48 protein-coding genes and 3 pseudogenes (1 of these 51 running past the window's edge) are annotated in these 57,671 nt (G+C 57.7%); 22 read left to right on the forward strand and 29 right to left on the reverse strand.

Going from position 1 to position 57,671, the window contains the following annotated elements; translation table 11 throughout:
- Positions 1 to 412 precede the first annotated feature (412 nt).
- The 3 genes from ASD52_RS10055 (at position 413) to ASD52_RS38310 (ending at position 4,690) form a co-directional block, all read left to right on the forward strand.
- A complete protein-coding gene (locus ASD52_RS10055; RefSeq protein ID WP_162254159.1) occupies positions 413 to 2,374 on the forward strand; it encodes an FRG domain-containing protein in 1,962 nt (653 codons plus the stop codon).
- 480 nt (positions 2,375 to 2,854) lie between these two features.
- Complete coding sequence (locus tag ASD52_RS10060; protein ID WP_057224095.1) at positions 2,855 to 4,144, forward strand: ImmA/IrrE family metallo-endopeptidase; 1,290 nt, start codon at positions 2,855 to 2,857, stop codon at positions 4,142 to 4,144.
- A gap of 189 nt (positions 4,145 to 4,333) precedes the next feature.
- Positions 4,334 to 4,690, forward strand: coding sequence for a hypothetical protein (locus ASD52_RS38310; RefSeq protein ID WP_156612951.1), 357 nt, complete (start codon positions 4,334 to 4,336; stop codon positions 4,688 to 4,690).
- 822 nt (positions 4,691 to 5,512) lie between these two features.
- Here the strand turns inward: ASD52_RS38310 and ASD52_RS10070 are convergent.
- The 5 genes from ASD52_RS10070 to ASD52_RS10090 form a co-directional block, all read right to left on the reverse strand.
- Positions 5,513 to 7,078, reverse strand: coding sequence for an IS66 family transposase (locus ASD52_RS10070; RefSeq protein WP_057224112.1), 1,566 nt, complete (start codon positions 7,076 to 7,078; stop codon positions 5,513 to 5,515).
- 70 nt (positions 7,079 to 7,148) lie between these two features.
- A complete protein-coding gene (gene tnpB, locus ASD52_RS10075) occupies positions 7,149 to 7,496 on the reverse strand; it encodes an IS66 family insertion sequence element accessory protein TnpB (RefSeq protein WP_057224114.1) in 348 nt (115 codons plus the stop codon).
- Positions 7,493 to 7,897, reverse strand: a complete 405-nt coding sequence (locus ASD52_RS10080) for a transposase (protein WP_057224116.1) — start codon at positions 7,895 to 7,897, stop codon at positions 7,493 to 7,495. Before ASD52_RS10080 ends, tnpB begins: the two co-directional genes overlap by 4 nt.
- 179 nt (positions 7,898 to 8,076) lie before the next feature.
- Positions 8,077 to 9,597: a UvrD-helicase domain-containing protein gene (locus ASD52_RS10085; protein ID WP_057224119.1), complete on the reverse strand. Its 1,521-nt coding sequence runs from the start codon at positions 9,595 to 9,597 to the stop codon at positions 8,077 to 8,079.
- Positions 9,587 to 11,263 carry an ATP-binding protein gene (locus ASD52_RS10090; protein WP_200954027.1) on the reverse strand — a complete coding sequence of 559 codons (1,677 nt, stop codon included), beginning with the start codon at positions 11,261 to 11,263 and terminating at the stop codon, positions 9,587 to 9,589. The genes ASD52_RS10085 and ASD52_RS10090 overlap by 11 nt, the downstream gene beginning before the upstream one ends.
- Before the next feature lie 579 nt (positions 11,264 to 11,842).
- On the opposite strand from ASD52_RS10090, the gene ASD52_RS39915 reads away from it, so the two are divergent.
- Positions 11,843 to 13,006, forward strand: coding sequence for a hypothetical protein (locus ASD52_RS39915; RefSeq protein ID WP_057224123.1), 1,164 nt, complete (start codon positions 11,843 to 11,845; stop codon positions 13,004 to 13,006).
- Positions 13,007 to 13,885: 879 nt separating this feature from the next.
- Here ASD52_RS39915 and ASD52_RS40585 read toward each other — a convergent pair.
- Positions 13,886 to 14,020, reverse strand: coding sequence for a hypothetical protein (locus tag ASD52_RS40585; RefSeq protein WP_277996383.1), 135 nt, complete (start codon positions 14,018 to 14,020; stop codon positions 13,886 to 13,888).
- 842 nt (positions 14,021 to 14,862) lie between these two features.
- On the opposite strand from ASD52_RS40585, the gene ASD52_RS10110 reads away from it, so the two are divergent.
- The 5 genes from ASD52_RS10110 to ASD52_RS10130 all read left to right on the forward strand — a co-directional run bounded on the left by ASD52_RS10110 (position 14,863) and on the right by ASD52_RS10130 (position 19,518).
- The gene (locus ASD52_RS10110) at positions 14,863 to 15,699 is read left to right on the forward strand and encodes a hypothetical protein (RefSeq protein WP_057224129.1); all 837 of its coding nucleotides are present in this window, start codon (positions 14,863 to 14,865) and stop codon (positions 15,697 to 15,699) included.
- A 604-nt stretch (positions 15,700 to 16,303) separates the two neighbouring features.
- Positions 16,304 to 17,317: a methyltransferase gene (locus ASD52_RS10115; RefSeq protein ID WP_057224131.1), complete on the forward strand. Its 1,014-nt coding sequence runs from the start codon at positions 16,304 to 16,306 to the stop codon at positions 17,315 to 17,317.
- A gap of 392 nt (positions 17,318 to 17,709) precedes the next feature.
- Positions 17,710 to 17,952, forward strand: a complete 243-nt coding sequence (locus ASD52_RS10120; RefSeq protein WP_057210673.1) for a type II toxin-antitoxin system prevent-host-death family antitoxin — start codon at positions 17,710 to 17,712, stop codon at positions 17,950 to 17,952.
- The gene (locus ASD52_RS10125) at positions 17,949 to 18,368 is read left to right on the forward strand and encodes a type II toxin-antitoxin system VapC family toxin (RefSeq protein ID WP_057210669.1); all 420 of its coding nucleotides are present in this window, start codon (positions 17,949 to 17,951) and stop codon (positions 18,366 to 18,368) included. Before ASD52_RS10120 ends, ASD52_RS10125 begins: the two co-directional genes overlap by 4 nt.
- Positions 18,358 to 19,518, forward strand: coding sequence for a site-specific integrase (locus ASD52_RS10130; RefSeq protein ID WP_057224133.1), 1,161 nt, complete (start codon positions 18,358 to 18,360; stop codon positions 19,516 to 19,518). The genes ASD52_RS10125 and ASD52_RS10130 overlap by 11 nt, the downstream gene beginning before the upstream one ends.
- A gap of 107 nt (positions 19,519 to 19,625) precedes the next feature.
- On the opposite strand, the gene ASD52_RS10135 is transcribed toward ASD52_RS10130, so the two are convergent.
- Together ASD52_RS10135 and repC (ASD52_RS37130) are read right to left on the reverse strand one after the other, a co-directional pair.
- Positions 19,626 to 19,832 carry a cold-shock protein gene (locus ASD52_RS10135; protein WP_057220938.1) on the reverse strand — a complete coding sequence of 69 codons (207 nt, stop codon included), beginning with the start codon at positions 19,830 to 19,832 and terminating at the stop codon, positions 19,626 to 19,628.
- 99 nt (positions 19,833 to 19,931) lie between these two features.
- Positions 19,932 to 20,126, reverse strand: a pseudogene (repC, locus tag ASD52_RS37130) (replication initiation protein RepC); the annotation flags it as partial.
- Positions 20,127 to 20,237: 111 nt separating this feature from the next.
- On the opposite strand from repC (ASD52_RS37130), the gene ASD52_RS39920 reads away from it, so the two are divergent.
- From ASD52_RS39920 to ASD52_RS10145, 3 genes and pseudogenes are all read left to right on the forward strand, one after another.
- Positions 20,238 to 20,458, forward strand: a 221-nt coding sequence (locus ASD52_RS39920) for a type II toxin-antitoxin system VapB family antitoxin (RefSeq protein ID WP_244497447.1), incomplete at its 3' end; no start/stop codon positions are given.
- Between the two features lies 1 nt (position 20,459).
- Positions 20,460 to 20,591 (forward strand): annotated as a pseudogene (locus tag ASD52_RS39925) (type II toxin-antitoxin system VapB family antitoxin); the annotation flags it as partial.
- Positions 20,591 to 21,076 carry a type II toxin-antitoxin system VapC family toxin gene (locus ASD52_RS10145; protein ID WP_057224137.1) on the forward strand — a complete coding sequence of 162 codons (486 nt, stop codon included), beginning with the start codon at positions 20,591 to 20,593 and terminating at the stop codon, positions 21,074 to 21,076. The pseudogene ASD52_RS39925 and the gene ASD52_RS10145, both read left to right, overlap by 1 nt.
- A gap of 610 nt (positions 21,077 to 21,686) precedes the next feature.
- On the opposite strand, the gene repB (ASD52_RS10150) is transcribed toward ASD52_RS10145, so the two are convergent.
- Both repB (ASD52_RS10150) and repA (ASD52_RS10155) read right to left on the reverse strand, forming a co-directional pair.
- Positions 21,687 to 22,655, reverse strand: coding sequence for a plasmid partitioning protein RepB (gene repB / locus ASD52_RS10150; protein ID WP_057224139.1), 969 nt, complete (start codon positions 22,653 to 22,655; stop codon positions 21,687 to 21,689).
- 52 nt (positions 22,656 to 22,707) lie between these two features.
- Positions 22,708 to 23,931, reverse strand: a complete 1,224-nt coding sequence (gene repA, locus ASD52_RS10155) for a plasmid partitioning protein RepA (RefSeq protein WP_057213813.1) — start codon at positions 23,929 to 23,931, stop codon at positions 22,708 to 22,710.
- A 739-nt stretch (positions 23,932 to 24,670) separates the two neighbouring features.
- Between repA (ASD52_RS10155) and ASD52_RS10160 the strand changes: the two genes are divergently transcribed.
- Together ASD52_RS10160 and ASD52_RS10165 are read left to right on the forward strand one after the other, a co-directional pair.
- Positions 24,671 to 25,330 (forward strand): hypothetical protein, encoded by a 660-nt coding sequence (locus ASD52_RS10160; protein WP_057213816.1) that lies wholly within the window; start codon positions 24,671 to 24,673, stop codon positions 25,328 to 25,330.
- A 500-nt stretch (positions 25,331 to 25,830) separates the two neighbouring features.
- Positions 25,831 to 26,277: a DUF2721 domain-containing protein gene (locus tag ASD52_RS10165; RefSeq protein ID WP_057213819.1), complete on the forward strand. Its 447-nt coding sequence runs from the start codon at positions 25,831 to 25,833 to the stop codon at positions 26,275 to 26,277.
- A gap of 494 nt (positions 26,278 to 26,771) precedes the next feature.
- On the opposite strand, the gene ASD52_RS10170 is transcribed toward ASD52_RS10165, so the two are convergent.
- The 4 genes from ASD52_RS10170 to ASD52_RS10185 all read right to left on the reverse strand — a co-directional run bounded on the left by ASD52_RS10170 (position 26,772) and on the right by ASD52_RS10185 (position 30,429).
- Entirely contained in the window at positions 26,772 to 27,254 is a 483-nt protein-coding gene (locus ASD52_RS10170; protein WP_057213821.1) for a hypothetical protein, read from the reverse strand.
- Between the two features lie 106 nt (positions 27,255 to 27,360).
- Positions 27,361 to 28,170, reverse strand: coding sequence for a hypothetical protein (locus tag ASD52_RS10175; RefSeq protein ID WP_057213824.1), 810 nt, complete (start codon positions 28,168 to 28,170; stop codon positions 27,361 to 27,363).
- A gap of 550 nt (positions 28,171 to 28,720) precedes the next feature.
- Entirely contained in the window at positions 28,721 to 29,029 is a 309-nt protein-coding gene (locus ASD52_RS10180; protein ID WP_057213826.1) for a DUF736 domain-containing protein, read from the reverse strand.
- A gap of 503 nt (positions 29,030 to 29,532) precedes the next feature.
- On the reverse strand, positions 29,533 to 30,429 hold the full coding sequence (locus tag ASD52_RS10185; RefSeq protein WP_225968640.1) for a DMT family transporter: 897 nt from the start codon (positions 30,427 to 30,429) through the stop codon (positions 29,533 to 29,535).
- Positions 30,430 to 30,587: 158 nt separating this feature from the next.
- On the opposite strand from ASD52_RS10185, the gene ASD52_RS10190 reads away from it, so the two are divergent.
- Positions 30,588 to 31,061: an Lrp/AsnC ligand binding domain-containing protein gene (locus tag ASD52_RS10190; RefSeq protein ID WP_057213829.1), complete on the forward strand. Its 474-nt coding sequence runs from the start codon at positions 30,588 to 30,590 to the stop codon at positions 31,059 to 31,061.
- Positions 31,062 to 31,335: 274 nt separating this feature from the next.
- Here the strand turns inward: ASD52_RS10190 and ASD52_RS10195 are convergent, their stop codons facing one another.
- Together ASD52_RS10195 and ASD52_RS10200 are read right to left on the reverse strand one after the other, a co-directional pair.
- Positions 31,336 to 32,217: a zincin-like metallopeptidase domain-containing protein gene (locus tag ASD52_RS10195; RefSeq protein WP_057207676.1), complete on the reverse strand. Its 882-nt coding sequence runs from the start codon at positions 32,215 to 32,217 to the stop codon at positions 31,336 to 31,338.
- Positions 32,218 to 32,900: 683 nt separating this feature from the next.
- Positions 32,901 to 33,884 carry a L,D-transpeptidase gene (locus ASD52_RS10200; RefSeq protein ID WP_057207677.1) on the reverse strand — a complete coding sequence of 328 codons (984 nt, stop codon included), beginning with the start codon at positions 33,882 to 33,884 and terminating at the stop codon, positions 32,901 to 32,903.
- A 303-nt stretch (positions 33,885 to 34,187) separates the two neighbouring features.
- On the opposite strand from ASD52_RS10200, the gene ASD52_RS10205 reads away from it, so the two are divergent.
- Positions 34,188 to 34,460: a DUF2188 domain-containing protein gene (locus ASD52_RS10205; protein WP_057224141.1), complete on the forward strand. Its 273-nt coding sequence runs from the start codon at positions 34,188 to 34,190 to the stop codon at positions 34,458 to 34,460.
- A gap of 130 nt (positions 34,461 to 34,590) precedes the next feature.
- Here the strand turns inward: ASD52_RS10205 and ASD52_RS10210 are convergent, their stop codons facing one another.
- The 3 genes from ASD52_RS10210 to ASD52_RS10220 form a co-directional block, all read right to left on the reverse strand.
- Entirely contained in the window at positions 34,591 to 35,109 is a 519-nt protein-coding gene (locus ASD52_RS10210; protein WP_057207679.1) for a DUF4334 domain-containing protein, read from the reverse strand.
- Between the two features lie 403 nt (positions 35,110 to 35,512).
- Positions 35,513 to 36,478 carry a magnesium and cobalt transport protein CorA gene (locus ASD52_RS10215; RefSeq protein ID WP_057207680.1) on the reverse strand — a complete coding sequence of 322 codons (966 nt, stop codon included), beginning with the start codon at positions 36,476 to 36,478 and terminating at the stop codon, positions 35,513 to 35,515.
- Positions 36,479 to 36,829: 351 nt separating this feature from the next.
- Positions 36,830 to 37,144 carry a hypothetical protein gene (locus tag ASD52_RS10220; RefSeq protein ID WP_057207681.1) on the reverse strand — a complete coding sequence of 105 codons (315 nt, stop codon included), beginning with the start codon at positions 37,142 to 37,144 and terminating at the stop codon, positions 36,830 to 36,832.
- Between the two features lie 203 nt (positions 37,145 to 37,347).
- On the opposite strand from ASD52_RS10220, the pseudogene ASD52_RS10225 reads away from it, so the two are divergent.
- Positions 37,348 to 38,126 (forward strand): annotated as a pseudogene (locus tag ASD52_RS10225) (protocatechuate 3,4-dioxygenase).
- A gap of 59 nt (positions 38,127 to 38,185) precedes the next feature.
- Here the strand turns inward: ASD52_RS10225 and ASD52_RS10230 are convergent.
- Both ASD52_RS10230 and ASD52_RS38315 read right to left on the reverse strand, forming a co-directional pair.
- Complete coding sequence (locus tag ASD52_RS10230; protein ID WP_057224143.1) at positions 38,186 to 38,575, reverse strand: hypothetical protein; 390 nt, start codon at positions 38,573 to 38,575, stop codon at positions 38,186 to 38,188.
- 106 nt (positions 38,576 to 38,681) lie between these two features.
- The gene (locus tag ASD52_RS38315; protein ID WP_156407948.1) at positions 38,682 to 38,963 is read right to left on the reverse strand and encodes a hypothetical protein; all 282 of its coding nucleotides are present in this window, start codon (positions 38,961 to 38,963) and stop codon (positions 38,682 to 38,684) included.
- A gap of 499 nt (positions 38,964 to 39,462) precedes the next feature.
- On the opposite strand from ASD52_RS38315, the gene ASD52_RS10240 reads away from it, so the two are divergent.
- Positions 39,463 to 41,124, forward strand: a complete 1,662-nt coding sequence (locus ASD52_RS10240; RefSeq protein ID WP_057224145.1) for a transposase — start codon at positions 39,463 to 39,465, stop codon at positions 41,122 to 41,124.
- A gap of 2 nt (positions 41,125 to 41,126) precedes the next feature.
- Here the strand turns inward: ASD52_RS10240 and ASD52_RS10245 are convergent, their stop codons facing one another.
- Together ASD52_RS10245 and ASD52_RS10250 are read right to left on the reverse strand one after the other, a co-directional pair.
- Positions 41,127 to 41,447 (reverse strand): hypothetical protein, encoded by a 321-nt coding sequence (locus ASD52_RS10245; RefSeq protein ID WP_057224147.1) that lies wholly within the window; start codon positions 41,445 to 41,447, stop codon positions 41,127 to 41,129.
- Positions 41,448 to 42,716: 1,269 nt separating this feature from the next.
- A complete protein-coding gene (locus ASD52_RS10250) occupies positions 42,717 to 42,899 on the reverse strand; it encodes a DUF3606 domain-containing protein (RefSeq protein WP_057207686.1) in 183 nt (60 codons plus the stop codon).
- 903 nt (positions 42,900 to 43,802) lie between these two features.
- Here ASD52_RS10250 and ASD52_RS10255 point away from each other — a divergent pair.
- Positions 43,803 to 44,009, forward strand: coding sequence for a cold-shock protein (locus ASD52_RS10255; protein WP_057207687.1), 207 nt, complete (start codon positions 43,803 to 43,805; stop codon positions 44,007 to 44,009).
- 215 nt (positions 44,010 to 44,224) lie between these two features.
- Here ASD52_RS10255 and ASD52_RS10260 read toward each other — a convergent pair whose 3' ends face one another.
- Positions 44,225 to 44,662, reverse strand: coding sequence for a hypothetical protein (locus ASD52_RS10260; protein WP_057207688.1), 438 nt, complete (start codon positions 44,660 to 44,662; stop codon positions 44,225 to 44,227).
- 1,206 nt (positions 44,663 to 45,868) lie between these two features.
- A complete protein-coding gene (locus ASD52_RS39085) occupies positions 45,869 to 46,162 on the reverse strand; it encodes a hypothetical protein (RefSeq protein WP_162255911.1) in 294 nt (97 codons plus the stop codon).
- A 19-nt stretch (positions 46,163 to 46,181) separates the two neighbouring features.
- On the opposite strand from ASD52_RS39085, the gene ASD52_RS39530 reads away from it, so the two are divergent.
- Entirely contained in the window at positions 46,182 to 46,394 is a 213-nt protein-coding gene (locus ASD52_RS39530; RefSeq protein WP_225906445.1) for a hypothetical protein, read from the forward strand.
- A 1,913-nt stretch (positions 46,395 to 48,307) separates the two neighbouring features.
- On the opposite strand, the gene repC (ASD52_RS10280) is transcribed toward ASD52_RS39530, so the two are convergent.
- From repC (ASD52_RS10280) to ASD52_RS10295, 4 genes are all read right to left on the reverse strand, one after another.
- Entirely contained in the window at positions 48,308 to 49,525 is a 1,218-nt protein-coding gene (gene repC, locus ASD52_RS10280) for a plasmid replication protein RepC (RefSeq protein ID WP_057224152.1), read from the reverse strand.
- Positions 49,526 to 49,729: 204 nt separating this feature from the next.
- On the reverse strand, positions 49,730 to 50,746 hold the full coding sequence (gene repB, locus ASD52_RS10285; protein WP_025431290.1) for a plasmid partitioning protein RepB: 1,017 nt from the start codon (positions 50,744 to 50,746) through the stop codon (positions 49,730 to 49,732).
- 94 nt (positions 50,747 to 50,840) lie between these two features.
- Positions 50,841 to 52,049: a plasmid partitioning protein RepA gene (gene repA / locus ASD52_RS10290; RefSeq protein WP_025431291.1), complete on the reverse strand. Its 1,209-nt coding sequence runs from the start codon at positions 52,047 to 52,049 to the stop codon at positions 50,841 to 50,843.
- A 1,574-nt stretch (positions 52,050 to 53,623) separates the two neighbouring features.
- The gene (locus ASD52_RS10295) at positions 53,624 to 54,553 is read right to left on the reverse strand and encodes an AraC family transcriptional regulator (RefSeq protein WP_057207693.1); all 930 of its coding nucleotides are present in this window, start codon (positions 54,551 to 54,553) and stop codon (positions 53,624 to 53,626) included.
- A 191-nt stretch (positions 54,554 to 54,744) separates the two neighbouring features.
- Between ASD52_RS10295 and ASD52_RS10300 the strand changes: the two genes are divergently transcribed.
- Entirely contained in the window at positions 54,745 to 56,217 is a 1,473-nt protein-coding gene (locus tag ASD52_RS10300; protein WP_057224154.1) for an alpha-glucosidase/alpha-galactosidase, read from the forward strand.
- A gap of 136 nt (positions 56,218 to 56,353) precedes the next feature.
- Positions 56,354 to 57,671: the 5' portion of an ABC transporter substrate-binding protein gene (locus ASD52_RS10305; RefSeq protein ID WP_057207695.1), read on the forward strand. It continues 767 nt past the right edge of the window; 1,318 of the gene's 2,085 nt are visible here — the first part of the coding sequence; the start codon lies at positions 56,354 to 56,356; its stop codon lies off the right edge, out of view.

Raw genomic sequence — 57,671 nt, forward strand, 5'->3', positions numbered from 1 at the left:
ACTTCGCAAAAACTGCCACCGCCTGACCAGATGCCGTTCCCAACGCCAAGGCGATCCGTCTAATCGTCCGCGTCAATGTGCGGGGAAAATCGCGCTTACACAGAAGCAGCAATGGCAAGCGGCTAGCTGTGTAAAAAGATGGCTCGGGACCGCGTGATCAATACAGATTCATGGCCGGAAGCGCAGGATCTGCTGCTCGGAAGCTCCACAAGCAGGTAGACCTGCTTAGGTTATTATAAATGTCTCAGACGGATGGATTTCCGACTGTCCGCTTTTGAGTCACCGGCAGGAAAAGCAGACGTTGGACGATTGGCGAACTCGGGACCGGCATCCGCCAACTCTTAATTCGACCCCTCAGATTTTCCTTTCAAATTACAGTAAGGTCTTTTCTCTGATGGCAGGGAGCCTTTTCGTGGGACACCAGATCACCTCAAAAATAGTTCACGCTCAAAATTATGAAGATGCGTTGAAAATATGCCGAGAGTTGTTGTCGTCGGGTCAAGCTGATCTGTTCAGAGGTCAAACAGTGGACTGGCCGAGGCTCATACCAAGCCTGTTCCGGCTCAGCAACGACAAGCGAGAAGCTGCAGACGCAGAAATGAGAATGTTTGCGGAATGGGCGCATGGCGTGCCGCCAATGCACCCTTACCACGGGAAGAATGATGCAGTTGCCGCCATTGCGCAGCACTACGGCATTGCCACCTCCTTTCTTGACCTGACCAGTGATCCCCAGACAGCCCTAACATTTGCCAAGGGAGAACCTGCCGCCCCCACCGGCGATGCAGTCATTTACTGCTTTTGGGAAAGCGACCTTCGGAAGATCGATGGGGTCAATCTCGTTAGGATATCCGTTGAGAATTTGTGGCGACTTGAGGCGCAACACGGACTGTTCTTGCATTACCTATCGGAGGAGGCGGTTGAGGTCGTCAAGTCGAAGGCCGTCAAGATCCTTCTGCCCCGCGTCGAGTTGACGGAAGCTGACACTCACCGACTGTACCCACCAAGAAAAAGTGCTCTGGAAACAGTACTGGACCAATGGTTTTACAAGCGAGAGCTCGAAGGCTCCATGGCTCAGATCACCCCACACATCAAATATCAACTCACTATAAGAAGACAGACTTATCCTGGCCTCTTTCTCTGGAGGAAGGTTCCAGAACTTGAGCCGAAATGGCTAGGCGACGACCCTCGCTGGGTTCATCCTCCAACCGAAAGTGTCCAAATTACCGGACGGCCACTTCGTGTAAAGGTTCGATTACGGGTTTCTGATCCGCTAGGGGACGCCGAATATCTGCGAGAGCATCTCTCTCCAGCTATCCTTGAAGCACTAGCTACACGACGCCTAATCAACTGGGATTTAGAATTGGCCGGCGTGGGGAAGCGACATTCTAAGAGCATCACCAAGATAGCGAACTGGGCATGGGACGGCATGAGAATACTGCCGTATCAAATCAATGAACTTACGACCGCCATGGCAAACATCCTGACGATGCTCGGCCATACCGCAAAGCGCACGAAACATAGCTCGGAGCTTCCCAACATCCTCTTCGGGGAAACGCAGGTAATTGATGTGGCACCAGTTGGTGGACACATAGAAAGTGGCAGCGTCTCAAAGGCCGCACTTGACGCAGCGAGGACCTATGCGAGCGGCAGGGGGTTCACTAACTATGGTATCAAGAAGCTATCCGAGGCACCGGATACCCTATCCGACTTCATAACGGACCCGTGGCTGCTATTTGACTTCATGAAATTCAAGAAGATTTTCATTGAGCAATTTGTGCCGACTGCGATCAGTGGGTTTTGGAGCAGCGATATCGAATATCACAAGGGAAAGCTCGGCTCCATGTGGAGCGTTCCGTTCAACCCGGCGCTGTTAGGTTACGTGTCCAATTTTCAGTACCGTTTCAATTCGCCGTTAGCCGCAGAGCGCGACGTCGAACATCTTGTTCTACTTAATCACGATATGGATAAAGATGACATTTCGGAGATATTCCTTTCGTGTATGCCTCAAATTACAGCAGGTGAGGGCCCTTTTCTGCTGAGGCTTCATGGTTACTCCGACGATGACAGGCCCATCTGGGAAATCCCACTTGCTGTCCAGCAAGCAAAGTGGGTGGTAGAAATTGGCGGTATATCCGTGTTGGAAGTAGCCCCCTCGATAACCGCTGCATCCGAAAATGACAAGATTTCGTCCGAAGCGATTGGCGCTTTCGAGGTGTGGCTAATCTCTAAGGGTCTGCTGAAAGAAGTCATGAGCAAGAGCCTTCAGGAAATCAGGCCGACTTGGGATCAGTTTTGGCAGGACCTAGGTCTGTCCAACGAAAAGATGGATCGAGCGTATAAGGAGGCGCGTGACGAGGAGGATAAGTTTCGGTGATGTGAAACCATGAAGGCAAGACGACACGGAAGAACGCGGCAAGCAGTTGAAGGGTCGAGATGCGGGCACGAAGCGGTTATTTGTCTGTGCAACGAATGTCAGCTTTTGAGAGTTCCTATCTTGGCACGGAATAGCCGAAATGAGGTCGGAAGCAGTCTCGCTGACCGCCCCCGACAAATGGCAGCTATCTCTCGGTTGGTGGCGAAGACCTGTCAGTCCGCTCCCGTGAAGAGTTTCGGGCGCCGCGAGGCGTACGAAAGTACCCGAGGAAGGAACCCGCGGACCCCAGTCTAAGGCTATGGAGATTACAATCTGCGGCTCATGTGCGCGGTAGCAGGATCGCAGTCAGGGAGTGGGATGATAGATGGCGACGTCAATGATCCTCGACACCGAAAGACGCCATTTTCCTTTTACGACGCGTGAATTCACTATAAAAGAAGTTCTGTAGTCTACCGATGCGTCTATTTTCAAGGAGACGTCGTGAATTCTTCCAATAAGGGCGATAGTCTTGAAGATGCGTTCTATCGCTATCTCCTCGACCAGAAAGCGAGCGGAGAGCTAATCTTTGGGACTTACCCTCCGGAAGCTAGTGAAATTTTTCAGAAGAAGAAATATTACTGTAAGGACCGCGAGGACAACGTCGAGTTCGACATCGTTATTGAAGTTCGCGCCAAGGGCCGATTGTCACCACAGCTTTATGTTTTATTCGAGTGCAAGAACTACGCTGGAAGCGTTCCAGAACTATACGTCAACGACTTTTCATCGAAAATAGGCCGCATTTTCCCTCATTCCGCAAAAGGCGTGATGGTTGTATCTTCACGCCTGCAATCCGGCGCCGAAAAGGTCGCCAGAAACAAGGGATTGGGGATCGTTAAATACGACGAACTCGGACTAGATATCATCGCAGATCGGAAGGGGCGGCCTTATATCGAGCATGGTTTTGTCCAGTCTCAGATATTCCAAAGTGATGCCGCATCTAAGTCGCTCAAGTTTTCCGCGTACTACGACGGAAAGTTCTTCGGCAGTATCGACCAATTGCTAGGCAATTTGCATCGGGAACTGTCCGGTGATGCGGAAGAAAGCCCAGTGGCGATCCCCTTTATATCCGCCGACACGATCAAGAAGGCAGCTCGGGACGCCCTGCTGTTGATCGGCTACGATGGTGGACCGGTGGACCTTGAAAGGATTTGCTCGGCTCATTCGCTTCACTTGGAAGTCTCTGATCGGGACTTTCGAGACATCGACGGTACTCTCATTCTTGGTACGGCTCACTTCAAACGAAAGCAAATCGTCGTCAATGCCAACGGAAATCGCTACCGCGAGCGCTTCACGCTAGCACATGAGATCGGCCACTTCGCCTTGCAGCATCAGTTATATCTCAGCTCCGAAAACATTATAGAACGCGATTTGATGATCACGAGGGAGACCGAGGCAAGCTTCAATATTGAGCGGCTTGAGTATCAGGCGAATGCTTTTTCGTCCAATCTCATTCTGCCCGACGATATCTTTAAGCGTATGACAGCGGAGTATCGCCGAAATCTCGGCATACGGGATAGAGGACATGGCTACATATTTGTCGACGACCAGCCGTCAAATATTGCGGATTATGATCAGTTGCTCTCAAATCTATCGACCTATTTCGAGGTGTCCAAACGGGCTGTCGAGGTTAAGTTCAGACACTTGGAGATGCTGACTGACTTGAGAAAACGAAACCGCAAGCAGCCAATTGCGCATGTTCTCGAAAACCTCATATCCAGGCGGATCCCGTAAGCTCGCACTCCGCCGGAAAAGACCTTGTATCTTCCAACGACTCGTTGCACGTTATTCCCCGTGGTTAGGCACCCGTGACTTGTCGCCGAGTCAAACGTCTTTGATTATCTTCTTTTGCTTTCTACGACCGCATCCAACAGCGGCTTGCTGCGTAATCGGCGAACGGCATGCCAATAGCTGGAGATGCTGATGTTTGAATTCAAAATCAATCCAAGTCTTGCTACCCTCGAAGCTGTGAAGCGCGAGTTGCTGAGTAAACTTCCAGCCGTCAAATCGTCCCACCGGTGCGAAGCCCTTGGAAGGGCATTTGGTTATGCAAGCTATTCTGCGGCACGGATCACCTCGAAATCCCCAACTGAACCTGTTCTTGTTAACGGCGCTGCATTTCAAGAATATTTGAAGCAACAAGGGTTTCGAGTTTCTCCAAGCATTTTGCATCGCGCCGTTGCAAAAGTTGCCCTCGCTGACGTTGTCGCGGCTAACGAACACCTAAGCGTGTGGGGCGTTGGCTTTGGTAGGTCCCAGCGCAAACCAGATGGAAGTTGAGAGAATGCCCGCGAACGGTATGCGCGTTTCAAGGAGGACCGCGCTGAGTTACTCACCGACTACGCCGTCACACCGTTTCTTCTATCGCTTGCGTTTTGCACAGGGTAGCGCGCACCAGGACGATCCGCGATGGGACGGGTAGCTACTGGGTAAAGCATATCGCTGAAAACTTTGATTGCACCTATCCTGAAGGCGAGAAGCTGGGACCTCACTACGTGCCTAATGGCGTTTTGATAGCGGCGGCGCTGCATGTCGGTTTCAAAACAAAATCCCATCATGACGAGCTCGGCTACCACTCGCTGAACGTGACCTTCAACATGTCGAAGTCGTGCCTCGAGGACCTTGACTACGTGATACGCCCCGACAGTAAGCGTCCGGTGAAGCCAGTGCCCTACCGCAGCGCGTCCACTATTTGCTGCAGGTTTCTTGGCGTGTCGGCCAAGATGCTCGTCGGCCCGCAAGATTGTTGGACAACTTCAATTCTAGCGATGCCATCGTAATCGATCACGGCCTTCAGGCCGACGATAACATCGGTCGGGCCATCCCACCTGTCGGGTTCCGCGAATGAGCTGTTTTGCCAGCGTGCTGTCCATTCCCTGATACCGTGGGGGCCGCGGTGCGTCTCAACGACCTCTAGGGCAAAGATCGCGATGTGGGACGCCGGCTGCTTCTCATATCGTGTAACTCTGGCACTAATGATTACTTCTGCCTCCCGGAAGACGGCAAAATCCCGCGGCTTGGATATGAAGCAAGCCGTGGACGGGGTGGCGGTGAGCGCCAATAGCAGAGCGGTCGTCTGCGTCTTAACGAATACTCGCCAAATCAATTGTCTTCCTTTGCGAGACGCCACGGCAACAACTCCTCGACCCTGTTGATTCGATGATCGGCGATACGTGTGAGAACATCGCGAAGATAGGCCTCGGGATCGAGACCGTTGAGCTTCGCGGTCTCGATGAGCGACAGGATCGCGGCGGCGCGCTCACCGCCCTTGTCCGATCCGGCGAACAGCCAGTTCTTGCGGCCGAGCGCGATCGGCCGGATTGCCCGCTCGGCGGCATTGTTGTCGACCTCTATAGTGCCATCATCGAGGAAGCGGCAGAGAGAGGCCCATCGGGTAATCGCATAGCGGATCGCCTCCGCCGTATTGGTTGAGCGCGGCAGGTCCGAAAGCATCTTGTCCCACCACTGCTTGAGGGCCTCGATCTTCGGTTTGGCCCGGTTCTGGCGGATAGACTTGCGCCTGTCCGGCGGCGCTCCACGAATGGCGTTCTCGATGTCATAGAGTTCGCCGATCCGGAGAAGCGTTTCCTCGGCGATCGGGTGCGTTCCAAGACTGGTGGTCAGATCGAAGAACTTGCGGCGGACATGCGCCCAACAGGCCGCCTCCTGGATGCGGGCGGGCTTATCGGGATGCGTTGCTTCATAGAGGTCGCGGTACCCGGCATAGCCATCGGCATGTAAGGTGCCCGAGAAGTCTGCGAGATGGGCTTTTGGATGCTCACCCTTGCGATCCGGGCTGTAGAAGTAGGAGACGGCAGGCGGTGTATCATCGGCCCAGGGGCGGCCATCGCGGACGTAGGTCCACAGCCGTCCGGTCTTCGTCTTGCCCTTGCCAGGCTCCAACACGGGAACAGGCGTGTCGTCGCCATGCAGGCGGCCGCCGGCGAACACGTGCGCGCGTAGTTTGGCAACGAGCGGCTCGAGCAGCGCACCCGCCTTGCCGACCCAATCGGCCATGGTCGAACGGGAAAGATCGACGCCTTCCCGCGCATAAATCTCGGACTGCCGATAGAGCGGAAGATGGTCGCAATACTTGGCGGTGAGCACATGTGCGACCAGTCCCGGCCCCGGCTTGCCACGCTCGATCGGCAGCGACGGCATCGTCGCTTTGATGTCGGTGTCGCAGCCCTTGCAGGTGAAGCGCGGCTGCACGTGGCGCACCACCCGGAAGGAGGCAGGAACATAGTCGAGAACCTCGGTGACGGTCTCGCCGTTGCGGATGAAGTCGGAACCACCGCAGACCGGGCAGTTGCAGGAGGCCTGGTGAACGACCTCCTGTCGAGGCAGGTGATCCGGCAATGGCTTCCGGCTCGGCTTCGCCTTCTCTGCGTTGCCAGAGACGGAACGCGCAGAGACGTCGATCGCCGCGTCCGCGGCCTCGATGTCTTCCAAGGCCAGCTCAAGCTGCTCGATCGAGCGTTCCATCTTCTCCGACGAAGCACCGAAGCGTGCCCGTCTCAGAACGGCAAGCTGGGCTTTCAGCTTCTCAATCAGGGCATCGCGCGAGCGCAGATTTTGACTTTGACACGCCAGTTCCTCCGCCTGCGCGGCGATGATCGCGCGAAGCGCTTCAACGTCATCCGGCAAATCGGAAAGGTTGTGCTCCATGGCCGGAACGTATAGCTGATTTGGCCTCGGCTCACCAGCTATCGCAATGGAAAGATTAGATTTTTTTAAGTCATGCGGTGTGCGTCGGCGCAGCGGTCCATGACGGCCGCCGCCAGTTGATCCCTTCCCATAACATCGCCAGTTGCGCCGCCGTCAGCCGCGCCGTGCCATCGGCAACCGACGGCCATGGAAAGCGACCTTTCTCCAGGAGCTTGTAGTAAAGGCAGAAGCCTTGGCCGTCCCAGAACAGAAGCTTGATGCGGTTGCCGCGACGCCCACGAAAGACGAACACCGATCCGGACGCCGGCTTTTGCCGCAACGCCGTCTGCACCAGGGCCGTCAACCCCTCGATCCCCTTGCGCATGTCGGTCACCCCGCAGGCGAGATAGACGCGCGCATTCGCACCCGGTCCCATCATGCTTCTTCCACCGACCGGATCAGCGCTTTCAGCGTTTCCGGGCCGATTGACGCATCGATCTTCAGGACGCGACCACCTTTGCAGCCGATCTCGATGCGCGACGGCTTTGCGGACCGTTTCGGTGCGGCCCTTTCTGCTGCTGCAGTTCGATCCGTTTCGCGATCCGCATCCGGCCCGATCAGCGCCACCGGCAACAGCGTGACGCCTGCTCCATTCGGTGACCGGATGTCCCGACCGAGTTTCTTGCGCCAGGTGTAAATCTGCTGCGGGAGAATATCGTGCCGGCGGGCAATCTCGGCGACGCCAGAACCACTCGTTACCTCATCCAGAATCTGCAGCTTGTCCTCATCCGTCCAGACACGGCGGCGCTCGACGCCCGTCAGAATCTCAACCCGCCCCATAAAGCTCACCCTTGGCTACGTCGCTAACTACGGAATTAGCGACGTAACTTCAGCGCACTGAGCAAAATCTCAAAGGCTCCTTCACCGGACGCTTACCCCCGACAGCACTCGGTCCCAGGATCGGCGACATGTCGAGGAAAGGCGTAGGGCAAAAAAGGGCGCCCAAACCTGGTAGGGCTTTAAAAGCTAAAGAGTGGAGTTGGGTCGTCTCTGCAGACGACAAGCGTCAAGCTTTTCTTCGCTCTGCTGAGGCCCACATACATCAGTCGTCGCTTGTACTCAGTGCTCGAAAATGAACTCCGGTCGCACATCAGCACCAATGCATTGTCGCATTCGAGCCCCTTCGACTTGTGCACGGTGCTGATGCACCTCTCAGGAGGATGGGGATGCGAATAACTTCTTCGCTTGATTATCTCAGCAAGTCCATCCGCTGCTGAGGCGAAACTCCCTATTTTTATCGCATCATGGAACTCGCTTTTGAGATCGATAGAGATTGTCGAAAAGCCCGGTGTTTTGGACGTGACGAGATCTCTCAACAACGAGAGAGCGAGGCTGACGCCTTGGTGATCGGGCTTTTGCAAGAGCATGCGGCTTAACGTTTGCAAGTGCGCGGGCAATCCTCGCCTAACCTTTCCGCACCTATCCATCACTTCCTGACGGACGCGCTGGCCATGAATTGACGCAGTGAACCCGGTGCAGGTGCTGCTAACGAAAGTGATGAAGGCTTCCGCTACATCGGGGGCTGAGCCAGCGAACCGCTCGACGCTTCTCACCAAAAATGAAAGCTCGTCGCGGCTGTACCCTTCCCAGATCCGTATGGTTCGATTGAAGAAGGCATTCAGATGATCGACTCGGTCATTCCCAGAGGTCAGCACGAGCAGTTGTTGCGAATTCCTAGCGAGATCAGAAATTGGACGGCGATCTTCAGTCGACATATTGAGCGCTTTGTGTGCAATTCGGGCAGAATTCGACGCGTGTATAATGGTAAGCCCTTTAGGAAGCGGTTCAGCGAGGCTAATCCGGTTTCCACTGGCGAGCGCGTCGCGCGCTCGTAGCACCCATTGCCCAAGCTCTCGAGAGCCTGTTTGCCAACGATGCGGGTTTGTCAGCTTTCCGAACCCGCCTAAGGTCGCCAAGTGCTCCCAACGATCGAGCGCTAAGCTTGTCCCATTTCCAGTGCCTCCATATATAAGCTGCATGGGGTCGCCCAAGAACCGGACCATCGAGCCCGCCGCATGCAGAGCCATCACGACTGCGTGTTGATCCGCGCTCGCGTCCTGATGTTCGTCACAAATGATGATCGGGTACCGTGTCGCCGCAGCGTGCGACACCGAAATAGAGCGCTCAAGAAGCTCTCTGCACCGCGCAGCCACGACGTCGTAAGCATTGTGCTCACGAGCCCAAGACCCAACATCTCTTGGTAGGTCGAGCGAGCGATGGTACATCGCTGCAATCTCAGTCAGAAAGCTGTCGATCGTGCGGATTTCGACACGGTTCGATACTCTACGTGTCCGGCTGGCAAACACTGATCGTGCGGCATGTGTGTGCGTTAAAATCAGGACCCGTCCCACCGATAGCGCTTGAGCAGCTTTCAGGGCGTAATTGGCGCCCTGGTAGGTCTTCCCGCAACCGGCTGGCGCCTCGATCACAACAAGTCCCAGATCGGAGCTTAGGAGCGCGGCGACCTCGTCATCCGTCAAAACGTAAGTTCCCCGGAGCTAACGCCGGCTTGCCCACGGCCGTGCATATCGCATTGATAAAAGGAAGTATCTCCGGTTCGATCTTCGGCCACAAACCGAAAGCAATCATTTTCTCGCAGAGCTCAACGCCACCGCCGATCGACTTAAACCACCGTTGACTGTGCTTGGACCACTCCTTAGCGGTTCGCTCATCCGACGCTCCGCCTTTGTCCCCGGTCGCGGCGGAAATAATAACCTTCCGAAGCGCTCCGTAAGATCCGCTGGCGTTCAAGATTTCGGTCTCTTCCTTGCTCTGAATGTTCAGTCGGTCAGCAAGGGTCCGGAGACGTTCACCCCCGACTCCATCTGGATCAAAAGCAAGGGAGAGCAATTTCTCGTCGGGAACATGCGCGATAATGTTCTCTTCAAGACAGCCTCCCGACCACTGGAATAGCTTAGGTCCAGCAGAAGATTTCAGTTTTTGCCAGCGCCCAGCGAATTTTCCCTCGTCGTCACAGAAGCCAGCAGCGGTGATCCCAGCTGTCTCCAGAGCTTCCAGGAGGCCCAGCATCGCCTCATTGCCGCCTCCGTCGGCAATTCGAATTCCGTAAATATGTTCATGTATAGTGAAAACGCGACGAAATAGGGTGCGGAGAAATCCAACTTCGGTAACCCCTTCCGCAATAATCGGGACTTTCGACAGGAATGTCTCAGGATCTCGGCTCTGCTGTCTGCCCACTTTCTCCTGATGGAGTCGCCCAATTCGGCCATCACCGGCCATGTACCAGAGAGCGGCGTCTCTAGCTGCCGCAATTACGACCGGACTATGTGTAGTCAAAAAACTCTGTTGGGTATCTGATGAGATTGCATCGAGAAGCTGGCGTATACGGTAGGGTTCGAGTCCGCGCTCAATCTCATCGATAACAGTCAGCCGGGTGGACGCCTCGATCGCCCCTGCAATCTGGAGCGCCGCCATTCTACGAGTACCCGCTCCCCAGCTGGCGACGGGCAGCGCTGTACCGTTCTTATCGGCTAGAAGACCGACGAGCGCGCCAATGGAAAGGCCCTGCCTGCTTGTCAGTCCAACATCCAGGTTGTGTGGCAAGCCGGCGTCTCTCAGCACTTTATCAAGATCTTTGAGCGCTTTGGTCTCTTCGCTCGTAAACGCGTTCGCGACCTCAACCGAAGCGACTTGTGCACTTATTCGAGCTTTAAGATTGCCCTTCGAGAGGAGTCGATCGAGGGCCGAACCTGTAACCAGGCGCAAGTCGCGGTCATTGCGATCGTCGTTGGCGAGCCGCACGACGCCAACCTTCCGACGGAGGCTAGTTGAAAGTGCAACAGCATCCATATTCGGCTGGACGACTTCCCAAACCAGTTCCAACTCTGGCGTACCTCGGACTCGAAAGATATAAACCGGATCGCGATTTGCATCCTCTTGATCGCGATTAGGCAGAACGGCTTTCCTGCCATCCCATTCCCATGGCCAGAGCGTCTGCTGAAAATTAGCCAATTCCACTTCTGCGGGAAGCGCGACAGTTGCCTCTATGACGAAGCCAGGATCGAGTGACCTGTTGAAGTAATCGGTCTCGTAGACCTGAGCGGCATTCGTGGGGCTGAAGACCATCGCGATCGCATGAAGTAGCGTCGACTTACCGGAGTCGCCACCACCAATGAGCAGATTCATTCGGTCTTCGGGGAGCCAGTCCGTATCCGCGAGCCCTCGGAAATTGGAGACTTTCAAACGTCGTATACAGGGCTGCTTGATCATAGCCGAACCGAATCATAGATTTCAGGACCAACCACAAGCTGTCGTATTTTACGGCAATAGCAAGCACGCGGAAAGGCTCAGCCGTAGAAAGAGACAATAAATAGCGGCCGATCGATCATGAACTTTCACATTATGGTTGCATAAAGCCAAGTTGGGACTGCCGTCGATTATGATGACGATAGAATATCTAGCAGCTTCACCTAATAGTCTTGCAGAACGCGTGGCTAAGGTTCCTGACGAAAACCGAGACGTCGAGCATCAGGGCGCCTCTTTGCCGGGCTCGATAGGACAGTGACGAAGGTTACTCATGATGCTCCCCGCCAGAACACTTCTGATATCACGTTTTCCGACGCCAAAGATTTCGACGAGTTCCAGCAGTGCTGAAGGCGACCATCGCCCTTCCAATTTCCGGTACAATAGTTTTGACCATGGACCGTTGCTTCGCGACGGCTTTGCTGGCAGAGCGATACGAAACAAAATTCACGACGGTTATGAATGTTCGACTTGTTTGATCCCCGGTTCCCGGAAGAAAAACTCCATCATCACTTTCGTCTCATTTGCGCTGACCCAGAATATGCTAAGGCCAAGTCCGTCATCCAGAACTGGGCGACTGGCCTGCTGGATCGAAGAGGCGAGGGCCAGAAATTCATCAAGGAATTTCAGTCCACGTTCAATTCCTCAATGTGGGAGCTTTACCTCAACAGGGCCCTGATCGATTTGGGATGCAGTGTCGACTATTCCAAATCTGCGCCGGACTTCTTCGTCAGCGGGCCCGGAAAATATGAGTTTAACATCGAAGCCGTAGTTTCCGATCAGGCGCCGACCGCCAGACAGACGACTACCTTCAATGAGCGGGATTTCAAAAAGCTTGGTGCGCTAAAGCTCGCCGGAAAGATCAGGGACAAGCTGGATCTTTATCGCGGAAGCAATGGCAAGAAGCACCCATACTCTTCACTGAGCCACGTGCGCGATCGCCCATTTGTCATTGCCATCGCGCCCTTCGACAGCGACCTCTCGCTCACCCAGAACAACGAGCTCATCAACATGGTCCTTTTTGGCCTGGCGCCGCCGGTACTCGAAGGGCCAGACATTGGGAAGCAAGCAAGGATAACCTCGCTCCCGAAGCCTTCAGGTGCGCCGGTTGAGATGGGAATTTTCACGAACGATTCGTTCAAAGAGATCAGCGCCGTCTTCTTCTCGACGGTTGGCACGTTTGGAAAAGCCGTCGTTGAAAGTAAGGTAAATAAACTTATCCGTTCAACGCGGTACAGGCTTATCGACAAACACAAGGTTGAGCCCAATTCGAAGCTCTGGCAGGTCGGAACGCGCCGGTTTCAGCTCGCCCCGTTGAACTACCTGGTCACACAGCGACGAGAGAGCGAGGATCAGATCGGCGGTGCAGATATGCTTATTCAGCATTCATCGTTTCATCATGAAACCCATGTGGATGGGCTCCAAGTCTATTTCAATCCATATGCGGAGGTGCCATTTGACCAAAGATTTCCATGGCCTGCGGAAATAGCCCTCAATTATTACGACGTCAAAAGCGGTGAACACATCCAAGCTCATCCGGACGGCGCGCTCGTGTCTAGGCAGGTCTATGACATATCCCCCGAATTCGTTCGGCTCCTGCTCGGCACATATGGATTTCTTAGGTAATGGGGACCCGGCTCGGCGCCGGCGAATACCTGCACCGAGCCGGTCCCTTTCCCCTCACCTAAGCAATGCCCTGAGATCGGCTTCGGTCGCTCTAACCCGGCTGCGGGCACACTCGTGGGTTACATCGAGTACGGCCGCGACAGAATTAAGATCAAGCCCAACGCCATCTTTAGAGGCATTGAGATTAGCCCGCTTGATCCGCGCGGCCGGGATCCGTGTTCCCAGCGTCTGCGCGTAGGCTCGGATTGCTTCGGCATTTGTCACCTCGCCATGGAGGCCCTTGGCAAGGCCGAAGGCAAGTGCGCGTGCCTTGGAGATTCGGCTTCGATCGCCGACTAGGGCGATCGCCTGAGATCGCGGTCGACTGCCCGCTGCTCGGGGCTCCAGGACGCCGCGACGGCGTACACGGTCTCTGTGCTGAGGCGGTCGATTACGTCGGACTCACCTTCACCGCTCTGGCCTCGTGGCGTCGGCCCGATAGGAGCGTTCTCCCGACGCTTACGCCAGTTCGAATGCACACCCCTGTAGCGGCTTCGCACGAAGGCGGAAAGATGAGTATCAAGCCGCCAACCCGAGCGCTCGTTCTTGCCCTTATCGGGTTGCGACTTGCGTAGTCCCATGAGCTGCTGCTGGGACGCAAACTTCGGCCAAATCATGGACAACATCGGATTGATTGTCTCTGTCGAGGCCTCGGCGTGGTAGAAGTCCACGCTGCGCGAGATCGACTGCGGCCAGCCATATCAGAGGCGCAGCCCCTTCAAGCACCGCTTTCGCTTCAGCCGGTGTCAGGATTTTTCCTGCCTCGACGTCACGAATTGTCTGTCGAAGTTCTTCTTCTGACATCATCGCTTCGATTCCCCCTCAGGCCCAACGGTGACATCAGGCTCCGTAAACCACGCCCGTGCCGGTCTTGGCCAAAACAACAGGGGCTTGAACGGGGTCGCCGCCCTTAGCCTGCGACAGGCCTGCAGAGAACGAGAGCGACAGGAGGATACTTGCGACAAAAGTGGTCATTTCAATTCTCCTGAATGATGGTGGCAACCCCGATGAAGTCTAGGTCTGATTCTACATGCCGGAGAAAATCTTCGTCTTTCCGAAGTTCCGGCCGAGCGTCTAAAAGCACGGTGAGGTAGTTCGTGAGGGCATCGCGATCCCCGCGGTTGTTGAGTACGCTGATCTTCACAACATGTGGTACCCAAGCGTCAGGAACAAGGCTGTGAGCGTGCTCTGCCGCCGCCCAAGCCGCGTCGAGCGCTCCCTCATCGATATAGACAGCAGCAAGGTTTACGAGATCGTCCGCCGCGGCATTATTGTCGCCTGCCTCTAAATCATCCGCAGTGCCCGTTCATGACAACCGCGAGCCGTGGAGGCACCGCCACGTGCGAGCTCGGCGTGCGAGAATGCGCCACAGACGCGCGGACCGTTCGTCTGGCGGCACCTCGGTGAGCAGAGCAGCAGCCTCATCGTTGTTTCCATCGAGATGCAGCCGCATGGCCCTGACGACAAGCTCCTCGGATATTTCTCCTGCCGAGTAGCCAAGCTTCGACGACTGCCAACGAGCTTTCTCGGTAAATGACTTCATTGAACGCTTCATGATGCCCTCGCTTGTGTCTCACGAACGTAAGGTATTTCGGCGAAGTCGATCCAACTCATCAAAATAAAGAATCTTTTCGACGATTTGACAAGCGACTGATTTGTTTCGGCAATTTCCTTGTCGTTTTTTTGCGCACATCCCCGGCGTTGTTCAGACCTCTATCCGAAACCTTACCCCGATGTGAACGGAAAGGCACCGGCGGCAAGCCTCCCGCCTTCCGGCACGACAGATAACGAGCCACTTAACTACGGGAGTAACAGGAATGACCACCAACTTATTTCGCGCCGCGACTGTGGCGCTCATGCTCGGTACAGCACCCGTCGCAACCGCCATGGCCGCGCCGCCGAGCACCGCGATCAATACAGAGGCCGAACTCAACGCCAAGATCGCGGAGATCGACGCCGACTTCAAGCTCCGGATCGATGCGCTCACCACGCAGAGCGAGAAGCTTGGCCAGAACTTGCCGTCGTCTGCTGAGGTCCTCCTCGACACCATGATGGAACGTGTGGAGATCAAGCTTCATGTGCCAGAAATCACCATGCGACTCCAGACCATGAAGCTCGATGTACCCGAGGTGGCCTTCAAGCTCCGGAAGTTCTCATGGGACGTGCCCGAGTTCCGGATGGAAATGCACAACTTCGGCTTCATGAAAACGAAGGTTCCCCGGATCTCCATGGTCCGGCACGAGTGGTCTACCAAGATCCCCGAGTTCGCAATGCGCCTCCAGGAATGGAAGCTGCACATTCCCGAAGTTACGATGAAGCCGCGCACCTTCTCCTTCGATGTTCCCAAGGTCGGATCGGCGCGAGCGGAACTGAAGGCGCGAGCGGCAGCTGGAGATGCGATCGCCGACGCGGGCGAGCGTTTGGCACAAGCGATGCAAGCCGAGATCTTCGTAGCGACACGTGACTATCTCGGCAACCTCCGCAACCAGACGGTCGCGCAGTTCGATCATGCTCTCGCCGAAATCGACCGCGCCATCGCTGCAGCGCCGAATGACGCCATCCGTAACGACCTTGCCGCCCAGCGCGCCGGGATCGTTGTGTCTCGCACCACGACGCTTTCAGCGATCGACGCACAGATCGCTGCAAACACATAATCCGGGCGAAAACGGACAGAGGTATGGGGCGGCGATCGCCGCCCCCTATCAGAATATACCAGAGCCGAGAGATCACTCTCGGCTCTTTTCAACTGGGCCGGTGACCGGGGCCATCGCGCGCGCATGCGGGTTTTTGCTTTAGAGTTTTAAAGCGAAAACTGTCATATGAACGCTGGGTTTAGACGATCAACGCTGTACGATTTCAGCGAGCCACTTTTTTGCCAGGCCATGGCAAAATCGAACATCAACGGCAACTTAGGCAGTTTTCGACCCGCGATAGTCGATGAGCGTTCGTTCCACGCGCGGATCAAATCACAGCATCGGCCGCCGCTTCCGGCGCAGTTTCCAAGGTACCGGGGCTTTGAAAGCTCCGCCGCTGCTCGACGTGAAGTCGTTGGGTCAAAGTTCGGCGTCGGAATTGCCGCTTCGCGGTTGGCCTCTTAGCTACTCATTTGATTAATAGCAGCCCATCGCAAAACGCTCTATTTTTCCCTTGCAGGGAGCCTCGACAAAACGAGAGGTCCTCGGCTTCGCTCCGCCGTCGGACCGCTTCGGTCTCAATCCCAGCTGCCGTTCAACGACACAATCCACAAGGAGACGAGCGATGGACGCAACGACGCCGGACAACATTATGCAGCTCGGCATGGGGTTCTGGGCCTCCAAGGCACTGCTCAGCGCGGTCGAACTCGGCGTCTTCACCGAGCTCGCAGCAGGCCCGGCCAACCTGCCGGATCTGCAGGCCAGGCTGAAACTGCATCCCCGTTCGGCCCGCGACTTCCTCGACACGCTGGTGGCCCTGAAGCTGCCCGAACGCGAGGAGGGCCGCTATCGCAATACCCCGGATACGGACCTCTTCCTCGACAAGGCGAAGCCGTCCTATATCGGCGGCATTTTCGAAATGGCCAATGCCCGGCTCTACGATTTCTGGGGCTCGCTAACCGAAGCCCTGCACACCGGAGAGCCGCAGAACGAAGCCAAGCACAGCGAGGACTTCTTCGCCGCGATCTATGCGGAGCCGGCACGGCTGCGCGGGTTCCTCGAGGCCATGAGCGGGATCAGCGCCGGTGCGGCACAGGCGATCGCCGCCAGGTTTGACTGGTCGAAATACACGACCTTCGCCGATGTGGGCGCGGCGCAGGGCATGGTGCCGGTGGTGATCGCGCGAGCCCATCCGCATCTCCAGGCCATCGGCTTCGACTTGCCCGCGGTGCAGCCGATATTCGACGAGTTCGTCGCCCGGCAGGGCCTCGCCGACCGCATCCGCTTCCAAAGCGGCAACTTCTTCGACGGCCCGATTCCGAATGCCGATGTGATCGTGATGGGGCATATCCTGCACGACTGGGATCTTGCCGAGAAGAGGATGCTCTTGGAAAAGGCCTTCGCCGCGCTGCCGAACGGCGGGGCCCTGATCGTCTACGACGCCGTCATCGATGACGAGCGACGCTTGAACGCCTTCGGCCTGCTGATGAGCCTGAACATGCTGATCGAGACCCGCGGAGGCTTCGACTACACCGGCGCCGACTGCCAGGCCTGGATGCGCGACGCCGGCTTCGTGTCCACACGCGTTGAGCCGTTGCTGGGGCCGGACTCGATGGTGATCGGCTTCAAACCCGACTGAGCGGAAACCGCAACCGGTCCAGCCGTTTGCTGCGCTTCGACTGAATTGGCGCGCAAACATCAGCGCCGCGCTCGCCCGCTTCCGCAGCAATCTCACAAGGCGTCTGGGCTTTAAAGGCCGTCCCTGTCAGCACTCTCGGCCATCTTAAGCGATCATTAACGATATGAATTAACAACTTAAAATTCACAAAACGGAAGTGAAATGGCTTCTGGTTTCCGTCATCCAGCCGCAAAATCTCAAGCCGATTCTCTATCGATAGGTTTCAAGTATCGATAGTGATATGGTCCACCAGTTGACCAACACGTACGTGCGCTCTATTTTTAGCTCAGAACGTCAAATTTGCGCTCGTCCGAAATCTGCGCGACGAGAGCCATTGTTCAGCGGAGTTTCCCATGAGCGTCACCGTCAAAGTCGCCGAGGCCAAGGCGCATCTCTCCGAACTCCTGGCGCGCGTCGAAGCCGGTGAAGAGGTCATCATTTCCCGCGGCAACGATCCGGTCGCCAAGCTTAGCCGGATCCACAAGGACAATGAGCTCGGCTTCCTGATGGCAGAAGTCCGGGCGGCTCGCTTACGTGCCAAACCCGTTACCAACGATGAGATCCTTGACTGGAAGCGCGAAGGACAGCGATTTTGAGCGTCTTCGTTCTCGATGCCTCGACCGCAGCCGCCTGGCTGCTTCCGGAAGAGCACAGCGAAATCGCTGAAGAACTGATCGCCAGCATATCCGGCCAGTGTCCGGTCCCAGGTCTCTTCTGGCACGAAGCCAGGAGCATCCTTGTAACCGCCGAAAGGCGCCAGCGCATTGCGGCGGGTCAGGCATTGACGGCGATGACCAGATTGCGGCGCCTCCCACTTGAGGACGCCGGCGCCGGCCAGGACGGATCGGTGATCGAGCTTGCGACGGCGCAAGGGCTCAGTGCGTATGATGCTGCCTATCTCGAGCTCGCGATCGCCCGGTCCCTTCCGTTGGCGACCCTCGATCGAAAGCTGGCGGCTGCAGCGCGGGCAGAGAAAGTGCCGGTCCTGGGACCGTTCGGCAATGAGCACTGACGGGATCCAATCAAGTGCTCTGGCTCGAGCCGAGCAACTCGACGCCCTGGACGCCATCCTGCCCTTCGACCGCCGCGACCAGCTTGCTGCACTTCTGACCGACAACGATGTTGCGACGCTAAAACACCTCGCCAGCGAAGGCATGGGCAACAATACCCTGAGGGCGCTTGCTTCTGACCTCGGCTATCTCGAGGCCTGGTGCCAGCTCGCCACTGGCACTCCCCTCCCCTGGCCGGCGCCGGAGAGTCTGCTTCTCAAATTCGTCGCCCATCACCTCTGGGACCCGGCTAAGCGGGCCGAGGATCCAGGCCATGGCATGCCGGCAGAGGTGGAAAGCGGCTTGCGTTCTCAACGCCTCTTGCGCGCCGACGGGCCACACGCCCCGCAAACCGTTCGACGCCGGCTAACAAGCTGGTCGATCCTCACCCGTTGGCGCGGCCTCATCGGTTCCTTTGACCGCCCTTCGCTGAAATCGGCCCTGCGGCTGGCCGTTCGCGCCAGTGCACGGCCGCGGCAACGCAAGAGCAAAAAGGCGGTTACAGCGGATATCCTGGCGAAGCTTCTGCTCGCGTGCGCTGGCGAGCGCCTGGTCGATCTACGCGATCGTGCACTGCTTCTGGCCGCGTTCGCCTCCGGCGGACGGCGCCGATCAGAAGTGGCAGCGATGCGCGTTGAGGATCTCAACGATGAGGACCCGGTTCGCACAGATCCAAACGACGAGAAATCCCCTCCCCTCCCCTGCCTGTCGATCCGGCTCGGCCGCACGAAGACGACGACGAGTGATGGCGACGAACATGTGCTGCTGATCGGCCGGCCAGTGGTTGCGCTGAAACGTTGGCTGGGGGAAGCCAATATCGAAGAGGGGCCGGTGTTCCGACGCATTGACCAATGGGGGAATATCGACCAGCGGCCGCTGACGCCGCAGTCGGTCAACCTGATCCTGAAGGGCCGCTGCAAACAGGCCGGGCTCGACCCGACGCTATTTTCCGCGCATGGATTGCGGTCAGGCTATCTGACCGAGGCTGCCAATCGGGGCATCCCGCTCCCTGAAGCCATGCAGCAGTCGCTGCACAAGTCCGTCATGCAGGCCGCTCGCTATTACAATGACGTGGAACGCAAACAGGGGCGCGCCGCTCGGCTGATCACCTGAAAGCGCCGGTCATACCGGCGAAGGCGTGTGGTCTTGGACGTCCGGCCAGAGGCACCGCTGGAGCAGAACAAACACTGCATGCAGTAAGCTGCAGAATCGCAATGGGCTCAGGTCTGGAGGTTGTCGGCTGACATCTTGCCGGACTTGCGGTCTTTCACCAGCTCATAGGTAATCTTCTGGCCGTCGTTGAGTCCGCGTAGACCAGCTCGCTCCACCGCGGAAATGTGGACGAACACATCGGCAGTTCCGTCATCCGGCTGGATGAAACCGAAGCCTTTTGTTGTGTTGAACCATTTTACCGTACCGGTTGCCAAAGTATCCTCCTTTGATCATTGTCCTGTCGGACCGATAGGCTCGAATGACACTGGTGCGCTCACATTAGTAGACGGTTCCGGCGTCAACGGAAGTCATGCGCCGGCAGAATTGATATGCCCGCCCTCTCAAGAATGCAGGCCATCGTCGCGGCCGCATTTTCCGGGGCCATGGCGTCGCAAGCATCCTGGTTTAGCGCTCGGACTGACACCGAGCATTGATCGGACGACCACCGCGGCCGTCATCAGTTCGCGCCAACTCGAAATCGCGCCGTCCGGCCCATACATCGCGATCTTCTGAGAGCGCGACTTCAGCGGTTTCTTCGCAATCCATCAGCCCCGATACTTCTCTTGCATCAACACTGCGGTCAGGTAGAATACAGAAAATCAGGAACCAAGGAACCTTCGATGGCGCTCAGTATTAAAGATCTGGAGACCGAACGGCTTGCCAAGGCCCTGGCCGAGAAGACCGGAGAAACTATCACCATGGCCACGCGCCGCGCCCTGGAAGAGCGGCTGCGGCGCCTCGCAAATGCCGGAAATCGCGAAGTGCTTCTCGAGGAACTGGCGGCGAGCCGTAAACGCTGGGCGAAGCTCCCGGTGCTGGATAAGCGCTCTGCCGATGAGATNAATGCCGGAAATCGCGAAGTGCTTCTCGAGGAACTGGCGGCGAGCCGTAAACGCTGGGCGAAGCTCCCGGTGCTGGATAAGCGCTCTGCCGATGAGATTTTGGGGTATGACGAAAACGGCCTTCCCAACTGATGGTCATCGACACATCAGCAATTGTTGCGATCGCGTTCAACGAACCGGACGCAGAAACCTACGAGCAAAAAGTAGTCGACGCTCCGCGGCGTTTCATTTCAGCTGCGACAATTCTTGAACTGTCCATCGTGATCGAGGCTCGCCTCGGCGAAGCGGGCGCTGCCGAGCTCGATCTATGGCYCTACAAAGCGGGTGTCGAAGTCGTCGCTGTSGACGCGGAACAGATTRCTATTGCAAGACGTGCCTGGCGCAACTTTGGCAAGGGCCGGCACCCGGCGAGCCTGAATTTTGGGGACTGTTTTTCCTATGCGCTGGCCAAGTCGCGCAACGAGCCATTGCTCTTCAATCGCAACTTTGGCAAGGGCCGGCACCCGGCGAGCCTGAATTTTGGGGACTGTTTTTCCTATGCGCTGGCCAAGTCGCGCAACGAGCCATTGCTCTTCAAAGGCGACGATTTCTCGCGCACAGACATAGAAGCAGCCTGACAATCAATGACCGGCGCAGGCTGCACTTGCCGAATCGAATGATAGGCGAATGTCGCGCGATGGAAACTCGCGCGCGATAACGGTAGGGACCGACTGTTCATCAGGTCTTGCGAAAGATGGCTCCGAAATCGGCATCAAATGCCCCGTTCGCCAAAGCCCTGCCCGCGGTGCTACCTCCAAACAACGGCCTGTCTCAATAGACGCAACATCGCTCAAAAGCGAGTCTGCCTGATCGATCTGCGCGATTCAGGCGGTGCTGCTGAGCGCGTTTGCGTCCGAGCCGCAGACGCTACCGCCGGCCTGGTGTGCTCGGCATTCTATTTTCCGCGTGTAGTCTGCACGGCGTTAATTCATTGATTTTTCATCGGATTATCCCGAAATTGCCGGCCGACAACTTCTTGCCTTACGGGCCCACTCGCGAGCGTTTTTCGGTCCAGGCTTTCATGCTGACCAAATCTCCGAATACACCATTGGGTTTGCACACCAATTTCTGCTTGCTGGCAGACAAACTTTAAGACTCACCCGGCCTTCAGGATCCTTTTGCAAACGGTCAATCTGACCAAGCCTCCCACCAAGAAAAGTGTTCGAAACGGCCCTTTTGGGCTTCCATTCAATCCTTAGCGGACAGGAACTCGGCGTAAAGCCGATCCAGATTGTCTGCGAGGTATTTGCCAAACCGCCCGGCATTCTTCGATCTCATCGAAAGCGCGAATGCCTTGCCGGAGTTCGAGTACTGAGCTTGCACAGCCTTATCTTCGGCTTGCCAGTGATCCTTGACCTGGAGCACCGCCTTCCTGACAGGCTTCCTCGATGTCGCAAGCGCGTTGAAGAGCGCATTGAAACGCTCGTCGCTGGTGAGCGAGCCAAACGAGGGCTGTGCCAGAACTTCGCCGATCTGTCCCGCGTTGTCCGCCTTTCCAGCGAGCAGCGAGAGCTCAAGCCAACGATCGCGTCCGGTCGACGGGGCAGGGCCAATGCTCCTGATGACCTCCGGCGAAATCCGTTCGGTCACGGTCATCATCTTCGAGATCGCCGTCTTGTCGGCGGTAAGGGATGAAGAGATTACCGAGCGATCATGCCCAAGCGCCTCCAGCCGATGGGCAAAGCTCGCCCGCTCGATGAAGGAGAGATTGGCGCGCGCGGAATTCTCCTGCCCCTGCGCAATGACATGCGTGCGATCATCCAGCGCTCGAACAACGGCCTTGACCTTGGCGCCGAGTTCGCGGGCGGCCCGGACACGGCGATGTCCGAACACCACCTGATAGCGACCAGACGCCGACGGGTGAGGGCGCACAAGGATCGGCGTATCCTGGCCTCGTTCGGCAATCGCGTGCTTGAGAGCTTCGAATTCCTCTCGGTCATCCTCAAGGCGGTCGACCACGAAGGATCCGTCGATCGAATCCGGGTCGAGTTCGACAATCGTTTCGCCTTCAAGGAACTTGTCGGCCTGCCTGGAAAGTTCATCAAGCGAACGAACCATGCTCTTCGATGCACCCCGCATTGGATAGGCAGGCGCGATGTCTGTCTGCGGAGTATCGGCTCCGTCAACCAGACCTGCCAGTAAGTTCTTTCTCGCCATCTCGTTACTCCGTTTGTCTGTACCGCATGAGCGGTCATCCCATAGTCGATCGTCAGCCGGCGACCTTACGTCCCCAGGAGGCGTGGACCAGGTCAGCGATTTCCGAATTGACAGCATTCAAGGCATCCATGGCGCGCTCATAGGTTGAGCGGGTCATCTGGCTCTTGTCGACTTCATAAAGTGTCTGCTTGGTGATGCCGGCATCCGACACCGCCGTTGATTTCAGCATCTGGTTCTTCAGGACGAACTGGTGAAACAGCGTCTGCATGAAGCCAACCATCTGTCCTTGCGGTCCGTCGGTCGGCTCGTACCTGGTGATCAGATAACGATACCATTCCAGATTGACCTCCGCACCCGCATCGCGGATCGGCTTCAAGATGCCGCCGAGCATCAAGAGAAATTGTCCCATAGACATCACATCGAGCATCTGAGGGTGAATCGTAATCAAGACGCTCGTGGCTGCAGTCAATGCCGTGATGGTGAGATAACCCAGCTGGGGAGGGCAGTCGATCACCACAACGTCGTATCGGTCATCCACTTCGGCCAACGCGCGCGAGATACGCGTGAAGAAGGTCTTACCCTCGTTCGAGCTTCTGTTAGACATCGCAAGCGGCGTATCATACTCGAACTCCTGCAGTTCGAGGTTCGCAGGGATGATATCAAGACCGGGGAAATTCGTCGGTAAGATCACCTCAGAAATCGGCCGGCGCTCTTCATCGTAACGGATCGCGTCGTAAAGCGATGGTGTCTGGTCGAGTTCCGGCTGGAAACCGTGAAGCGACGACAAGGAGGCCTGCGGGTCCAGGTCGACTGCCAGTACCCGGTGTCCGGTCAGAGCCAGGTACTGAGCCAAATGGGCAGCGGTCGTCGTTTTGCCCGAACCGCCCTTGAAGTTGACGACCGCGATGATCTGAAGTTTTTCACCGGCTCGGCGTTTCGGCATGTAATGGCGCGCTTCCGAGCGACCATGCTGGTCGAGGTATCGGCGCAACTCAACCATCTGTTCGGCGCTGTAAGAACGCCTTCCAGACGTCGATGTCTGGGGGAGGGGACCCTTACCTTCAAGGTGCAGCTTCTTCAGGGTGCTCTGCGACACGCCCAGAAACTGTGCGACTTCATTCAGCGAAAACTGACGCAGCAGCTTTTTGGCGTTCGGGGGAAACTGCTGCATGCTGAGGAGATGGAGCTTCTTCGAGATCAGATCGCCCTGCTCCAGGATGAGGTCCTCGAACTGCGTTGGCTGAGCACGGGCTGCGGGAGGTGAATTAGCGTTCATTGCATGGGAGCTCTCGAATAACGGTTTTTCAGCCGGAAGGACTGCCTAAGCGTTATTATGGGTGAAATCGCCCTGCTGGCAAGGAATTTAGGATTAACAAAAGGTTAAGGTTGTTTCTGAGGCTTTGGAGCGAGCCAGCGGTGTGCCATCGCCGAGCCCAGGCCGGTCGATGTTCAGATAATGGCGGTCCTCTGAGCCCCGCGCCCATCGGACTCGGTCTGAAGACTTGCTTCCGCCGTCGCGCACCTCAGTTCATGCGGCATGATGTGGGTAGCGCGAGCGGCGGCTTTAGAAAGGTAATGGAAGAATTTGGCCCAGCTCCGAGAGAGGCACGAGATAATGATCCTTTTCGAAGCGGACGGAAAGGATCCCTTAAGGGCAATTGACTGGCGCGTTGGCAATACGAAAATGCCACCAATTGCGTGTGGAGATCGCCCGCGGGGCGAGATGAAACGGGAGTGAGCGCTTGTTGATGTCTGCGTGGCGGGCCTTGAGCAAACGGACCTTGTCCGGTTCAAAAAGGGGGCAGACTCATGAGCGGCAACCTCAAGGGCGATCTGTAGCTGGCAACTTCATTGATCGCCTCAGCGACACGAAGGGCGATCGGATTGAACGGACACCCGACAGGGCCAGGCGATGAGGTAGGGCATCACAGGCGAATAGCGTAACATGAGATACACCTGTGGCAGGTGCAGCAGGAAGGCGTTGGCAACTTCAAGTTCTCAATCGGGACCACGCGATGAGCAATGTCATCCAACAAGGTCGTGACGAACGCCGCTGGCCCCCGGTTCTGGCAATCATTGCGGTCTTCGCTTTTTTGGAGGTTCTACCGCATCACGTCTCCGCGCTGCCTCGATGGGTGTCATACGGGGTCCTGTTAGCAACTATTGCTCCAATGATCATGGTGACGGTGTCGACCGAGAAGGCTGTCTGGCTGCGGATCGAGCACGTTGCGATCATGCTCCTTTCCAGTCTCTACGCTGCCAATACGGCGGCGGAACTTGGCGATATGATAGGGATCATCACGATACACCCGCCCGAGACGCGAGCGGTGTCGTTGTTGAGTTCATCGTTTTCTATCTGGATCACCAACGTTCTGGCGTTCTCGCTTCTCTATTGGCAGGTCGATTCTGGTGGTCCCTCTCGCATCGCGCGTGGGATATCAAGGAGACCTGACTGGCTCTTTCCCCAGTCATCGGCTCCCGAATTCGCATCAGCCAATTGGCGGCCGCTCTATGTCGACTATCTTTTTCTGGCGTTTAATACCGCTACGGCTTTCAGTCCTACCGACGTGCTGCCGCTCACGCCGCGCGCGAAGCTCCTGATGATGCTCGAAAGCGCCATCGCGCTTCTGACACTCGTGCTCGTGGCCGCACGTGCAGTCAATGTCATCCCGTAGTGTCTTAACCGCGATTGCGGGCTTACGGCCGCTCCAAGCTGATGGGCCCCTCGGCCCACGTTGCGCCATGCGTTATGACGGGCCGGGCGACCTTGGAAGCTGAGCGTATGAAGCACAACGCCAGTTATGTTGTGCCCCGAGCCATCAGCCGCCGAGGCGTCAAGTCCGATGAGCACGCCTTCTGTCCTCCCATGAAACCCGCCTCCAGCGGAAGGGATCGTCTGGCAAGTCCAAATAGAAGCGGGCGCCGGCCGACCAGTCCTGCGAGGGTCCGAACTGAACGTGATACAATTCGCCATGGACATATCCGCCGGTGTTAGGGCTGAACCAATGATTTATCCAAGCAAAATGCATCGGGGTTCCACGCCGTGGTTAAGACGGGGCAGAACTGAGTAGCGATTTTGGCGGGTCGATTCGTTGTTCGTCCGGTGCACGTGTTCAATTTATCAATCTGGGATTGGTCCGGTAGAATTTAGATACATGGGGACGGGGGGAGAAACATGGTCTCTGTTGACGCTAACCAGCTTGCGAACATGATTAGTCATGCGGTCGCGCCGGCTTTCATGCTCAACGCGGTCGCTGCGATGGTGGCGATTCTGGCCAATCGGATTTCCGGCGTAACGGAGCGGATCAGAACGCTTCGGGAGCTCGACGAAAGCGATGCCCGAGCGTGGTTGAAGAAGGAAATGGCCGAACTGCGGCGGCGAGAACGTGTGCTCAACAATGCGCTTCACTTGGCCGTGTTGGCAGGAATCGGCGTCACGTTTCTGCTGATCTTCGGATTCGTCATCGCCTTTGTTGGGTACCGCCACGAACCAGGAGCCGCCGTTTTGTTCATGGCGGCTCTCGGCTTTCTGGCGGCGTCGCTCTTTCGCCTCCTGCAGGACATCAGGCTCTCCCAGCTTGAGCACGACGACGGCAATACGCCGAAATCGCCAATGCGCTGACGTCAATCTTCAGAAGTGGACACCCCGATGATTGATGTCGTCCGCGTAGTCGACGCCCACGTCGCTTTATCCGGCCACTGCCGAGAAAGTGTCGTTTGAATTTAGCCGAGTCCGGGGCCGCCATCCCCGTCGAAGTCGGGGCCGCCGCCCACCGCGTCCACCCACGTGGCACTGTCCTCCCGCTCGACATCGACCGGACTCTTACGCCACCGAACTCATCAAGCCGGCCATCCTGATCTTCGAGCAGAGCGAAACCCCAGAAGTGCGTCACTCCGACGCTGTAGGCCAAGATGCAGCGGGGCGTGTGCGGATCAGCTCTCAGTTCGATGTAGAACACGTCGCCGGCGATATTTTAGCGATCATACCGTGCCTCAGCCGTCGCATGACGGCGAGACGTCGAGGTTGTCCGAAATGTCGCCGAAATCACCGTCAAAACTGACCAACGAAAACTAAGTCATCTTACCTATATTGGTGCGTCCCAAGCCTTGCCGATTTCATCCTTCGGAGTCTTTCGATTCCTTCTTGGCCTGCCCTCTGTCGAGCTTGCCGAACTCGGTCATGATGCTAACCAGAACGCTGCCCGTCCATCCGAATGTAAACAAGCCCGACACCGCCATGATCGGCCCGATCAAACGCCAACTATCAGGTAGTTTTACCGTGCCTTCACCAAGCGTCGTGTAGCTCTCCAGGACGAAGTAGTAGCTGTCCCGCATTGAAGGGATTATCCCCATCATCGATATCGGCGCTGCCCACACGAGAGTCTCAGCGAAATGAAGGATTGCCAGCGATCCGATCGCGACCGCAAGCAAGAGATTGATACGCCAATGCGGCGTGGTGTTGTTCACGAGAACCCAGGACCTGCTGAAACGCCGATTGATCGTGCGAATGCCAACGCCGTGTACCAACATGATCAAAATGACCATGACGGTCCCAAGCGCTATTTCAAGAATTGGGTTGGGAGCAGATAATTTGTCCATGGTTATCCAAGGGCAAGGCGCCCGATCCGAATTAGCGAGCGGGCGAGGTTCAAGTGTCGCCAAAAGCCAGAGTTTCGACGGCACAGTAGTGAGCGTTGCAAAGTTGCTACTTTGGGAACAAGAACGTAACGATTGCACGAACTCCCCAGCCGTCAGGCCCGTTTTCCGGTGATTCCGCCCAGTAACGCGCGCCCACGCCAAAGCTCACGGGCTGTTCGTCGAACTTTACCACCTTGGAGACCTGAAAGTTAATTGGAACCGACCAGTCATTGGTTTCCCAGTCATAGGTACTCTCCGTGTTCAAGGAGAAGGTCCAGGCTTCCGGCGTGGTGTAAGAGATGAACGGTTGCAGGAAGGTCGAGCTGACATCCGTTCGGTCGCTCTGTCCGGCAAACGACCAAACATGGTTTGCCAATATCCCAAAAGTCCAGGGCCCGTCTTGCTTGAGAGCCACTCCGGTCGGCCCCGCGCCCCACTTTCCGCTTCCAAGCAACTCGTCGGTTGCTGTGGGAATCAGAAACACCGGGCCAACACCCCAGATGATTCCATCGGTTGGCTTGACTGGCGACAGGAAGAAGCTCTGCAGCGTATCACCGAGGCCGAACTGGCTCCCCGACGGTCCGGCAATGTCGTCTTGCCAGGTCACAGGCAGGATCGTACGGGAAATCAGGTTCCAGTCTGCATTGAGCGAAATTGGAATTACTGGCTGGATGTTCACCACGGTATGATCGCCGTCGTTCGGTCCGTAGCCCTGATCGTAGTTGAATTGGAATGGAACGCTGATCAGCGACGCAATTGGGTTTGAGAGCTTCTTCGCTAGCTCCTCGCTGCTGGACTGGGCATGCGCCGATGCGGTGATGGACGTGAGAAGGACGGCGTAACTCAAGAGTTTCAGCGAACCTGATGCCACAGTCATGCTCCTACCTGCGTGTAGTTTCAAACAACCGATGGAGCCATGCAGGAACCCCCCAGATCGCATGCTGCAGCCGACGATGATTGAGTCTTGTTTTCGTCGCAAGTGCAGGGCAACCACACACGGCAAAAAAGGTGGGCGGTGACAACCGTTCCACAAATGCAAATACTGGCAATTCCACAAGCACCGGGTGGTGCAAATTCCTGCTGTCGCAGCCGCACCTCGTAATTCGCCCGCGGCTTGCGTCGGTCGGAGTTTTATAAGGCAGGTCATGGCATCGATAGCGTTCGTGAGGCTGCGACCGATGAACGACGCGATCCGAGGTGAGGCAGGCGACCGACGCGCTCGCCGCCGATCGCCCAGTGTTGCGGTCCTCCGCCGCGGGCGCTCGAAGAACGGAAAAGGGGGATGGGGGCCTTTTTAAACGCGGAAATCTGTTCTGGGCAGACGATCCAGAGTCTACGGCGATGTTGCCGTGCTGCTTCAGCAATGCTGCAGATGCCGTATTCGACGAGGTAGGCCCCGCTGATGTAGCGGGGCCATGATCTAAGTCTCAGTCCCGGTTCAACCGCGACCAGATGAGCTTGAGGTCAACTTCGCCTTCGACCTCTGCAAGTGTGGCGTAGATCGGGGCTGAGAAGCTCGGGTCGTCGAGCTTCACCGAAAGATAGTCGCGGCCCTGATCGGAGGTCTTCTGCCAGGCCGCGCCCAGTTCGACGTTACCGGCGTAGATGCGGAAATGCGGCCCCTTGTCGGAGGGGTTCTCGACCCTGGCAATGCGAGCCTTGACGTTGAGTGCGAGGGTGCGGATTGAGCCGTTGAAGCCGTTTTCGGTGGAGGTGAAGGTGCCAATGGTTGCCATTGTCGTGTTCCTTTTCGCTGTGTCGGGCCGCACCATTGCGGCCTCGATGGCTGTCGCAAGGACCGGGGACGATTGGTCCGCACCCATAGGGCCGCAATGGAATGGAGGGCGGCAAGTCGCAGTTTTGTTAGTGCGCGAGGAATGGCGGCGCAGCTGACAGGGGTAAGAAAACTGCGACTTGCCGTTGCGGAAGGACGATCGAGGCGCAGCCGATCTTCGGTCAGACACGCCTCATCGAGCCCGCCGAGGGAGCGCTGTCACCAGTGGGTGAGAGGGACATGGCAATCGCACCTCTGACGAATGGAGCCTCCCGATCGGTGTCGTAGGTTCAATCCATTTCCGCAGGCCGCGATGTTCCGCGAGTACGGTATCTAACACCTGATGGGACGGTTGCATCCAACAGGCCTAACGAAAACGTTCAGTCGCGACTGGTCGCCTGGAGGGAGGTGATGTCAGGCAAAGTCGATTATCGATGGCCCACGCCAGTGAACTTGCCGCGAAGTTCAGGATTTTTGTAGCATTGGGAACACCATTCCAAATGTAATGGCAGCGATAGCAACGAACTGGGGAAGGGTCAGCATTTCCTCGAGCACTGCCATCCCGACCACACACGTCGTCACTGGAATGCACGGCATGAACAGCGAGGCCTCTCGCGGGCCAAGTTGATGAACCGTATAAGTATAGAGCACGATCGCAACCGCACCGGCAAGGAAGCCCTGGATCACGAATTGCGTCGCAATCTCGGCTATGGAGGCAGCTGCGAAACCACTCGGCGCCACGATGTACAACAGGGGCAGCGGCAAGCAGGAGAAGAGAACAGCGGCGATCGCCGCCGTTCTCGCGTCAACGGACCAGAACCTCACCAGCACCGCATAGAGCGCGAACATGATCCCCGATCCCGCAAAGAGCAGATCGCCGCGCAGGGTGTCGCCTGTCTTTAGGGCTGCGGGGGAAACGAACAGAAGCAGTCCGCCGATGATCGCGACCATGCCGATGATGCGCGCGCGGGAAACCTTGTCCTTGAACACGAGACGCGAGAGCAGGAACGAGAAGAAGACGATGGAGGCGGGAGACAGGGCTGCGGCATGGGCGGCCGGGGCGTGCGTAAGCCCCTGATTGATGATCAGGGTGTAAGGCAATCCCACGAGCAGTGCCAGCAGACCGGCTTTGCGCCAGCCTAACAGCCTCAGCTTTGCCGTGCCGGTCTTCCATAGCACCGGCAGGAAGACGAAAAGAGCGCCAGCAAACCGTAAGCCGACGATATCGGCGGCGGTCAGATGTTCGCGCAAGCTGAAGCGGGCGGCCACGAATTGCACGGTGGTAATCGCGACGAATGCTGCCCCTGCTATAACAGCCATCCGCTTGCTGCCGTCACTGTCTGCGAGGATCGAAATACGCACTCTTGCCTCCGTAAGGGCAGGGGACCCGGCCTGGCCATTGGCAGGCGACCGAATGTACCGGGAAACAACGGTCACATCGTATTGCTCAAGCGTGCGTGTCTGAATATACTTATTTCGTGATTTAGAAGTGAATATGGCTCAACTTTGGATAAAGCTGCGTGAAACAAGAAGCTGCCGAACTCGACGCAATCGACCGCAACCTGCTGAGGCTGCTGCAGGAAGACGGTCGTCGTACTACGCTCGAATTGGCGAACCGGGTCGGCTTGTCGCCGACCGGGGCGAGCCAGCGCCTCAAACGTCTGTTCCGGGAGGGTTATGTAAAAGCCGTCAGGGCGATCCTTGATCCGCAGAAGGTTGGCCGGGGAACAGTGGTGTTCATTCAGGTCCGCCTCGATCACACCGCTCCGCACATTTTCGAGCGGTTCGCCGAGGCAATCTCAAATGCATCGGAAGTTCTGGAATGCCACATGGTCATCGGCGGCTTCGACTATCTCGTCAAAGCGAGAATTGCCGACATGACGATGTTTCAGGACTTTCTGGAGCGGGTGATATTGCCTTTACCCGGTGTAAGGGAGACCCATACCTACGCATCCGTTGCAGATGTAAAGCCTGATGCCCTGTTGCCGATTTGAGGCTTTAACGCAGGACTTCCAACTAGAAACCGGCCAGCATCGAGCAGGGCAAATCGCGCGAGTGCCGATGAACTGCGATCCCAACCCTTCCAATCGGTGCGCTTGTCTGAGCGGCGGTTTATGGACCTCGACACAAGACCGGCAAACTGCACCAAAATGTCCAACCGTTCTTGGCGGGGCCCCACGCAGCGAAAATTAGCGAAGGAGGCGGCCTCTGCTGTAGCGACCTTTGCGCGTCTAAAGACGCGCTGGTAGCTCGCTCCTTCGCTTCCTTTCAGTCTGGGAGAGCCAGCAGGTAATCGCTGGCCTCGGACGCTTTGCTGGCGGCGGTGATGAACGCCTTGCGGTCGCCCTTCAGGATCTTGATCCAGCTGGCAAGATACTTGGCATGATCGGCGCGAGGCTCGGCCGAAACGCCCAGGCGGGCGCAGAGGAACGCTGCGCCCAGTTCGGCAACCAGCTCTTCGGCGGCATAGGCATCATCGCCAAAGCGCTTGCCAAACTCGCGCTTGAGCCGTGGTCCGCTCCAGTGGGTCAGTTCGTGAAGAACGACGCCGTAAAATGCCTCGGTGGCGCTGCTGGTGGACGTGCCGGTGAACAGGTGTTGCGGCGGCAGCACGATTTCGTCGGTGCTGGGCCGGTAGAAGGCGTTTGCGCCTTCGTGGCGGATTTTCGCGCCACTCGCAGTGATGAGGGCATCGGCCGTTTCGATCGGGGACACCTGATTGTGCTCGGGCGCGCGAGCCTTCTCGGGTTGGTAGCCATCGAGCTGAGCGACGTTGAACACCCAGCTGAGGCGGGCACAGGGAATGCGGCGGCCATTCTCGTCTTCGGCGTCGATGTCGCCGACTTCGTCGCCCTGGCGCTCGAGCATTTTGAACCAGATGACCGGGGTGCCTTTTTCGCCCTTGCGGACGCTTGCGCCGTTTTCGGACCACTGCTTGAAGGTCGCCCATTGATTTTCCGCGTAGCCGGCCTCGTTTGCGGCGACCCACAGCATGACGACGTTGGTGCCGCGGTATTCGTGACCTGACACGGCGTTGACCGGCATGGTCAGCGACGGGCCGACCCAGGGACGCTCGCAGGGTCCGCAGGTTTCGAGGGCTTGGAGAATGGTATCGGTGATGATCTGATAGGTGTCGCGCTTGGTGTGCATGGTGTGGCTCCTTTCTGGACCGCCTGAGCGGCGGGAGCTTCCAGCAGCGCAAGGCCATAAGCGGCGCATGCACCCGCAGGGCCGAAACGGACGTGAAGGAGGGCTTGCCCTTGCTTGCACCGCGGCCTGTAGCAGCCTGCTCCCCTACGCCGCGCCGGTCCCTGGAAGAGCCGATTGCCATGCCTCGCGCGATCGCCGGATTATTGCCGGGCTCCGTCGCCTCGTCTGCGGGCTTGCGGATCGCGTGAGGATAACCGGAAGAGGCAAAGCCGGTCGGGTCAGGCCCACGAATGCGCATTGAGGCGACAGTTGCTGCGGATTTCCGCAGGCCCCGCGCGAAATGGCGACCTGGTGGTGGTCGGGCGCATTGTCAGAGCGAAACCCCATGATTGGTTGCGACGCGGCGGGGGAGGGGGCGCGCAAGTGCCGGTAGAGGATGAAGCCGCTGCGGCCGCCGGAGAGTGTTTATGCTCAGGATGGCGACGAGAAAGGCTGCCCGCGGGCGTCCCCGGGCTAATCGCGTGAATAACGGTGGCGTGGGATCAGAACAGCGTGAGCTAGCTCCGCTTGATCGCCTATTGAGATCTGCGCACGACAGTTGATACCGGATCAAGAGCCGGTTGCTTTCCGTTCAACGGGGAGGTGCGCAGGCCAATCCATGCGGTCGCATTCGATGTCGGAAGTTACTCCACAAATTCGACAGAGACGCCTGGTTCGACCATCGCGGCCAATTCCTCTACATCCCAGTTTGCAAGGCGCACGCAACCATGCGAACCGACCTTATCGATAAGGGCAGGCTCCGGTGTCCCGTGGATGCCGTATGTCGGCTTCGAAAGATCGATCCATACGGTGCCAACTGGCCCATTTGGCCCACTGGGTATTGTCAGAATTTTTCTGTTGTCGCCCTGCTTGAAGTTGATCTTGGGGTTGTAGACATAGGTAGGCATTCGCGCCACGCCCTTGACTTTGTGCTTACCCGACGGTGCAGGTGTCTCGGAACTGCCGATGGTTGCTGGATAGACTGCCAATAGGGTGCCGTCTTCGCCATAGGCATAGAGATGTGCCGTCCGTCTGTTGGCCTCGATCCGTTTGACCTTCCCGGCCTTGGGCGGGCCTGGCATCGTTACCGATATCGTTTCTCCGGCGGCAAAGGACGCTTGCGGGTTGAGCGTCGTGATCAAGTCGATGTCCATATGAAAGCGCTCGGACAACTTCTCCGCCACGCTCGTATAACCGAGGTGATCCATCCGGGCTTTTTCACCATAGTCCGCCGGGATCGATTGAACCAGGCCGGTCGTATCTGCCGCGGTGATCTTGTAGCTCTGAACGACCGGGGCATTGTTGTTGAGACGAGTGATAACTTCCGGATCGAGCTTGCCATCGGAGGGTAGCCCATTCATCGCCTCGAAGCCTGCGATCGCTTTGCTGACATTCTCGCCGAAATACCCGTCGATCACGCCTGGGGAGGCGCCGGCACGGTCCAAAAGCACCTGAAGTTGCACAATGGCAGGATCCGGATTGTCCGGACGCGTCGATGACGTTTCGGCTGTTGGAATAGAATAGAGCGACGCCGTATTGATTGTCTCTGGCAAAAGTTCGAAACTCATGGCGGGGCCGCAGATCAGTGTTGATATCGTAAGTGCTGTAACAAATTCGTTTCTGTTCATGGCCTTCCAACGAGCGTCCACATGTATTGTTCCAAATCGACGCCCCGGCCGGGAAGATAACGATCGGAAGTCTTGGACATGCGAGTGATCTGCAGATTGGTGATGGGTGTGCCGGTGATGCCGTGGAAGGCTCTGGATGCGGTACAAACATGATCTCGGCACCCTATATGGGATCTGACATGCCCGGTTGGGGACGCTCATTGCGGCTGTTGAAACACCGCGCATACGTTTAGGCGGGAGCCATGGGGTTGCAGAAAAACAGCCTAGCGTCGTCAAACCGGAATTCTTGCATCGGAGGTGTATATGACGAAAGCGAGATACGAGGTTGTCCCCCATGACGGTGGTTGGGCGTACAAGTCGGGCGATGTCTTCTCGGAAACTTTCCCCTCTCATGACGATGCTCTTGAAGCCGCGCGCATAGCCGCTCAAGAACACCAAAGCGCGGGGAAAGACGCGGAAATCGAGTATCAAGACCGAACCGGGCATTGGCACCAGGAACACGCTGACGGCGAAGATCGGCCCGACACCGAAGTCGTCGATGACGGCAACCATCCAAAGGGGCACGAAACCTCATAGCTGGTGGAACCAGCGGCATAAATATTTAGCGCGCCCATCGAAGCTATGCGGATAGCCGGCTAAGAACTTGAGTACACTGGACATCTGCTTCATAGAGGTGTGTTCCCAACGCACTATGCCGGCGGCAGCGCTATTCCTGACGCGTCAGGATGAAGAAATAGGGCCGAGGGTCACGGTGGGCCGACATCATTCCAAACAACTGATCGTCGCCCATCCGTCGAAATCGGTCCGTGATTGGCTGCCGGTCATAGACCATGGCTGCTGAACGTATTCCTTCGAAGTCCTGCATCTCGAGGGTAGCGGTTGGCCCACACGCCCGCAGGGGGCGTTGCAGGAATCGAAAACAATGACGAGCCAAGCGGGTGCGCCCGATTGACCCCAGGCGCAATGTCAATCCCAGCGGGATATAGGCCGGATCGAGCGCGACCAGTCGATTGGGACCGAACTGAAACAAAAGTGCATCGGCGCGAAGGTTCGGATGAAAGCGCTTGCCAAACCAGCCGAGGTTTTCAAGAACCCCATCCAAGGGATGGCCTGTTGGCAATCCAGAGCCGCGCCACAGGCCAGCGAGTTCGCGCCTATAGGCGGGTGGGAGTTCGCGAAAGCGTTCGAGGGCTTCCACGGTGGTAATCGGCGAGAGATCAATCATAGCATTTTGTTGGCAGAGACATTCTATCACAGGATACACGAGTGCGTGGTTTCATGGTCACAGGTTACCTTCTGTCGGGTGGTAGCCGTGAACCATAAAAGATGACCTCCAAGAAGGGTCGCTCATCTTGCACACGATCCGGAGGGATTAAGTTCTGGATCGTTTTTGCGCGTGCACTACTGAAAGCGCGGCACATCAAAATTGTTCCCGTCCCTAACCGGCGCGCGTGGTTCTCTGCCTTAACGGCCGGCGCGTGCTTTCGATGATACCAGCGCGCCGAAGGATAACCAACAGGCGCCAAAGGCGTACCTCCATGGTCCAGGCGTCGATCCTCTGCTCCCTCAACGACTACGCTCCCCCCACCAGGGCCTCTCCCACGCAGGCTGACGCAGCGCTCGTTGTGCTAAAGCCACCCAGCCTTGCGGAAGCGCAAGAAGAGCACCACACAGAGAAAGACGATCGCCCCGAGAACCACGTAGTAGCCATAGAGCGTGTCGAGTTCGGGCATGTGTTTGAAGTTCATGCCGTAAATGCCCGCAATAGCGGTAGGCACCGCAAGGATCGCAGCCCATGCAGCCAGCTGTCGCGTGATCGTTCCTTGTCTCTGTTGTTCGAGCAGGTTACTGGCTTCAAACACAGATGTGATGACCTCGCGCAAACCCGCAACCATGCCTTCGACGCGTCTGATATGATCCAGCACGTCGCGGAAATATGGTCTGGCGTTATCGTCGACGCACGGAAGTTCCAGATGAACCAGTTTGCTGGCGACTTCCGACATGGGACCGAGAATGCGTTGGAACAGGATGACCTGCCGCCGCAGCCGGAAAATTCGCCTGATTTCATCCCGCTCTAGAAAGGCTACAAGCATGTGTTTTTCCATGCCGAGAACCTTGTCCTCGATCGTTTGAACGATCGGCAGGTAGCCGTCGACAATGAAATCGATGACCGCATGAAGGACATAGTCGGTCCCTCGCGCCAGCAATTGCGGCGATGCCTCGAGCTGTGCTCTCAACTCTGTGTGACTGCGTGCCGAGCCCTGCCGGACTGTGATGATGTGGTGTCTGCCGACAAAGATCGCCGTCTCACCGTAGACGATCTTGTCCTTCTCCAGATGGGCAGTCTTGGCAATTACGAACAGTTGCTCGCCGTAGACCTCCACCTTGGCGATCTGATTTCCATTGAGCGCATCTTCAACGGCAAGTGGGTGAAGCCCGAATGCCGCGGCAACTGCCGTCATTTCCTCCGGCGTCGGGTCGTGAAGCCCTATCCAGGCGAATTCGCTTTCATCCATTACCCGCGCTTGTCCGGAAAGCTCGAGCGTATCCGCACGCTTTCCGTTGCGATACAAATACGACGCGACGACACTCATCAGTTCGATCCATATTGCGGGGCTGGAAAAGGGCCCGTTGAGATTGGTGCCTGGGACAGGTAACGGTGCGACAAGAGCGGCGTGCCGGTCGGTTATTGGCAACAAAGCAACGAGATCCGACCTGCTTCCAACGCATCGGCATACCCACCGACTGCAGTAAGAGCAACTGCCTTCGTGCACAACCGACCGCGGTCGGCACGGCCAACTATCCGCCGTCCGCACCGAATCGGCTGACTACACGGCCAAACGCTGCTCACCCATAGCGACATGGTGAGCCTCCGTTGCAGTAGAGTCTATAGCCGGCAAAAGACAAGTTTCTGTGCTTTCGCCGACTGGATATGCGCTCGACCTTCAGTGAAGTCCGTCAGAGCACACCAGCGGGCCGAGCCCTGCCATCATCACCAGGCGCGCGTCGAGCGAGGCATGAAGCGCGCGATACATGTCCTCGATCGCCTCGAAATCCTTGATCGCCTCGAGATCCGCGTTGCCGTCTTCCATTTCGTCGCCGACGGTTTGCGCCTTGACGCAAAGTTCCCCAACCCGTGACCACAGGTGAAGCGCTTCTGCCTTGGCAAGCTGCTCGCGTGACAGGGCCTGCAGTACAACTCTCTCGACCGCCATGGCGATCTCTGCCTGCTCAAGGATTACGGCGCGCCAATCGGGCATTCAGACATCCTGTTCGGTTCCGACGTCATAGCTCGCCATGCTGATCTTAAGGGGCGCCCTCACACAATTAACTTTGACATACTGGTGACAAGTACTGGCGCGAAACGCGTCGTGTGACGAAAACGTAATTTTGCTCACTGTCGCTGTTGTTCTATTGGTGTGCAGGGGGCGTCTTTGTTGCGAACTTTGGGAACGGCCAGGCGATGAGAAGACGTACCATCATTCTTGGAGCAGGAGCCCTTCTGGCAGGAGCAAACGTTGCTCTGCTGGCCGGCAGGAGCGGCGGCGGCGATGCGGTGTCGCGTGACAGCATCGACTGGACCGCCTCGGGGCTGCGAGCCGGCGGGACGGCTGGAGTACCCGCTGACTTGCCCGATCCGGTGTTTCGCGAACAGCCCCAATGCGTCACCACCCTCGCGCAGACCCTCGGTCCCTGCCATACCAATGACGTTCCCATCCGACGCGACGTGACGGAAGGCGTCAACGGACTGCCCACCCGCATCAGCTAGCGCCTTTTGCGGTCCGAGGATTGCAACCCGATAAAAGGTGCAGACGTCGAGATTTGGCATGCCGATACGCGCGGCGTTTTTCCGGGCGCGCGGCAGGGATGTGCAACGCGGACGATCAAGACGCCAGCAGCCTCGCGTTTTTGCGGGGCAGGCAGATCAGCGACGCCGAGGGCCGTGTGAATTTTCTCAGCATTTATCCTGGCTGGTACAGTGGCCGTACCGTCCATGTCCATCTGCGTATCGTGATTGAGGGCATGGAGTTGCTGGTCACGCAACTCCTGTTCGACGAACCGCTCAGCGATATCGTCTATCAAGGCCACCCCGATTATGCAGCGCGCCCGCAGCGCGATACGATGAACGGCAGCGACAGCGTTTTTTCTGCGGCGGAGGCGTCGGAATTCATCTTCGACGTCGAACGGCTCGAAATCGGCATTCTGCAAGCAAGCTACACTATCGGTGTCGCAGGCGCATAGATTCGCTTTGCGGGCCGGGCCAATCGCCGCGAACCCCGAAGGTCTGTGTTTCCCTCAGGTCAGGCGAGCCGGCCGACATCCTTCAAGATTGCGTAGAGTTCGGCCGCCGCTTCATTTTCGTCACCTGCATCGAGCCAGATCGGACCGATGGCAAGCTCAATGTCTTCCGCATACCTTTCGCCCATGATCAAGCTGACGGTATGGAGGCCTGCAGCCTCGGATATCGTAGGATTGACGGCGATATGAAAGAAGCCGTTTTGGGTATCTCCCGGCATTTCATAGACACGGGCCAGGAAGCCTTGAAAATCCGCCACGTCGTTGCGTTGCTCAAGCGCCGTGAGCAACGAAGGATGCAGAATCTCGACAGCGATTGATTGTGGCTCCAGCCAACGAGTACCAAGTTCATCAGCGGCCTCGACCTCACCTTGGACCCCGGATTCACTGAACATACGGTTTCTCCTCTCGACGAAGGTTATGGCAGAGTACGAACGCATCAGCGCGCATGGGAGCGCTTGCAGACCGACAACACGCCGTGCGCGCCGCTCAGGCATCGCGTCAACTGGCGTGCTGTCGATCTCCCATCGATGTGGCTATGCCGAATTGCTGCGCTTCCAGTTTATCGGCATGAGCTGCCAGATCGGCGCTCAAGGCTCTCGCTTGCGCCGCTGTCAGGCCGAACTGAAGCGCGCTGACGTGGTGCGATGCCGGTTCGTCCGAGAACTCAATCCGCAAGCCGATATCGGCATTTTCGCCTAGCAGTGCTGCACTTTTCCAAGCCAGGACTGCAGATATCCTGACACATCCATCGCCATCTCTGTTCCAACCGTCCCAAGCCATAGAAGCCCCCACGTTGTGATTGCGTAATTAAAGCAAACCAAAGACAAGTTGTCGATATAAGCACATATCGGTCTCGTAAGCGAACGATCGGCCCACTTGCAAATCGGGCCGGGCCGCCAGTGGCGCCACCCGAAGGGGGCGGATTGGACCGATTCGAGCCGAGAGCTGGAACCCTGACGGTCTACAGGTTCTGAGATAAAAATTCCCACGTAGCAACCGTCTCAGCACCGGACCAATAGCAGCCGTGGACGGCGCACATCCTTTCTATGGGTTCGAGGCGCCGCGCGTTACGCGAACCAAGCATCCTTCACATCAGGTGGTGGGGAGCTGGCGCGGCTATTACGACAAATGGTGGTGATTGCCGGCGGAGATGGTGGAGTCGGGAGTCAAGCCTCGCTCGGCTTGCACCTCAAGCGTTTGTCCAACGGACTTGGCCTCTCGCCCAATTGTGCCTGACGGCAGTGGGCGTCATGGCGGCCGCCGCTTGGTTCCTCCAGTCATGAAGAAGCGGCGGCCCTCGGTCGAGCATGTTGAGACGCTGTCCCTGGTGGCGATGCGCCGTCTCGTCGGTGGCCTTGTCGAGGAACTGCACGCGCTCAAGACAGAGGTCGCAACACTGCGATCCGAGAACGCAGCCTTGCGGGAAGACAATGCCCAACTTCGGCTCGACAATTCACGTCTTAAGGCTGAGAACCAACAGCTGCGCGACGAGATTGCGCGCTTGAAGAAACTGCCGCCGCGTCCGCCGTTTCGACCGTCCGGCATGGAGAAGGCGACAGAACCCGGTAACGGTGATCGTGCGGCTGGTAAATCGCCACGCGGCCCCAAGCGTGACCGGAACCGGATCACCCGCACCGTGACACTGAGGGCCGATGCGCCTGAAGGTTCTCGGTTCAAAGGCTACAAGAGCTTCTTCGTGCGCGATCTGGTGCTGGCGGCAGAACTTGTGAACTACCGCCGCGAGCGCTGGCTGACGCCTGAAGGCGTCGTCGCGCCGTTGCCGGAAGGGGTCTCCAGCGGCTTTGGCCGGAACCTGCGCCGCGCCTGTCTGGCGCTGCATGCCCAGGGGCAGGTCACGACGCCGCGCCTGACCGCGATCCTCAACAGCATCGGCGTCGAGATCTCCAAGCGGCGGGTTGTCCGGCTGCTCACCACCAACCTCGATCCGTTCGTCGAGGAAGACAGTGCGGTTCTTCATGCCGGGCTGGTGTCGGCGCCGTTCATCACGGTCGACGATACCGGTGCATGGCACAATCGGCGCAATGCCTCCACCACCCAGATTGGCGGCGAGCGTTTTTCCACCTTTCGCACCAGCTTCTCCAAATCGCGGCTTAATTTCCTGTCCGTCCTGCGGTCGGGCCATCAGGATTATGTTCTCAATGACGAGGCGATGAACTGGTTGAAGGCGCAGGGCGTCGAGCACGCGATCATGGCCAGGCTCAAGACCAATCCCCCTGCAGTATTCACCGATCAGGTTGCGTTCCTCGAGCATTTGGCCAGCAAGGGCATCGATATCCTCGACCGACAGCTTCTGCGTCCTGTCGCGGAGGCGGCGATCTGGGGCGCCATCCGCCATCACGGCCTGCTCGGCAGCACGGTGATCGTTTCGGACGATGCGGGTCAGTTCCGTGTCGCCAACCACGCCTTGTGCTGGATTCATGCGGAACGCCTGCTGCAGAAACTGATGCCGGCGACAGCGAAACAAGAACGGCTGGTCACGACGATCCGTGACCTCGTCTGGCGCTTTTACAAGGCGCTGAAGGTCTGGAAACAACAACCTTCCCCGCAGTTGATCACCGGGTTTCGGCGCAGGTTCGACAAAATATTCGCGCAACGTACCGGCTATACCGAGCTCGACAAGTTGCTCTTGCGTCTCCACCGACGAAAGGCTGAACTGCTCAAAGTTCTCGAGCACCCATATATTCCACTGCACACCAACGCGTCGGAGAACGATATTCGTTCCTTCGTCACCAGGCGCAAGATCTCCGGCGGCACCATAAGTGCCGACGGTCGCATTGCCCGCGACGTCATGCTCGGACTGATGAAGACCTGCCAAAAGCTCGGCATCTCCTTCTATCATTTCCTGGGGGATCGCCTCGGGTTGGGAAGCGCTGGACGGCCAATTCCACCTTTGTCGCAACTCGTCATGATGGCGAGTTAAAGTCAGGCCTTTCTCGAAAACGGCACCAGCTTGCCGCTCTGCCCGTCGTCAGTTCGCTTTTCCTTTCGCAGCAACTGCGGTGAGACATTCCATTGGCGGGCGTTGTCGCCGTGCACAGTCACTGTTTTGCGGTTACGACGGATGACGATTCCAGCCTGCGTCTGGCCGTTATTGTCTTCGAACATCACGCGCTCGCCGATCGCCAGTTCAAGCAAGGCATGCGTCGTCTTCTGCTGATGCAGAAAGTGGAGCCGATCGACAACCGCGTCGTGCAATTCGATCAGCTCTGCTTCATTCAATGCGTCAAGGTCGATCCCGTGCATCCTGGGCCTCCATCCAGAGCGATCGTCACTCCGAAATTCGACCAATGCAACGCGGATCAACAGCTACCCACAACATCATCAACCAACTGAGTTTCGGCGCCGCCACCCTTTCTGCCCCACGTACCCGTTCTTGTCGCATCCCTAGTCGAAATCTGTGATTGTTAACTAATTGAATATGCTGCAGAGTTCTGGCAATCAGAAGCCAATCGGTCATTCCCTTCCGTCACTCTTGGCGTTGCAAGCGTTGCGCTCGGTCGGATAGGATCGACTGCTGGGGGTGATTTATCATGCCATTCGCGCCGCTTGGGCGCGCCAGTATAGGCATTCTAGCCTCCGTCAACTGTATGTCAAAGGCATTACCGTGTGAGTCAACTTGATATGATACCAACTTCAACACTGAATTCGGGTAATGTAGAATCGTAATGTCGCAAGTTTTGGCCGGCGTCCTGAGCGTTACCCGACGACCGAGGTTGAACCGGCGATCGCCCGATGCACGATCGACGAGAAGAATATCGCTCGAAGCAGGATCGGCAATTGGTGCCGAACTGGGCCGCTTCGCGAGCATGGTCCGCAATTACAAAATCTGGAAGCTGAAAGATTTGGTAGACGACGCCCGTACACAGCCCCCTTCAACGGCAATCGACGGGGTCCCAGCCATGGCAATCATTCCAACTTGCTGCGTGTGTCGGCGCTCAGGTTGCCATGCGAAGTAGCCCGGCCTGTACGGCCTTATCCAATCCAGTTAGCCTGGCAAGAAATTCCCATCGCGTACCGCAAGTGCGTTGCGATGCCGGCATGCGCATCACGCCGATCGTATAGAATGGCACGTCTTCACGAAAGCGACGATTGGAAGACCGAAGCCAACAATACGCATTCAGTACAGTCGACCCGGGAGGCGATATCCCCGCCAATGCTCCAATTGGCAACGCTTAATGAATCGATCGCTCGGTAGAGTCGCGCTCATCCCATCTTGTCCCGAACAGCAGGCTCGCATTGAAATATGTCCCATCGCGGGCACTTTTTATGCCGGCCGCATACCAGCCTTACCGCGATAGGGCTTCAAACTCCGGTGGCTCGCCCGGGTCCCATGGCGCCAACCGATGTAGCGCGGCAACACGCTATGACCTCAGAAGGCAACGACAAATACCGCTCCAGATGCAGAAGCTAACGCGATCCACCGCGGTGCCCATGGGCACATTGTCACTCACTGGGTGGACGCGAGTAATTGCTCCCACCCTGCGTCAACAGCAGCGACGAACATATGCCCAACTATCCCCGCAGCCGATTGGCGGCTCTATCAGCAGCGTCGCGATCGCCACCATGCTGCTTGATGATACGCCGGGCGTCACTCTCCTTGATCCCGTGCTTTTTTGCGAAATAGCCGACTTCATATTTCTGGCTACCTGCCGCGAGCCGGCGAGGGCTGGTTGTCTTCGTCTTGTCATCTTGCATCTAGGATCTCCTTCCTAACGATCAACGCAGACGAGAATCCCAGGTTCCATATCTTCAAAATTGCCCACACGGGGTGATAGCCGCTGGCCCGCCGTAACGGACACTTGGTGAAACGGAAGGCGCCATGTTGTCTGCAGACAACGTCGCCCCCTTGCCAACACCTGCAGTCTAGAAGAGGGCGCATCTAGGGAGAGATCACCCGTTTTGAGCTCCGACCAGGCCGGCACAACGAAAAATAAGCCAGAACGCGTTTCCCGGCTTCCGGGAGTCTTGAGCCCGGTTGTTGTCAGCAGACAACAACGGGAGCGGGCCGTCGACCCAACGCAGCCAGCGCGACGCGACGATGCAGTCCAATCCAATCTCAAATGTCGTTGGCACTGAAGCAAGGCAGCACGACGCGCACAAACACTTCGCCTTGGCATTCGTCCACCGGCAAACTGCATGCGTTGCCGAAACAGCGCCGCGGTTTGACGCCGCTGCCTACTTAGGGATGCGCCTACGCGGCTGGCGGCGGCTATGACGAGCGGGGCTCATGCATCGTCCCATGTTGTCTGCAGACAACAACGCATGTACCGGGCCAGGTCAAATCCCCTGAATGCCACCTATGCGTGCTGTCTTGCTGCATAGTCAACCGACATCGTTGTCTGCAGACAACAAATCAAACCTCACCGGGCTCGCTTAAGTCAGCTGACTGCCGCCCCGAGGCCGTGCCGGCCTCTGATGCTTCCACAGAGGTCGCGAAATTTACAGACGAAGATGCGCGCGGCGGTAAGGGTACGAAGGAACCTCTCAGAACACTTAATTTCAAGCACCCTCTTCCCTTCTCCGCCCGATCCATTAGTTTTGATGGCGCAACAAACGCCGTGCGAACCCCTGGTTCCAAGGCTCACGAAGGGGAATGTTATGGCGACTGGTACCGTGAAGTGGTTTAATTCGACGAAGGGCTATGGCTTCATCCAGCCCGACGATGGCGGCACGGACGTCTTCGTCCATGCGTCTGCCGTCGAGCGGGCAGGCATGCGTGGTCTGAACGACGGCCAAAAGATCAGCTACGATCTCGTCGAGGACCGCAAATCAGGCAAGACATCGGCTGACAACCTGCGGGCCTGACACGGCTCCCAGCGTAACTTTACCATTGGCCGGCTGCGCCGGCCAATGGTAGGCGACGTAATGAACTCCAGATCTGCCTACGACATCAAGGCACAAGTTCGTTGTCAGCAACGCAAATCAACCGCATTTTCGTTACAGAACCATGTCACCCTTGAGGCAACTCAGCGGCGTCCATTGCGCCCACATAGATTGGCAAAAATCGGGTTCAAGGGCACCTAGGCGACAAAGAATGCAGCCACCGCCGACCAGAAGCTTTGCGGACGCTCCGAGAGTAAGCTTCGGACCTGGCGAGCCGCTGCAGCCGCACTCACCGTCCTGCCGAAGTGGCAGTAGCAGACGATGTCATGCAGTTCCTCGTCACTGATCTCAAAGAACCGTTTCGCCTCGCCGTAGGTGTCGTTGTCCAAGCCGGCCGCATGCAGCACTGGATCGCGGAAGGCAACCGTTATCGGCGAGTAGTCGCTACGCAGTGCATTTCGTTCGTCGCTAAACTGGAACTCGGTCTCATGAAGCGTGTCGAGGTGCCTGTGCCGAATTTGCTCTAGCAACTCGGCCCAACGTTCCAGTCGCTGTCGGCGTGTCATCCCGCGCGCGCCGAAAATTGGCTCTATCTGCGCGATGGTCTGCAACTGCTCCAAGGTGTGATGCTTCATTGTCGCCTCCAATCAAACGACGTTGCGAGAGCCAGCCCAGCACCAGCCTGTTCCTAGTCGTTGGCGCTGTCCAATCACGATGCTGGTGACAGGCAATATCGTAGCTGGAATGGAGCTTTGGTGCGTAAATTCGCTCGTTTTTGAACTCGTCTTTCAAAACAACGATTGAGGCATCATGATCTGGGCGAAACGACGAAACGTGCGGGATCATGGCGCAATTGGAGGTTTGGAGATGGTGAACCGCCTTTGGGCTTGGTCGGACACGGTCCGCACTCCCGACGAAACACCCGGCGAATTGCTCGCGAACTGCCACACCCGTTGTATCGGTTCTCCCAAACCGGCAACCCATCGCCCCCTGATTGTCCAGTAGGTAACCCCTGCGCCGGGTTCCGGCCGATCGGTATTGAATGAAACTGACGGGCCCGCCGGGCAACGGGTCCTCATCTTTCATCAATTGTGCCAAGCATGGTACCCTTGAAATCTTCAACTTGGGCATCAACCGTTTCGACATACGGCGCAATTTTTCGCAATACGTCTACGCGCTTTTGGGCGTTTGCTTAATCCATCCTTGGAAAGGCAAAGCCACCGCACTCTTTCGCGCGACATCCCTGTAGCGAAAATCCGGCCACCAGATCGATGCGGCGCATGGGTTGATTTTCCCTCGACAGCTGTGAGCATCAGCGCCGGGGAATTTGCTCAACTGCGGACATACGCGCCAAAGGGTCACGACATAGGCACATGCTGTGCAAATCGGATGCTGGCGACAGGATCGCCAAAACCGGCTTGGATCCTTGTATGGACAGGCAGTTTCCTATTCACGCGATGCGCCTCTGCCCACAGCTTCTTGAGCCGCAGCATCGCAGTCACCTTGTGGGGTACGAGCACTCCATCTCACCGCACCATTCCTGCCTAGAACTTCGTAGCTGCCTCCGCGCCCATCAGCCCCTCCTAATGTGTGGAAGAGAGACTAGTTTTAGGTATCGCTACCGGACCAGGTTTGCATGTCGCCCGACAACTAAAACAGCCGGGCGATGTGCGGGTTGAAAATGGCAGCCCCGCGCCTTGCTGCCGAATTTTCTGACCCAAACGCAAGGCCGCCAAGTGGAATCTCAAAGGATTTCTAATCCGAAACCAGCGCACCTCGCCATATCCACAATCAGACCCTTTCTGCAGTAGAGTTTGCGTGGCGGAAGTAAACTGAACTTTTCATTCTGTTAGGCCGTACATTGAAAGCAAGTTCATGTAGTTAGCACACGCCAAATCGGGTCCGGACGCTCCTGCCTGGTAGGACATGGGGCAGAAACGGTGACGGCGGCGGATTTCCCCTTTTGCCGGAGGATCTTGTGGGTTGTTGGTGCGGCGCGATTGCGTTGGCGCATGTTCCAGGCAACCATCTTCATGAATGGAGCCAGCATACAGAAGTTCGACCTTGATACCTCGAGCGAAGTAGAGCTGATCGAATTGCACGATGCGGTCGTCGACCGGCTGCACTTTCTGCATCAGCAGAAGGACGCATGCCTTGCTTGAACTGGCGATCGGCGAGCGCGTGATATTCGAAGACAGTAACGGCCAGACGCAGGCTGGAATCGTCATCCGTCGCAACCGCAAAACGGTGACTGTGCACGGCGACAACGCCCGCCAATGGAACGTCTCACCGCAGTTGCTGCGAAAGGAAAGGCGACCTGACGAACGGCAAAGCAGCAAGCTGGTGCCATTTTCGGGAAAGGTCTGACTTTAACACGCCATCGTCACGAGTTAGGGAAAGGCTGGAATTGGCCGCCCTGAGCTTCCCAACCCGAGGCGAGCCCGAGCAAATACTACTCATTGCCTAGGGTCGTTGTGCGCAATTTTTAGTGTCAGGGTTGGTTAACACGCCCCCGCTTTTCCTCGGCAAATGAAACCGAAAGCGGTTGTTCAAAAGGCTCACGCTACGACAATCAAGACTTCCGCGACGGATTTGCAGCGCGAATGACCGGCTCGACCGTCGAGCCTTTGAGTGATTGGCAGGATGTCCTTGGAAATGAGATCGTCGCTCTTCAACTGGCACTCGTTCGAGTGGTCGGTGATAGCGTGAGCGATGTCGCCGTTTTCCGCACGCAGTCACGCAACCGTGACTGTCAACGGAACCTCTCGACGAGGCTGCTGCGCGGTATACATCGGAGGTGCGCTTGAGGTCGCATGTCTGAACCGTATCAAATTCGCCCGCTAAACAAGCAGTTGTTAATACACCGTCGAGCGTTGGTCGATCCGACAGATTGTTCGAGCCCCAAATGGTAGCCCGAAAAACAGATGCGGCTCAAATGCCGGTCGTGGTCGATCTCCTGCGACGGTGCCTCCGCCATGGCCAATCATCACAGGCCTTTGCGAAAAGACACTTGCCTCTCGCCGCTGATATCTTGCGATGCTTTCGTCATATTTCCCGCCACTTGTGTTTGCTGCCGTCATAACCAAGGACGGTTTCGGACGTCGGCAACTGTAAAAGCGCCGGTGAGCGCCGGAGTTGTTTCGACCCCACGAGCAGTTTGCCTCGAGGGAGACGGGCCCAGGTGGAAGTCCTTCACATATCGCACGCCGATCTCGAGATGCTCGTGCGATTATGCGGAGCCCAACAGTCGGTCGCAGTGCTGGCAGCTCACTGTTGGGCTCTCGCAACAGTCGCTTCCAATCATGTTGAACCCTGCGCATCGATGCCATTTTTCCGCTCTCGTGCTTAAGCACCGATCGCGCTGAATAGTGAAGGTCGAAAGACCTCAATTGCGCAGGCAACAAATACGGACCATGTCAAGGCGTGCGATCGAGCCACTTGTCGGGAGCCGCCGCCATCGGCTCATTTTTCCATAGGTCTGTTCCGGTAAACGACAACCGCTTGCGCACGCCGATCCCGTGTGAATCACTTGACTGATGGGTCTCAGGGACCCTTCAGCCTGAAGACCGCGTTCCCCACGGAGCAGCGCCGGACTTCGGGAATCTGCGTTTGAGCGACCAGGGCGAAGGCTTTGTCGGCATATTTCGGCGCCACCTGTTTGAAAGCGCCCGAATTAGCTACGAACAAGCGCGAACAATCTAGATATCCGGGCCAGATGCTACCTGCGGTCTCAGGCGAGACACCGGTCATGGTGCTAAAATGTCGGCCGCAGGTTCTCAGAACCTGTCCCTCAGCTCCGCCCGTTTCCCGGGAACCACCTGCACCCTTTCCCCGTTCCGGACGTGCAAATGGAGTTCGCTATGTTGGGTGAAAGAAACTACCTAAAGCCAGAACGTCACACCTCCGGCGGCCTGCCCGTTGGTATATTACTCATCTCGGTCCTCGCACTTGCGGCCTATCTCCTTGTCGGAAGCACGTTTGTTGGCAACAAGCCCTCAACCCCGACTGTCTACCTCCCGGTGGTGTCGCAGCAATCGAACTAATGCAATCCCTCCACCGAGAGACGAAAGAGGAGGAGGGGAGGTCGCGTGTTGTGGTGACGCCGACAGTCGAGGCCAGATCGCCGCAAACGGCGACCCGCTTGTCAAACCTTTCGAAGCAACGGCCGGACCCTGGTGTGGCAAACACTGCCAGACCGATGGCGATCGCTGTCTCCGGCTAGGTGCAGTTCACAAGGGGAAGCTTCGAGCCGCGAGCAGTCTGCCCAACTGCAGCCCGGCTCACGACGCAGAAGCCAGATTGGATGTCGGCGCCCCACGAAGCAGTGCCATCAGCATCGGCCCGAGCGAGAACTCTCCGCGCCGCGCCCGGTTTGTCAGATCTCTGAGATAACCGCCGGGCGAATTGATGTGTCCGGACCGCTCGTACATACAGGCCACCACGGATGCAGCCGTTGCCGGGCCCATCACCTCGCACGCCTCCTCATAAGCCGACGGGCTGACGGCAAGCATCGAGCGGACGGTCACCGCGGCCATCATCAGGTCGCGCCAACTGGAAACCACGCCGTCCGGGCCGAACGGTTTGATTTCGGGGCAGGCTCGCAAAACCATCTCCAACGGGAATGGCTGTACCCCCTTCGGCTTTCCTCCGGTTTCCCCCCTCGGCTTTTCGCCCTGCTCTTTTTCAGAGCTAGGTTCAAGTTCATGGAAGGATTCGGGTTTTGAATTCTGTATGTGGCGCTCAGATAGACCACCATTGGTAGCCATATTTTCGGAAATCGCGTTATCATCCAGCATGTTGACGACTTCTTCGTGCAAAAGCGTCATCTCCTCGGCAATCGCCAGCAAATCCTTGAGGCTTGGGCGGCGTGGAATTCGCGCAATCAGCGCGACAAACATGTCTTCGGCATGCCCCCAATCGCCGGATGCCCCCTCCTCGATCGCGGCAGTAATCAGCTTGCGAATATCCCGGCGGCACAATGAGACACGCTCCTTGGCGATCAGGAACCGCCGGCGTTCTCCCGCAACTTCCTGGGCCAGGCCTGCCAGTTCTTCCGAGCGGGCCAAAAGCGGGGCGAGATCAAAGCCGTAGGCCTCCTCTATGCCGCCTTCGCCGTCCTTGCGTGCATATCTCTTGCCATTGGGGCTGTCCTTGCGCGAAACCAGGCCAGCCTCGACCAATGCAGCAAGGCAGCGGCGCAGCGTGCTGCCGGCGATGCCATTGGCGCGATGGGTCAGCTGGGCGTTCGACGGGAACACGACGAGGTCATTGCCCTCAGCCAGTTCGCCCTGCGGATAGAATGACAGAAGTGCATTCAGCACAGCCAGAGCGCGGTCCTGGACGCCGAGAAGCGTCCGTGCCTCGCATACGTCGCGAAGCACCTTCCACTTGTCGACGGTTTTTCCGGCTTTGATGCCGGACGATCTGATTTGCCCCTTCACCAGGGCAAGCGACATCGGCCGCCGCCCGAATGGCGTCGTTACGGATAACCTGTCCATTTCAGCCTTACCTTCTTTCAGGCAAAGGAATGCCAGTCACCGAAACGGCGCCAAATCTCCGAAGAGAGTCTTGACTGTGAATCCCGGAAGTGCGAATCTCGAAATCGCCAAATGACGAGAAAGGGCCTTCAGAGACGGTGTTTCGGGGGCCTTTTTTCTTTTGCCGTGCTGCTCCTCAATATTTTCAATCTTCAGGACGGCGCCCTATTCGGCGCTGCTCTGCGTTTTCTCCAGCGCCGCCTCGTAAGCTTCAAACAGCTCGGGCAATTTCGCCGTCAGATAATCTGCAAATCCGTCATGCCGATCGCGCCGGATCGACAGGCGCCATTGCTTGTCAGTCGTGGCCACTTTTCCGATCTCCGCACCCGATCCACTAGTGACAGTCTCAGGTGCAAGCCCAGCGGCTTGCCCTTTTTCGGACTTTGTCGCGGCCGCAAAGGCCAGCATAAAGCGGTCATCCGTTTCCCGTGTCGTAAAGCCGGCTTTGGTTGCAACCGCCAAGGCGCGCTTCAATGCCGGCTCGTTGCCGATCGCATCAACCAGTGACTGCCAGCGGCCTCGACCGATTTTCGGTGCCCGCCCGATGGCGTCCACAAGTTCGCGCGGCAATGCGCGTGCGACAGCGACCAGCTTGGAAACTTCAGCCCGGTCGACGGAAAGTGCCGACTGGATCAGCGCACGGGCAAAGCCGGCATCCTCCAAACGGCAAGCAAATACCGCGCGTTCGATGAAGCTCAGATCTTCGCGGGCGGAGTTCTCCACCCCTTGCGCCACGACTAGATCTTCATCGCTCAGCGAGCGCACATAGGCCTTGACGGGAATGCCGAGCGCACGAGCGGCGCGAATGCGCCGATGTCCGTAGGCGCTTTGGTAGCGACCGGATAAAGAAGGATGCTCGCGGAGGAGGACGGGAATTTCCTGTCCTCTTTCCCGGATCGAAGTTATCAGCGCCTCGAAACTGGCTGGGTCCTGCTCGCTGAAGCGATCGGCTAAAGGCGAGGGATCGATCAGGGTGGGGTCGATCTCCACGGCGAGCTGGCCCGACGCGAGCTTTGCGCGAAGAACTTCATACTCCTTCTCGACGTCCGAAAAGGTGTCCTTGAGCGAGCGGACTGCGCCGGAGCTCATACGCGGCAGCGCCGGCCGCTTGATGTCACCATCAACGGAGTGCTCGCTCTGGCCGGAAAACATCGAGCGAATGGACTGGGTGCGTTTGCTCAACGGAGAGACCTCCTCGTTACAGGCGAGGCGTTGTCTGTAGACAACATTCCCCGCCCAAGGGGAAAGAGTACTGGCACGGAATAGGAGCAATCACTCATCGCTGCCATACCTTCGAAATCAGGTCGATCACCTCGGTGTTGACCGCGTTGACGGATTCCATGGCTCGGTCATAAACGGACCGCCCGACGGCGCCTTTCGACAATTCGAACAGCGACTGCTTGGTAAGGCCGGCATTGGCAATGGCCGTCGACTTCCATGCCGTAGCCCTGAGGACATCGCTTCCGAAGAGGTCGCGCAACAGTCCGACGATCTCCTGCTCGGGCACGTCGCGCGGATCGTGCCTGGTCACGACGAATTTCATGAAATCGTAGTTCAGATGCGCGCCGGCATCCTCGATCACCGCGATGAGATCGGCCGTCATCAACAGGAACTGGCTCATCGATGCGACATCGACCATCTGCGGGTGGATCGTCACCAGCATGCCGGTTGCCGCATTGAGGGCGCCCATGGTCAGGAAGCCGAGCTGCGGCGGGCAGTCGATGACAACGACGTCATAATCCGCTTCGACTTCATCGATCGCGGCAGCGACGCGGCGGAAGAACAGATCCTCGGGTCCGGATCGTTTGCCCATTGCACGCGGGGTTTCATGCTCGAACTCCATCAGCTCGAGATTGCCCGGGACGAGGTCTATGCCCTCGAAATAGGTCGATCGGATCACCGAACGCATGTTGACCCGCTCCTCATCGTAGCGGATCGCGCCGTAGAGGGTGGTGTTTTCGGCAATGTCGAATTCCGGCTGGTAACCGAACATGGCAGACAGCGACGCCTGGGGATCGAGGTCGATCGCCAGAACGCGGTAACCCTGCAGCGCCAGCCCCTGTGCGAGGTATAGCGATGACGTCGTCTTGGCCGAGCCGCCCTTGAAGTTGGCGACGCTGATGATCTGGAGCTTGTCGCCTTCGCGGCGGCGCGGCCAGAACTTCAAGGCTTCCTTCGGGCGTGCTTCGGCAAGATAGGCGCGAAGCTCGTTGATCTGGCGCAGTGTGTAGGAACGGCGACCAGCGGTGCCCAGTTCCGGCATCGGCCCGAGACCGTCCAAGGACAATTGCCTGAGATAACCGTCCGATACACCAACGATCTGCGCGACCTCTCCTGAGGTAAATGACCTCAGGCTCTTCATCGCCTTCGGCGGAAAAGCAATCTCACCGACGGCCCGCAGACGGTCCGAAAGCGCGGTCGCCTGGCGTGTGATACGCTCGGAAGTCGTCTCGTTTTCAACCTGGGGATTCGCGGGCTTCAGCATCGGGGTCTCTTCAAAACGGTTTCTTCGCGTCTGACGCATTGTTTCCGTCTGGAAGTAGAGACACGATTCGTTGTCGGTCGACAAGCCGCTTTAGGGATAACAAGAACTTAGCAGTTGCAGCGGAAGCGGCATCCCACTGCTTTCTCCTTGACGCATTCCGTATACTTATCAGCAGCTTGGCGGCACTTTGGCGTCACCTTTCCGCCCAACAATCCCTTGCTTTTGCGGGCCCTTCACGTGGCGTTGTCAACCGTTTCTTGCACTGACTGACACGGCCAACAGGGCAAAACGGCGAAATCGCCGCTCCCGGCAGTCTACTTCCGCAGCCAAATCAATTGATTCGCACTGAGCCGGAAGAGCGTCAGCGGCTGGGTGGGACCGCGTGGTCACCCGATCTTCCACGGCGATGTGTTCTGCCGGGTGGCGGTGAACTCACCTGATCTGGCAGTTGCTTCCGCCTGCCCAATCGGTATCGTTTGAACGCGATTCGTCGCTTGGAGGATCTATGCGTCAGCAGACAAAGCCGTTTATTGTTGAGATAAAGCCGTCCCGCAAGGTGAAGGCCGATAGCCAAAAGACATCGATCTGGGGGAAACTGGATCTGAGTCCCGAACCCGATCTGCAAGCAGAGCCCGTTGGGGCAGAGGAGCTAATCCTCGAGGCTAGTCGGCCCTAGATGATCCAACACGTGTTTGCCGACTGCAGACGGGCCTGAGGTTTGCAAGCCGACTCGCCTTTCCGGGCAAAACAAGTGCGGCCACATGTCGTACTGCAGAGCGACATGGGCGCCAAGCGCACCGGGCAACCACACTGGTCAAGGCGTAGCTCGAGGCTATGTCAGTTCGAGACTTTGACCGACAAAAGCCGAAATCATAAATCGCGCACGACGCAGCTCTCCGGGCATGGCTTTAGCGCACACTTCGCTTCAGTCGATCAGCCGATCGACGTTGGCGACGCATTTCCGAAGAAGAAGACCCTCTGCGACACAGCTAGTTGATTCCTGCGCGGCTGTATCCTAGGGCTGCTTGCCAGCGGCCGTCCGGTTGGCATTAAGCGCGATCAAGGGAGTGTCAGGTGGGAGGAGCCATCGTCGGACACGAATGGCAACCGGTTTCTGCGCTGACCGGTCGCGCCGATTGATCGGGCCGGCCAAAAATTTTGGCAAAAAAAATGGGCCTGCGGAAAACCGCGGCCCATGAAGTGTGAAGGTCATAAAACCTCCAGAGGGGAACAGCTGCTGCGGCGGCACTGGGAGGAGAAGCCGCCATGTGCATCCGCTGTGAGCGTTATGATCGTTTTTTGATCATTTGGAAAACATTTTTTGTGCAATGCAGCTATGCGTATGCTGCGTTGCTTGTCCGCTCCAGGACAGGCAAACGATTGGTGCGAAGCGATCCCCTGGCTGACCGGCACTTAAAAGCTCCAAGCGTTCAGCAGCGCATTGAACGCGCAGAACCGGTGCAGAGAGAGCTCAAGGAAGATTGTCAGTTCGGCAATTTCGCATCGCTGGATGGGGCGGGCCATTGGCCCAGAAGGCGAGATTGTGACGTAAAGCACGCTGGCCGCAACGTTGGCTATTCGTTTTCCCCACGAGAGTGATTGACCGCTTCCTGGCTTTTCGCCGCGACACTCGAATACATCCCGGTCGTACGGAACTCGGTGGGACTCGCACCAAAATAGCGTCGAAACACTTTGGCGAAATAGTTCGGGTCTTCGAAGCCGGACATGATCGACACTTCCTTGACCGAGAGATGTGCCGCCTTTGTCAAAAGTTTCGTTGCCCGCTGCAATCGCTTGCGCAGCACGAACTCCGCGGGCGGCATGCCTTCGCTAGCGGCAAACACGCGCGAGAAGTGCGCGCGGCTGAGCCCAGACACTTCGGCAAGCGTCTCGACGGGAAGGGGATGCGCAAGGTTCGCCATGATATGTTGAATGACATGCTGCATTGTCCGGTATTCCTGGCTGAATACGGGATGGGCGCCGAAGACGTCGTCATAGAGTGCCATTGCGGCCTCGTAGGCGATTGCCGATGCGCTGCCCGACGCTTCGCCGCCGCCTGAAATCAGCCGCAGACTGCAGTCTGCCAGATGCTCGATTGTCTCGGGCTTCAGGTTCAGGATTGGGCCGGTTGTCGAAAGAATGGCCTTGTGGATGCGCAGTGCCTCTTCGCCGTTCATCGATATCCAGAAGAACTCCCACCGACCATTCTGCTCGAGCCAGTAGCGATGGTTGTGCGGCACCAGCAAAAGCAGCGTTTCGCCCTCGCGCACACGGTGATTGCGCGCTTCGTAGCGCAGGTTTCCCGCGCCTGAGATCGTATACTGCAGCACGGTAAACGGTGTCTGTCCCCGCTTGCGACCATCCCAATCGTAACTTCCGTCCGTGCGGATCTCATAGCCCGTGCTGGTCGGCATGGTGTGCAAGCTGTGACGCCCGCGCGGTAGCGAGACCGTCTTCATGGCAGGGCCATTCTCGATCAGCCGTTTCAGCATAGAATTACCCATGAAAGCACAATACCTCTCTGGCGACGCCAAACATTATACGCATAATGCCCCCCAACGAGGCAAGACGGCCGATTTCAGGCGGCACGTGGGGAGTAAACCGGGAGGGAACCGCGCTTTGGCGCAACCTTGTCGGCGCACCAATTTTACCCAGACCGCCTTTATTCGGTTGAACGAACAGCGACGAGGACAGCATGAGTAACTTCAAGATTGCCATCATCGGCGCCGGCAGCGTTGGTTTCACCAAGAAGCTCTTTACCGATATTCTCTGCGTTCCGGAGTTCCACGATGTCGAGTTCGCGCTCACAGACGTCAGCGCGCACAACCTCGACATGATCAAGTCGATCCTCGACAAGATCGTCGAAGCCAACAACTTGCCGACCAGGGTCACAGCATCCACCGACCGCCGCGAAGCGATCTCAGGCGCGCGCTACATCATCAGCTGCGTGCGGGTCGGCGGGCTCAGTGCCTATGCCGATGATATCCGTATCCCGCTCAAATACGGCGTCGACCAGTGCGTCGGCGATACGATCTGCGCCGGCGGCATACTCTATGGCCAGCGCAACATTCCGGTCATCCTCGATTTCTGCAAGGACATCCGCGAACTGGCCGAGCCGGGCGCGAAGTTCCTCAACTATGCCAACCCAATGGCGATGAACACCTGGGCGGCGATCGAGTACGGTAAGGTCGACACGGTCGGGCTTTGCCACGGCGTCCAGCATGGCGGCGAGCAGATCGCCGAGATCCTCGGCGCCGGGGAGGGCGAACTCGACTTCATCTGCTCCGGCATCAATCACCAGACGTGGTTCGTCGACATCAGGCTGCGCGGTCGCAAGATCGGCAAGGACGAACTTGTCGCCGCCTTCGAGGCTCATCCGGTCTTCTCGAAGCAGGAAAAGCTCAGGATCGACGTGCTGAAGCGCTTCGGGGTCTATTCCACCGAGAGCAACGGCCATCTCTCCGAATACCTTCCCTGGTATCGCAAGCGTCCGGATGAGATCACCCGCTGGATCGACATGTCGGACTGGATCCATGGCGAAACCGGCGGCTACCTCCGCTATTCGACGGAAACCCGCAACTGGTTCGAAACCGAGTTCCCGCAGTTCCTGGAGGATGCCCGGCGTCCGATCGATGCGACAAAGCGCTCGAACGAGCACGCCAGCCACATCCTGGAGGCTCTGGAGACGGGGCGCGTCTATCGCGGCCATTTCAACGTCAAGAATACCGGCGTCATCACCAATCTGCCTGCCGATGCGATCATCGAGTCTCCCGGCTTCGTCGATCGCTTCAGCATCAACATGGTCTCGGGCATCACGCTTCCCGAGGCCTGCGCCGCCACCTGCCTGTCCTCTATCAATGTCCAGCGTATGTCGGTGCATGCGGCCATTTCAGGCGATCTCGATCTGCTCAAGCTGGCGATGCTGCACGATCCGCTGGTTGGCGCCATCTGTACGCCAGAGGAGGTCTGGCAGATGGTCGACGAGATGGTCGTCGCACAAGCCAAATGGCTACCGCAATACGCCCACGCGATCGACGGTGCCAGAGAGCGCCTGAGCCGGGCGACCGTCAAGACCCGCGATTGGAACGGGGCGGCACGACGCCAGGTGCGCTCGGTGGACGAGATCCGCGCCGAGCGACACGAGACCAAAGCCCGCGCCGCCGGTTGACGGCCGGCGGGGCCACTGCGTGAGGAGACGCGGACCCCGCTTGCCGCCACATGCCCGCCCCCGCGGGACATTCTGAGACTTTCTAGGAGGAGGCCACCTTTCGGCGTGGCAGATACATGAGGGAGAACCACAGACCATGAACAGCCACCGACTGACAAAAATGGCGAGCCTGCTGCTTGTCGGCATCTCAAGCTTCGCGCTGCAGGCGGCCGCATCGGAGCCGACTGTCGTGCCCGAGCAGCCACCGTTTCCGGCGCAGGGCAAGATCACCTTCGTGCCACGCGACTCGATCGCCGAGTTCAAGGCGTTGCCGGAATACAAGGAGCCGACCTGGGTTACGGAAAAATACGTGAAGGCCGGCAAGCTGCCGCCGGTCGCCGAGCGCCTGCCGAAGGAGCCGATGGTCTTTAAGACCGGCAACATGCCTGACGGCGTCGGCGTCTATGGCGACACGCTGCGCCACGTGATCGGCGGCCGGCCGGAGGGCTGGAACTACAGCGCCGGCCAAAGCCAGGGCTGGGGCGGCATCGATATCGGCATGTCGGAATGTCTGACGCGCACGGCGCCGCTCTTCCAGGTGGAGGCGAAGGACGTCGAACCGCTGCCGAACCTTGCAAAGAGCTGGGACTGGTCCGCGGACGGTCACAAGCTGACCATGCATCTCGTCGAGGGCGCGAAATGGTCGGACGGCGATCCCTTCGACGCCGAGGACGTGATGTTCTACTGGGAGGACAATGTTCTCGATCCGAGCGTGACGCCCCTGAACGGCGCGACGCCTGAGACCTTCGGCGAGGGAACGACGCTGAAGCAGATCGACACGTATACGGTCGAATGGACCTTCAAGGAGGCCTTCCCGCGCCAGCACCTCTATGCCATGGCCTATGGCACCTTCTGCCCCGGCCCGTCGCATATCCTCAAGACCAAACATCCAAAATATGCTGGCACGACCTATGACCAGTACAAGAACGGCTTTCCGGCGGAATACATGAATATACCGGTGATGGGTGCGTGGGTGCCGGTCGCCTATCGGCCGGACGACATCATCGTGCTGCGCCGCAACCCCTACTATTGGAAGGTCGACGAGGCCGGCAACCAGCTGCCTTACCTCAACGAGCTTCACTACAAGCTCTCGACCTGGGCCGACCGCGACGTGCAGGCCGTCGCCGGTTCGGGCGATTTCTCAAACCTGGAACAGCCGGAAAACTTCGTCGAATCGCTGAAGCGCGCAGCCGACGAGGCAGCCCCCGCACGGCTTGCGTTCGGTCCGCGTCTCATCGGCTACAACATGCACATGAACTTCTCGGCCAATGGCTGGGGTGAGCCAGACGAGCGGGCCCAAGCGGTGCGCGAACTCAACCGCAACGAGGATTTCCGCAAGGCGGTGACCATGGCGGTCGACCGGAAAAAGCTCGGTGAGGCTCTGGTCAAGGGACCCTTCACGGCGATTTATCCGG

Source organism: Ensifer sp. Root142 (genome assembly GCF_001426785.1).
Lineage (GTDB): Bacteria > Pseudomonadota > Alphaproteobacteria > Rhizobiales > Rhizobiaceae > Ensifer > Ensifer canadensis.

Excerpts from the sequence above, each read along its gene's own strand:
- ASD52_RS38310 (WP_156612951.1), top strand. The coding sequence starts at position 4,334 with ATGTTTGAATTCAAAATCAATCCAAGTCTTGCTACCCTCGAAGCTGTG.
- ASD52_RS10070 (WP_057224112.1), bottom strand. The coding sequence starts at position 7,078 with ATGGAGCACAACCTTTCCGATTTGCCGGATGACGTTGAAGCGCTTCGC.
- tnpB (WP_057224114.1), bottom strand. The coding sequence starts at position 7,496 with ATGATGGGACCGGGTGCGAATGCGCGCGTCTATCTCGCCTGCGGGGTG.
- ASD52_RS10080 (WP_057224116.1), bottom strand. The coding sequence starts at position 7,897 with ATGGGGCGGGTTGAGATTCTGACGGGCGTCGAGCGCCGCCGTGTCTGG.
- ASD52_RS10090 (WP_200954027.1), bottom strand. The coding sequence starts at position 11,263 with ATGAATCTGCTCATTGGTGGTGGCGACTCCGGTAAGTCGACGCTACTT.
- ASD52_RS39915 (WP_057224123.1), top strand. The coding sequence starts at position 11,843 with ATGTTCGACTTGTTTGATCCCCGGTTCCCGGAAGAAAAACTCCATCAT.
- ASD52_RS40585 (WP_277996383.1), bottom strand. The coding sequence starts at position 14,020 with ATGACCACTTTTGTCGCAAGTATCCTCCTGTCGCTCTCGTTCTCTGCA.
- ASD52_RS10110 (WP_057224129.1), top strand. The coding sequence starts at position 14,863 with ATGACCACCAACTTATTTCGCGCCGCGACTGTGGCGCTCATGCTCGGT.
- ASD52_RS10115 (WP_057224131.1), top strand. The coding sequence starts at position 16,304 with ATGGACGCAACGACGCCGGACAACATTATGCAGCTCGGCATGGGGTTC.
- ASD52_RS10120 (WP_057210673.1), top strand. The coding sequence starts at position 17,710 with ATGAGCGTCACCGTCAAAGTCGCCGAGGCCAAGGCGCATCTCTCCGAA.
- ASD52_RS10130 (WP_057224133.1), top strand. The coding sequence starts at position 18,358 with ATGAGCACTGACGGGATCCAATCAAGTGCTCTGGCTCGAGCCGAGCAA.
- repB (WP_057224139.1), bottom strand. The coding sequence starts at position 22,655 with ATGGCGAGAAAGAACTTACTGGCAGGTCTGGTTGACGGAGCCGATACT.
- repA (WP_057213813.1), bottom strand. The coding sequence starts at position 23,931 with ATGAACGCTAATTCACCTCCCGCAGCCCGTGCTCAGCCAACGCAGTTC.
- ASD52_RS10160 (WP_057213816.1), top strand. The coding sequence starts at position 24,671 with ATGAGCAATGTCATCCAACAAGGTCGTGACGAACGCCGCTGGCCCCCG.
- ASD52_RS10165 (WP_057213819.1), top strand. The coding sequence starts at position 25,831 with ATGGTCTCTGTTGACGCTAACCAGCTTGCGAACATGATTAGTCATGCG.
- ASD52_RS10170 (WP_057213821.1), bottom strand. The coding sequence starts at position 27,254 with ATGGACAAATTATCTGCTCCCAACCCAATTCTTGAAATAGCGCTTGGG.
- ASD52_RS10175 (WP_057213824.1), bottom strand. The coding sequence starts at position 28,170 with ATGACTGTGGCATCAGGTTCGCTGAAACTCTTGAGTTACGCCGTCCTT.
- ASD52_RS10180 (WP_057213826.1), bottom strand. The coding sequence starts at position 29,029 with ATGGCAACCATTGGCACCTTCACCTCCACCGAAAACGGCTTCAACGGC.
- ASD52_RS10195 (WP_057207676.1), bottom strand. The coding sequence starts at position 32,217 with ATGCACACCAAGCGCGACACCTATCAGATCATCACCGATACCATTCTC.
- ASD52_RS10200 (WP_057207677.1), bottom strand. The coding sequence starts at position 33,884 with ATGAACAGAAACGAATTTGTTACAGCACTTACGATATCAACACTGATC.
- ASD52_RS10205 (WP_057224141.1), top strand. The coding sequence starts at position 34,188 with ATGACGAAAGCGAGATACGAGGTTGTCCCCCATGACGGTGGTTGGGCG.
- ASD52_RS10210 (WP_057207679.1), bottom strand. The coding sequence starts at position 35,109 with ATGATTGATCTCTCGCCGATTACCACCGTGGAAGCCCTCGAACGCTTT.
- ASD52_RS10215 (WP_057207680.1), bottom strand. The coding sequence starts at position 36,478 with ATGAGTGTCGTCGCGTCGTATTTGTATCGCAACGGAAAGCGTGCGGAT.
- ASD52_RS10220 (WP_057207681.1), bottom strand. The coding sequence starts at position 37,144 with ATGCCCGATTGGCGCGCCGTAATCCTTGAGCAGGCAGAGATCGCCATG.
- ASD52_RS10230 (WP_057224143.1), bottom strand. The coding sequence starts at position 38,575 with ATGTTCAGTGAATCCGGGGTCCAAGGTGAGGTCGAGGCCGCTGATGAA.
- ASD52_RS38315 (WP_156407948.1), bottom strand. The coding sequence starts at position 38,963 with ATGGCTTGGGACGGTTGGAACAGAGATGGCGATGGATGTGTCAGGATA.
- ASD52_RS10240 (WP_057224145.1), top strand. The coding sequence starts at position 39,463 with ATGAAGAAGCGGCGGCCCTCGGTCGAGCATGTTGAGACGCTGTCCCTG.
- ASD52_RS10245 (WP_057224147.1), bottom strand. The coding sequence starts at position 41,447 with ATGCACGGGATCGACCTTGACGCATTGAATGAAGCAGAGCTGATCGAA.
- ASD52_RS10250 (WP_057207686.1), bottom strand. The coding sequence starts at position 42,899 with ATGCAAGATGACAAGACGAAGACAACCAGCCCTCGCCGGCTCGCGGCA.
- ASD52_RS10255 (WP_057207687.1), top strand. The coding sequence starts at position 43,803 with ATGGCGACTGGTACCGTGAAGTGGTTTAATTCGACGAAGGGCTATGGC.
- ASD52_RS10260 (WP_057207688.1), bottom strand. The coding sequence starts at position 44,662 with ATGAAGCATCACACCTTGGAGCAGTTGCAGACCATCGCGCAGATAGAG.
- ASD52_RS39085 (WP_162255911.1), bottom strand. The coding sequence starts at position 46,162 with ATGCAGAAAGTGCAGCCGGTCGACGACCGCATCGTGCAATTCGATCAG.
- repC (WP_057224152.1), bottom strand. The coding sequence starts at position 49,525 with ATGGACAGGTTATCCGTAACGACGCCATTCGGGCGGCGGCCGATGTCG.
- repA (WP_025431291.1), bottom strand. The coding sequence starts at position 52,049 with ATGCTGAAGCCCGCGAATCCCCAGGTTGAAAACGAGACGACTTCCGAG.
- ASD52_RS10295 (WP_057207693.1), bottom strand. The coding sequence starts at position 54,553 with ATGGGTAATTCTATGCTGAAACGGCTGATCGAGAATGGCCCTGCCATG.
- ASD52_RS10300 (WP_057224154.1), top strand. The coding sequence starts at position 54,745 with ATGAGTAACTTCAAGATTGCCATCATCGGCGCCGGCAGCGTTGGTTTC.